Genomic DNA, 52733 nt, shown 5'->3' on the forward strand with positions numbered 1-52733 from the left:
GCGGTCGCGGCCGACGGACGCGACGCGGGTGGGTCCGGACCGTTTGGGCGGCCACGGCTGTCAGGCGGCGCCCCGGTCGACTCCCCCGTCGCGGAAGAAGAGCAGCTGCTCGACGAAGAGGTACAGCCGCTCGATCTCCGTGGCGAGACGCAGCTGGTCGTGCCAGCCCAGGCCCTGCGTCGTGAAGGGGGACAACAGGTGCGCCGCCCGCCGGATGCTGCCCTCGGACACCTCCGCCAGCGCGTCCAGCAGCAGGTCCGGGTGTCGGGTCAGCCCGGTGTCGTACAGGTCGCCGGCCGCGCCCCGGCCCCTCACCACATCCAGCACGAAGAGGATCGCCGGGTCGGTCTCGCCCCGCACGCGCCGGTTGACCTGGCCCACCACGCCCGGGTGTGCGGGCCGCCCCGGGCCGCCGACCGGGGACGCCGTCGCGTCGTCGTCCGTCCTGGCCTCCGGCCGTCCCACCCACGGTCGGTCGAGATTCGCCAGGGCGATGAGCAGCCGCTCGGCCGGTGCTCGCCGGGCGATCTTCGCCCAGGCATCGACGCGCTCATGCTGGATCCGGTATGGAAGCTCGACGTCGACCGGGTCGGCCGCGGCGGAGGCGGGAGGAACGACCGATCGGGACGCCGGCTCCACCTCGACGAGGTCCGGCTCCCGACTCTGTGCGGTCAGCTGGCCGAGAGCGTTCATCGCGGCGCGGCGGACCACCGCCACCCGTTCGACCGCGACCGCGGACCTCAGCGACTGACGATGGTCCGCGCGGATCCTCGTCAGTACGAAGCCGTACCGCCGGTAGGGATCACCGGAGTCGAGATCGTTCCACGCCGGCTGTTGCGCCAGCGCCCAGAAAGGTCGCAGCGGCGCCCGCCACAGCGCCGGTCCCCGGTGCCGGACCCGGTCCACCGCGATGCGGTCGAGTTCCGCCCTCGACGCCGGCTCACCGGCCCGCGCCGCCCTGGTCCGGCTGCCGTGGGCCAGCACGAGGAAGGCGAGGGCGAGGGCGAACATCGCCACCAGGTAGAGCAGGTTGGTCGGCAGGGTACCGCTGAGGGCCAACGCGACGATCGCCGCGCCCGTCGTGAGAAGCAGCGCCAGCGAACCGCCGAACCAGAGGCGTTGCCGGTACGTCAGGTAGACCTCGTGGATCTCCGCGAGCTCCTCCCGCTCCCGCCGGGCCCGGGCCGCCGCGATCTTCTCCACCAACCGCCGCCGCTCGTCCGGCCAGCGCAGGGCCAGCTCGTCGAAGCGCCGCTCGATCTGGGTGTCGACCTGTCGCCGGTTCACCCCGAGCAGGGCCCGCCGCAGCTCGCCGGCGTCACGGGACCGGTCCAGCCCCAGGTCGGCGAGCTCACCGTAGAGCCTCGGGAAGTCGACCTGCTCGTACCGCCCCGTGCCGTGCCGCTCGCCGCCCTCGATGAGGGCCGCCAGGGCCTCGGCGATGGATTCCCCGTCCCGGTAGACGAGCACCTCGTCGTAGACGTCGCGCAGAAGGTGCAGCACCTCGGTGCTGGCATAGCCGATCACGATCAGGACGTGCCTCGGCGGGATGCCGACCGGGGTGGCGGGACCCCCCGTACGCCCGGCCTCGCTGCGGGGCATGGTCAGCCGGACCGCGACGTCCTCCTCGGCGCGCTCGGTCTCGTCGGTGTAGAACATGGCCTCGCTCAGCCGGATCAACAGGCGGCCGTCGTGCGGGGTGTCCACGGCGTAGTGGAAGCCCAGCTCCGGCTCGCGGGTGATCGGCCCGAGCCGCCGCAGGACCCGGCGGATAGCCCGGTCCACGGCCTCCCGGTCGAGGACCGCGAGATCGTCCGGCACGTCGCTCTCGTCGATCTCCTTCACGTCCGTGTCGAGGCCGTCGAAGGACTGGAATCCCAGTTGCAGGAGGGCGCGCGGGTTGCCGCCGCTGTTGCGCAGGAGCTTGCGCATGGCGGCGTCCGTGAACGGCCAGGGGGCCCGGTAGCCCGGCGGCGCCTGCGTCCCGAACGACGCGACGACGTACCGGCCGATGAGGTCCTGCGCCTCGTCGGGCTGCAGCGTCGAGCAGACGATGTCGTTCGCGCCGAAGCGCTGTCGCAGGTCCTGCGGGAGCGCGTCCCAGGCGCGGTCGTTGCTGGCGACGACGAGCATGCCCTTGAGGTCGGGAACCGCCTCGACCAGGGAGTGCAGCAGCCCGGCACCCTCCGGAGCCACCCGCTCCTGCGCATCGAGGAGCAGCTTCTCGGCCTGGTCGAGAATGAGCACGAGCGGCCGGCCGGCGCGCTCGCAGACCAGCGTCAGCAGCTGGAGGCCGTACCGGCACTGGTCCGGCGTGTCGAGTTGCCGTGATATGCCGACGCGCCGCAGCTCGGGCTCGCTGACCTGACGGCCCAGCAGCCAGTCGTACGCGGACTCCTTGAGGACCGGATCGAGCAGATAGGTCAGCGCCCGCTGGAAGTTCTTCTCGTCGCGCACGGCGTCGCGCATCCGGTCCGCCTGCGCCTCCAACAGCAGGCCGCGCTCCAGCAGGTGGTCGTCGAACATCTGCAGCAGCGCGGCGGGATCGCGGCGGAGGTCGTCCTGGATGTCGGCGGTGGCGGGCGACGGATCGGCCACGGCCGACAGGGAACCAAGGAACCGCAGGACCAGCTCCGTGAACTCGGAGAGCGAGAGCTGCGCCGTCAGCCGGCGGTACGCCTGCACGAAATCCGGCCCGTCGAGCTTGACGTACAGCGGCAGCACCTGGGCGTTGCCGGAATGGGTGGCGACCTGACCGACGGCGGCCCGGATGGCGTGGGTCTTGCCGGCGCCGTGGGCACCGTAGACGTACGCCACCTGCCCGCTGGAGACGCCGCCCAGCTCGTGCGACCGGCGGAACCTGCTGACCAGCAGGCTCAGCCGACGGACCTGTTGCAGGGCCACCGTGGGCGTGGTGCCGGCCCACCTCTGGTACGACTCGGCGAAGGGTCCCTCCTCGATGGCGGTGGTGGCCTGCGCGGGGAAGGGGTTCAGCCGGGGCAGCTCAGCGGGCACGACGGAAGCCCCTCTCCGCATGGGTCGGGGCGCTCTCGGCCTGCCGCACCCTCTTCTCGATCCACTGTGCGGGGATGCGCAGCTCCCGCGCGGCCGGCCAGCAGTCGTCCCCCTCGTGCTCGTCCAGCCGGCACCGCAGCAACCAGCCGAGCCAGTGCAGCGCGCGCCCGACGGGGGGACGCCGCGCGCCGAAGGTGTCGCGGACGCCGCTCAGCTCGAAGGGACACTCCAGGTCGGGTGCCTCGTGCTGCCACCGGTTGCGGGCCAGCAGGTCGACGTCGTCGCCGCTGAGCAGTGGCACCTGCACCGGCAGGGCCCAGCGTCGCCAGCGGTCGCGCTCGTTCATCCGGTCCGGGTCGGCGGTGTCGGCCGTGCGGTAGTCGTCGCGGGTCACGATGACGAGGAGATCGACCCGCGCGAACACGACGGCCAACGTGTCGAGGAAGTCGTCGTTCTGCATGCCCTCGATCAGCAGGCCGAGCGCGCGGGGCGGCTTCATCCTCTTGCGCATGTAGTTCGTCAGGAACCCGGCCTGGGCCTGCAGGTCGAGGATCTCCGGCCGGGTCGGCCCGACTCCGTTGGGGACCACCTCGAGCAGCCGGTCCCGGTGCTCGCCCCAGCCTCCCAGCTCCATCAGCTCGTTCCGGATCGCCTTCAGCACCTCCTGCGCACGCCGGAGGCTGTCGTGGTCGATCTCCTCGTACACGACCAACCTGAAGTCGTCGCCCAGTTCGTGCAGCTCCCGGTACTGGTGCGCGATGAGCCGGGCCAGCGAGGTCCGACCGGTCGCCTCGCGGCCGGACAGCAGGAAGGCGGCGGCCCCACCCGCCGCCCTGGCCCGGACGAGCTGCTCCTCGATCTCGTCGAACGGCACCCCGGCGAAGTCGACCAGCAGGGCACGGTCCCGCTCCTGCCGTGGGTCGAGGTCACGGTGCCGGTACGGATCGCCCCGGGTCAGGCCGTACCGCTTGTAGTCCGCCCGGCCCCTGGCCTCCCGGGCCCGGGGGTCGACGCCGCCGCTCATGCCGCCCGCCCGCCGAACAGGGTGAGGTAGTCGTGGATCCGGTCCTGCTCCTCCTCGAACGTGGACCCGGCGAAAAGGTGCTCCAGCTCGGGCTGTCGCCGGTAGTGCGGTGCGACGGCACGGTACAGCAGCGTGCCCGAGTCGTCCCCGTACCGGCCGCGGAACCCGTCCTCGGTGAACTCCAGGCGGTCCCGGTAGAGGCACTCCAGGACCACGAGCACCCGGGGATCGGTCAGCACGGCGGAGAAGAGCCGGGGCACCTGCACCCGCAGTACGGCCAGCCGGACCACCAGGTCGCCGCGCAACTCGTCGAGGCCGGGAGTCCCCGCGACGATCGCGGTCGTGACGGTGAGGAAGTTCAGCACCCGCTTGATCTTGCGCGGGTTCGGCCTCAGCACCGCCTGCAACAGGTCGCCGTGCCGATCCAGCAGATCCGGATGGGCGTACGCCTCGATCAGGCGCCGGACGCTCCGGCCGTCCAGCGGCAGCAGGTACAACGGCAGTTGGATCATCTTCTCGAGGTACTCGTCCCCGATGTCCATCATGCCGTCCGGATCGAAGCCGAAGCCCTGGTACTTGATGGCCACGCCCCGGTCGACCAGCTCCTTCGAGATCGCCATCAGCACGAACACCCCGGGCACGTCGAGGAAGAGCTTGACCGACTCGAGCAGGTCCACGATCTGGTCGGGCTCGCAGCGGTCGATGTCGTCGATGAAGAAGACGACCTGGGCGCCCTGGCCCCGGATGCCGGCCACCTCGTCCCGGAGCAGGTTGCGCAGGTTGCGCAGTTCGCTCTCGACCTGGCTCCGCTGCGCCACGTACCGCTCCACGGCCTGGTCGTACTTGTCCATGGTGAGGAAGCCCGCGGTGAGGGTGGTCAGGAGCGCGTCCGCGGTGAGGGTGCCCACGACGCTGGCGATCCGGGTCACGGTGTGGGCGAAGCGCTTCTTCCGGTCCGTCAGCAGCGTCTCCTGGAACGCGTGCAACAGCGGCACGAGCATGCTCGGTTCGTTGCGGTGCACCCAGGGATTGAAGTGCACCCGGACGAAGGCGTCCGGGTGCTCGGCCCCCAACCGCTCGTCCACCATGGCGAGGACACTCGACTTCCCGCTGCCCCACTCGCCGAGCACGCCGATGGTGAAGGGGGTCGTGCTCGTGGGGCTGGTCAGCAACGACAGGATCGGGTCGACGTAACGGTCGAACCGCAGCTGGTCCTCGTCACGGCGGACGGGTGCGTCGGACAGGACGGCGAGGCCGGTCATCGCTATTCCGATCGTCGGGGGCGCGGTGGAGAAGGAGACACGCGCACGTGAACGGTGTACGTAGCGCGTCAGGACTGTCACCTTAAGACAGACCCGCACCGGGCCGGTTACCGCCGATCGGTCGGGGCGGCTGACCGAGTGTCGTACGCCGTCGGCGTTCGACCCGCCGGCCGCCGCCGAGCTCGTCCGTCCTCCGGTCCGCCAGCTCAGCCGACCGGTGGGGCCGTCCAGGAGTGCCGGATCAGCTCCCGCTCGGTGGCGGCGAGGTGGGCGGTCGCGGCGAGCCAGGCCCAGGCGTACCGGTCCGGGTCGGCATCGGCGAGCCGCCCGAACGCGTCCCGGCCGCGCCGGTCGGACTCGTCGGCGAGCGCGGCGCTCACCGCGGCGGCGGTGGTGAAGCCGGCGCGGAGCAGCGGACCCGCCGACCCGGCGCCCCCGCCGCGGGCCGCCTCGGCGACCGCGCGGCGACCGCCCGAGACCGCCAGCTCCACCAGTCGGCGGACCCGCCACAGCGGGGACTCCGCGACCGCCTCGGCGCCGGCGGCGAGGAGCGGTCCCGTCGTCGCGGCCGGATCGCGCGGCGGCAGGTGACCCCCCTGGATCTCGTCGTAGCCGAGGTCGGCCCTGCCCTGCCACTCCGCCGGCAGCCGGAGCGTCGTGGCCGCGCCGGGCACCGGGCCGACCGCGAGCGGACGCAGCGTGCTGGCCCGGTCCGGGTCCAGCCGGCCGAACACCCGGATCCGCAGGCCCGGCCGGGAGGCGAGCCGCCGCAGATTGGCCACGTGGGCCAGCACCGGATGGGAGTTCACCGGCGCCAGCCGGATCACCGGCCCGTCCGGCACGGGCCCCCGGTCCGGCCCGGCGTCGGTCGCGGGGAGCAGCTCACGGGCCAGCACCTGGTCCCCCGCGGCACCCACCACCACCAGGTCGCCACCGACCGGCGCGGTACCGGCCCGGAGCGGGTCCTCCGGGTCGTCGGCGGCGAGTTGGGCGGTCACCACCTCGGCGAGCGGTCGGGCGAACACCTCCGCCAGCGGTCCGTCGGACCAGCCGGCCCCGGCGAGCGGGGTGGCCCGGACCCCCTTGCCGGCGCCGAGCCGGCCGTCCGGGGAGACCGTGGTGCCGCTGATCCGCAGCCCGCCCCGGGCCAGCACCGCGTGGTTGACCGCGACCGTGCCCATCTCGGTGACCGCCCGCGCGCAGTCCCGCGCCCGGTCGGGGCCGCCCGGTTTCACGTCGGCGAAGGAGAGCCAGCGCCCGTCCGCGGCGACCAGGTGGGTGACCACCCCGGCGTACCCGGTCGCGCTGATCACCGGCTCCCGGCAGACGCCGTACACCTCAAGCGTGCCGTCCGGCCGGTAGTCGCGCCGCAGGGTACCGACCAGCGCCGGGTCGGGATCGCCGGAGGCCAGCCGGCCGGCCACGTACAGCAGCTCGTGCAGCACCTCGACCAGCTCGGCCAGCCGGTGGCCGGCCTGACGTTCCCGGTGCGCGCGCAGGCTGCGCACCGTGCGCAACGCGGCGCTCTCGGCCCGGGGCAGGCCGGCCAGTCGGGCGCCGTGGGCGGCGCGCAGCAGTTCGGCCTGGGGTACCGCGCCGGCGGCCGGCGCGCCGGCCGCGAGCACCGTGGCGGCCGCCCGCCACAGCGCGCCGGCGGCGGTCCGTTGCGCCTTCGTCGGTGCCGTGCCCGGGCCGCCACGACCGGCGGAGGCGGCGGCCGCGGGTCCGGTACGCCCCTTCCCGCCGGGCCGGCCGGCGGCGGTTCCGCCGCGCCGCGAGGTCGAGGCCGGGGCGGTGGTCGACGCCGGATCGGGGTGGCTGGCCGGGTCGGCGACCGGACAGGCGACCAGGACCGCGGTGCGGTGCAGGCAACGGGGCGCCAGCAGGCAGCTGCACCGCGCCTGCTCCGCGTCGGTGACCGCGCCGGTCGGTCCGGGCGTCAGGGTGACCTGGGCCTCCGGGTCGTAGTCGACGGACACGCCGTCGTCGCCCCGGCCGACCGGCATCCCGGCCAGCCGTGCCACGGCGGCGTCGAGCCGCCTGTGCAGCCGGGGCGGCAGGGCCGCCACCGCCGCGGCGGCGACCGTGGGCAGCACCGGCGGCAACCGGTCGGCGACGGGTGTGGGTACGGTCAACGTGATCCTCCGCGGATGCGGTCGCCCACCCAGCGGGCGAGTTCGAGCGGGCTGAGGGCGGCGACCGGCATCCCGGCCGCGACGATCTGCTCGGCGACCGGCACCGAGTAGCAGGGCACTCCCCTGTCGTTCAGCGCGGCGCAGCCGAGCAGGTGCACGCCGGCGCCGGCCAGCGCGCGGACCTCGCCGAGCAGCCCGGCCAGCGGGTAGCCCTCCTCGAAGTCGCTGACCACCGCGACGATGGTGCGACTCGGCACGGTCACCAGCGAGCGGGCGTGGGCCAGCCCGGCGGCGATGTGCGTACCGCCGCCGACGCGCACCTCCAGCAGCAGCGACAGCGGATCGTCGACCCGGTCGGTCAGGTCGACCACCTCGGTGGAGAAGGCGAGGAAGTGGGTGGCGAGGGTGGGCACCCCGGCCAGTACGGCGGCCGTCAGCGCCGACCACACCACCGACGCCTCCATCGAGCCGGAGACGTCGACCACCAGCACCAGCCGCCAGTCGGCCTCCTTGCGGGTGCGGGTGTGGAAGACCGGGCGTTGCGGCACCACCACCGTCCGGCCGTCGTCGAGCCGCCGGGTGTGCGCCAGGTTCGCCCGCAGCGTACGGGCGAGGTTGATCCGGCCGCCGGGACGGCGGGTCGGACGCGGGTTGCTCAGCCCCGTCAGCGCCGGACGCACCTGGGTGGCCAGCTGCCTGGTCAGCTCCTCGACCAGCCGCCGCACCAGTGGCCGCAGCTTGGCCAGCTGCCCCTCGGGCAGGCCGCCGGCCAGCGACAGCACCGAGGTCAGCAGCTCCACCGAGGGGCGCACCGCGGCCGGGTCGAGCTCGGTGAGCACGTCGGTACGGCCGCGTTCGGCGGCCCGGGCGATGACCTCCTCGCGTACGGCGGTGCCGAACAGCGCCTCGAGTTCGTCGGCCCACTCGCGCGCGACCGGGAAGGAGGCCTCCTGCCCACCGCCGGCCGCCTGGCCGAGGTCGGTGGCACCTTCGCCCTGGCCCGCCCCGTACAGCTCGTCGAGGGCGCGGGCGTAGCGGCGCGCGCCGGCCGGCAGGCGCTCGGGTTGGCGGCCGAGCAGCAGCCGCCACCGGTCGGCGGGAGTGAGCCGGGCAGCCGGCGTGTCCCGCCCGGGCGCGGCGCCGGCGGAGCCGGCCGGCACGGGCGCGGAACCGGCCGGCACGGGCGCGGAACCGGCCGGCACGGGCGCGGAACCGGCGGCGCCCGTCGGTGCGGCCGGGATCGGGATGTCGCGGGCGACCAGGGTGGCCCGGCCGGCCGCGTCGGCGGCGGCCCAGCGGGCGAGCAGCTCCGGCGGGGCGGAGAGGGTCAGGTCGAGCCGGTCGCCCAGCCGTTCGGTGACCGCGTGCAGCAGCCGGTCGCGGGCCGCCGGGGTGAGCACGTCGAACCCGCCGCGTAGCGCCGGCAACCGGTCCAGGAAGTCGGCGTCGGCGAGCCGGTCGATCCGCTCCAGCAGCGGGTCCAGCGCGGCCGGGGCGGACTGCAACAGCGGATGCGCCGCGGTGAGCACGCCGGCGAGCAGCCCGGACAGGTACCGCCGGGTGTCCGGGCCCGTCGCCGCGTCGATCCAGCCGGCCACCCGGGTGCCGAGGACGTCCACGCCCGTCAGGTCGAGCAGCACCCGCGCGGCCAGGGCGGCGCCCTGGATCAGCGGCGAACCCGTCCGGGCCAGGTGGCCGAGGGCCTCGTCCAGGCGCAGGCCGATCCGGTCCTCGCCGGCCCGGACCGCGAGGTCGACCAGCGCGGCGGCGTCGGCCGCGGCGTCGCTGCCGGCCAGGCCGGGCAGCCCGCGGACCGCCGCGTCCAGCAGCACGACGGCCAGCTCGGCCGCCCGGGCCCGGCCGTCGGCGGTGGTGCCGGGCAGGTGTTCGCGCCGCAGCGCCTCCAGCAGGTCCAGTGCGGCCAGCAGCTCGGGCAGCGTGCCGGTGCCCGGCAGCACCGCCGCGGCCAGCTCGAGCCGGTCGGCGACCAACTCGGGCAGGTCGCACCGGGCGGCGTCCTGGAGCCCGGTGAGCAGCTGCGCGGCGGTGGGGCCCCCGTCGGCGGCCTCGCGGCGGAAGCGCTCCCGCAGGGTGCCGGCCGCGGCCAGCGCCGCGGTCACCCCGCGTACGCCCACCAGGTCCAGCCGGGCCGCCACGGACGGCGTCCAGGCCAGTTGCCAGCGGGTGGTCAGGGCGGCGCCGTCGCCGGTGCCGGAGACCGCGATCGCCTCGCCGTAGCCGACGCCGCAGACCTGGAGGCGTTGCAGCAGGATCTCCCGCCGACCGTCCAGTTCGGTGCGCAGCGGGTCCAGCCGGACCTCGCGGGACTTCGGGCTGTCCGGGTCGGGCAGCCGCAGCGCGGCGAGTTCCGCCTCGACCGCCGGACCGAGCCCGGATCGCGGCGTGCCGGGGGCGACGCGGCCCCGCTCGGTGCCGACCAGCACGGTCTCCAGCGCCTTCGCGAGCACCCGGCCGCGGCCGAGCAGTTCGCCCTGGCCGAGCACCGTGGTCACCGCCTCCAGCACCTCGCCCCGCCCGGGGGCGGGAAGGTCCCGCAGCCGGGCCAGGTCGTCGGCCAGCCGTACCGTCTCGGCGGCCTCGCCGGTGCCGGCGGTGTGACCGGCCGCGCGGAGTTCCCGGCACAGGTCGGTGACCGCCCGGGCGGCGGCCGCCCGGATCCGCTCCGGGTCACCGGCGGCGGCGAGGACGGACTGCTGCCAGCGCGGGTCGCGGATCCCCGCCGGGTAGCCGGACCGGGAGTCGAGCAGGTCGAAGGCGTACGGCACCAGCGAGGTGACCGCCGTGCCGCCGCCGGCGGTGACGGCCGTACCCGGCGGGGTCGTCGCGGACCGGACCGGATCGGCCGGGGTGGTGCCGGGCCGGGCGGACGCGACGGCGACGCCGGCGCCCGGCGGGTCGGGGAGCAGGGCCGGAGCGTGGAAGGCGCCGACGACGGCGGCGACCCGCCGGCCGTCCGCGCCGGCCTCGGCCAGCACTCGGCGCATGTGCCGCTCGCGGGCCAGGTCCCGGGCCGGCACGCCGTCGCCGGCGGCGCTGTCGGTGCGCATCGCCCAGCCGACGCCGAGGGCGGCCCGGCGGACCGCCTCCGGCGGGCAGCCCGGGGCGCGCACCTCGACCACCCGGTCCCACAGGTCGTCGCCGTCCCGGCCGGTGCCGCTGGCGCTGAGCGCGGCCGCGTAGCCGGACCGGCGCGGGCCGGGCAGCGCCTTACCGGCGTCGGGGGCGGGATCGTCACCGGTGGTCGACGCCGCCTCGGCCGGCGTACCGGGGTCGGCGGCCTGCTCGGCGGTCCAGCCGGGGTCGGTCAGCGGCAGGTCGCAGCAGACCACCTCGACGCCGCGCTGTCGGGCCCAGCGGATCGCGGCGAGCTCCGGGGAGAAGTCGGCGAACGGGTAGAAGCCCATCGGCCCGTCCGCGCCGTGGCCGCCGACCAGGGCCAGCGGGGCCCGGGCGGCCGGGTCGGAGAGGTACGGCAGCCAACGCTGGAAGTCGCCCGGCAGCTCGACGCAGACCACCTCGGCCGCGGCGGCGTCCAGCAGCGCCGGGACCGCCGCCGCCAGGGCCGGGCTGTGGTGCCGCACTCCGATCAGGTACGGCCGGACCGAGCCGGCGAGCGCGTCGAGCACGGCGCGCGGGTCGGCCGTCGTCGGGTCGACGGTCGACCCGCCGGCGACCAGCCCGGCGGTACCGGTCGGGTCGTTGGCGAGACTCGTCACCGCAGGCTCTCCCGCAGGTCCCAGAGCCGGCGCCACATCGCCGAGCCGTCCTCGGCGCGGCGGCGGACCGGGCCGTCCCAGTAGCCGAGCAGCCGGGCGTGGTCGTTCTGGTCGTCCTTGCGGACCACGCCGAGCAGGTGCCCGGGGACCAGGTCGAGCGTGTCCCCGCCGGGCAGGTACGCGGCGGCCAGGGCGAGCGACACCGTCACCTGCACCGCCTCGGCGGTGGACATGACCGTTCCGGGCCGCTCCACGTCCCAGCCCTCGCCCGAACGGCCGGAACGCAGATCGCGGAACACCGTGACCAGGGCGTCCAGCACCGCGTCGTCCACCGCGTACGCGGCGCCGGCGCGCTGGACGGCGGCGGTCGCCTGCCTGCGGATCAGGTCGGTCTCGGTGTCCGCGTCCGAGATCGGGTGGATGGTCTCGAAGTTGAACCGGCGCTTGAGGGCCGAGGACATCTCCGACACGCCCCGGTCCCGCAGGTTGGCCGTGGCGATCACGGTGAAGCCGGGCGCCGCGCGGATCAGGCCGTCCTCGGTGCCGCTCAGCTCCGGCACGTTCATCCGCCGGTCGGAGAGGATGGAGACCAGCGCGTCCTGCACCTCGGGCAGGCAGCGGGTGACCTCCTCGATGCGGGCCACCCGACCGGTACGCATCGCGGTCAGCACCGGCGAGTCGACCAGCGCCTGCGGCGTCGGGCCCTGGGCGAGCAGCAGGGCGTAGTTCCAGCCGTACCGGAAGGCGTCCTCGGTGGTGCCGGCGGTGCCCTGCACGGTCAGCGCGCTGGTGCCGCAGACCGCGGCGGCCAGCAGCTCGGAGAGCATCGACTTGGCGGTGCCGGGCTCGCCGACCAGCAGCAGGCCCCGCTCGCCGGCGAGGGTGACCACGCACCGCTCGACCAGGCTCCGCTCACCGACGAACTTCGGCGGGATGGTCATGGCCGCCGGCAGCTCGGTGCCGGCCGGGCCCGTACGCCGCTCGGCGGGCAGCCGCAACGCCTCGCCCTCGCTGCCCTGGATGAAGGTGACCACGGCGCGCGGGGTCAGCGCCCAGCCCGGCGGCCGGGCCCCGCCGTCGTACGCGGCCAGGAAGGCCAGCTCGTCGGCGTACCGCTGTTCGGCGGAGAGAACCTGGGCGGCGTTCTCCGGCGCCGCGGCAGGGCGGACGTGTTCCGTCACGGTCACTGATCTTCCTCGATCTCTCGGGTTCGGATGGGGTGTTCGGCACGGGGGTCGGCGGCGTCGTCGCGGACACCGCCCTTCGCCGTCAGCGGTGGCCGCCGCGGCCGGGCAGGTCGTCGAGCCGGGGCCCGTCGCCGTCGCGGAGGCGCTGCCAGGCCCGCCGGTAGAGGTCGGCGACCGGTTCCAGGGGCACGGTCACGCCGAGCCCGGCCGTACCGTCGGGCGCGAGGTCGAACAGGACGCTCTTCCAACCCTCGATCGGCGCCGCCGCACCGCCGCGCTCGAGCCACCGGCCGGGCAGGAACAGCGACCGGCCGGCCCGGGACCGGCTGGCCCCGACGACCAGGGCGGTGCCGGCGAGTTCGGCGCGGGCCGCCTTCAGCCGGGCCGGCTTCCAGCCGGTCCACCTCGCCGTGTTGCGGTCGGTCGGGTCCGGCATCGCCAGCAGCATCAGGTACACCGCCGCCGCGTCGGCACCCAGGCCGTGTCCCCCGGCCACCTCGGCGACCAGGTCGGGCACCGAGCGGGTCGGATCCTGCGGCCACCAGGTGCCGTCCGTCGCCCGCGCGCCGTCGCCCGGCTCCCCCGGATCGTCGAGCAGCGCCGCGAACCCTGGGTCGCGGACCAGGCGCAGCGCCACCTCCGTGGCGTACGGCCTGGCCGCGTCCCCCCGCAGCGCCGGCAGGTAAGCATCGGTGCCGTCGGCGTCGAGCAGGTCCGGCCGCAGCGCGGGCGAGGGTTGGCCGTCGTGGGTGGCCAGCACGATGGCGCCGTACCGTTCCCAGCCGGGTCCGGTCTCCGACGGGCTGCCCGCCACCTGCCGGAACGCGGGCAGCGAGACGTACTGTTCGAGGTCGAGCAGCAGGCCGGGGTTGGTCAGTCGGTCCCGGATCGCGGCCAGCGCGGCCGGCAGCGCGGCCCGGCACGGGTCGCCGGCCGGCGTGTGGTGGGCGACCCAGGCCGCGAGGGCGACCGCGGAACGCAGCACCTGAGCGGTGAAGCCCACCGCCCGGCCGTCGACCTGCCGCGCCCGGTCGCCCTTGATCTCGAAGGCCAGGTCGGTGCGCAGCTCGACCGAGCCGGCCGGGTCGAGCAGTGCCGGCAACGCCTTCGCGGGTGCCCAGCCGGTACGGACCGCACGGGTGGCCTCGGCGAGCAGCTGCTCGGGCACCACCACCCGGCGTCCCAGGGCGGCGTTCCAGACCGCCGCGGCGGCGGCCACGTCCGGGCCGTCGGTCCAGAGTCGGGCCGGGTCGTCCGGCAACAACGCCGAGACCACCGCCCGTTGCACCGCTGGCCTGGCCTCGCGCAGCACCCCGAAGGCCAGCTTGACCTCGCCGACCTGTCTGATTCCCAGCGCCTTGCGCAGCTCGACCGGCACGGTGTGCGCGGAGTCGGCGTACGGGAGGCCGGCCAGCAGCAGCTTCGCGGCGGTGGGGGTGACGCCGGTCAGCTCGGCGAACCGCTCGGCCGCCTCCGGCCGCCAGGGCAGCGGCCCGCGCGCGGTCCACTCGGCGAGGAAGCCCGCCAGCCAGCCGGCGGGCCGGTCGTCGCCGACCGGCGCCGAGGAGTGCACCGTGTACGGCTCGGGCACGGCGAACACGCCGGCCGGGTCGTGGTGCAGCGCGTCGAGGAAGTAGCCGGTGGCCGTGCCGCTGTAGCCGAGCACGGCGACGAACGCCCCGTCCGGCGCCGGCAGGATGCCGGGCCGGGGGTACCGGCGCGTGCCGTCGGGGTTCTTCAGGTCGTCGTCCAGCAGGTGCAGCCGGCACCGGCGCCAGCGCGTCGCGTCGGCGGCCGTGCCCAGGTCGAGCCGGTCCAGCTCCGCGAGCAGCGCGCGCAGCGTCTCCCGGTGTTCGGTAGGGGTGACCCCCGCGACGGCCCGGTAGGCGACGGCCGCGACGCCGCCGAGCAGCGACCACCAGTCCAGGGCGGCCGGCAGCGACGGCCCGTCCAGGTGCAGCCGTACGGCGGGTCCGATCCCGCCGGCGGCGGAGCGCCGGGCGGCGAACGCCTGGAACTGGCTGAAGACGTGGGTCGAGTCGCCCGCCCCGTGGGCCGAGCCGCGCAGTCCGTCCAACGCCAGGTTGAGCTGCCTGTCGGTGGGCCCGGCCACGGTCGCCGGCGCCACCGCCTCGGGGGCCGACAGCGACTCGGTGAGCCGCGCGGTCACCGCGTCCAGGTCGGTGCGCACCCGGGCGGCCAGCCGCAGCACCCCGGCCACCCCGGCCAGCACCGCGTCGTGGCTGATCGCCGGCATCGTCGAGCGGACCAGCTCGACCAGCGGGTCCGTACCGCCCTCGGCGGGGGCCGGTCCGGAGCCGGCGGTGCCCGCCGGTGGGCCGACCGTGGACGCCGGCACCGCCGCCGGGAGGCCGGTGACGGCCTGCGTGGCCGCCGTCAGCCGGGATCCGGTCGCCGCCTGGGCCGCGGCCCGCGCGGCCGCCTCGGCGAGGGTGGCGCGGCGTTCGTCGAGGGCGACTTCGAACAGCGCGGCGGCGGTCTCCCGCTCCGTCCGGCGCAGGGCGGTGGATCCGGCCGGGTCCCGGGGCAGCATGTTGCCGATGAACCACTGTGCCGGCGGCGGGACCGCGTCGGGGTTGTAGTCGCGGCTGGACGCGGCCGACACGACCCCGTCCGGGTCCACCAGGACGAAGCCCCTGAGCACGGCTCGCGGCCGGTCGTCGCCGGGCAGCACCAGCGCCGCGACCGGCTCCTGTCCCGCGGCCACCGTGACGGTACGGCCGGCCAGGTCCTCGCCGCGTACCGTGCCGTCCGGCAGCGTGACGACCCGCCAGCCGAGCAGACCGTCCACCGGGACGGCGGCCGGGGTGGCCCGCTCGGAGAGGGCCGGCCGCAGCCAGCTGGCCGACTCGTGGAGGCGGCTGCCGTGCCCGGGAAGATCGGCCAGGAAGCGGGGCAGGCCGCGCCGGCCGCGGGTGTCGGCGGTTGGGTCGTACTCGTGCCAGCCGTGGCCGTCGCCCTCCTCGCCCTGCCGGTAGACCCAGTGGGAGGTGCCGTCGGTGATGACCGGCAGCTCGGCCGGGACGACGGTGTCGCCGGCGTGCAGCACGCCGCCGCCGGTGGTCCGTCCGCCGCCCGGCAGCGGCAGGGTGAGCCCCTTCCCGCGTGGCTTGCTGCCGTGGTGCTCGCCCTGGATGGGCTGCGGTTCCCCGGGCGACGAGTGCCAGTAGCCGCGCAGGTCGTAGTCGAGCGCCTTGGAGCGCCAGTAGACCAGCAGCTGGCCGTCGACGTAGTGGTAGCCGGGCTGGCCCCACATGTCGCCGGCCGGGATGCGCAGGTCGTGGCGGAGCACGATGCCCTCGGCGCCGAGCACGCGCACCGTGGTCGCTCCGCCCAGGATCACGTACGGCCAGGCCTCCTGCCAGGTCACCTCGACCCGCCGGTCGCCGCCGGTCACCTCCTGCCAGGCCGCCTCCCAGGCCGGCCAGCCCAACTCGTCGATCAGCCCGCCGCGCAGGCTGCGGGCGACGCGCTCGACCACGTCGACGTCGAGGGCCCGGCCGAGTCCCACGCCCGGACCGGGGCCGTCGGGTCCGTCGAGGTCGTCGGCCACCAGGCGCAGCGCCTCGACCGGGAGCCTGCCCAGCCAGTCCACCGACGCCGGCAGGTACGGCAGCCCGGCGGCGAGCCGGTCGCGGACCAGGGCCCGCAGCCAGTCGGTCAGCAACGGCCGGACGCCCGGCGTCCCGACCAGCCGGCGCAGGGCCTGTGGCTGGCCGCCGAGCTGGTCGAGGCCCCGACGCAGGGCGTCGGTGAAGCGGCCGTCGCCGGCCAGGGCGAGCAGATCCCGCTCTCCCTCGACCCTGACCCAGCTCCCCAGGTCCAGTACGGCGCGCTCCTTCGGCGCGGCCACCGGGACGTCCAGGGCGAGCAGCAGGTCGAGCAGGTCCAGGTCGCCGTCGGCGGCGAGGGTCTCGCCGCTGCCGGCCAGTTCCGCGCGCAGCCGACCGGCCATCCGCTCGACGAGCGGGTACAGCTGCGGCAGCCGACGGCGGTGGCCGCCGGAGTCGGCCCGCTCCACGAATCGGCGCAGCCAGCCGGCGGAGCCGTCGCGGGGGCGGGCCGGGTCCGGCGCGTCCGGGTCGTACAGTCCGCCGAGCGCACCGGTCTCGGTCAGCAGGGCCAGCCAGGCGCCCAGGTCGCCATCGTCGGCCGGCAGGAGGTCGAGCAGACTGCCGCGGATCGCCGGGTCCCGGCCCGCGAGCGCCGTCACCGCCGGCAGGTGCGCCCTCCACCAGCCGACCGGCGCCTCGGCGGCCACCGGCAGCCGGAGCAGCTCGCTCAGGTAGGCCGCCTCGCGCTCGGCGACGGCGGCGGAGCCGGCCCCGCCGGCGGCCTTGGTGGCGGTGCGGACCAGCCGGTTCACCGCGGTGGCCGACTGCGTGGACGGCACCACGCCCGCCGCCGCGGCCCGCAGCGCCAGCCGGCAGAACCGGTCCAGCGCCTCGTCGGCCGGCAACTGGGCGGCCAGCTCCTTCGCGTAGCCCGCCAGCGCGGTCGCGGAGACCACCTTGACCGACGCGAACTCCAGGTAGACCTCGTCCAACCGGTCCAGGTCGACCGGCAGGCCGTGCTGCGCCTCCGCCTTGCGCGCCTTGTTGAACAACTGCGTCGCGTAGGTGTCCTGCCCGGCGGCCAGGAACACCCGCGCCGCCTGCTCGAAGAACGTCGGCAGGAAGTGCGGCAGCGTACGGGCGAACCGGTCGGCGACGCCCAGGTGCCCGTCCAGGGCGGCCTTCGGCCGCGACCGCACCTGCTTGGCCAGCTTCTGCAGCTCCGGTACCACCGCCAGCGCGTGCCGGCCGTGCGCCGGGTGGTGCACCAGCACCCACTCCGGGAAGGCCAACGGGCGGCGCGGGCCCAGCCCGACGACGGCCGGCTCGGCGCCCGGTGTCAGGCCGAGGAACCCGACTGCGATGTCCTCACCCTCGCCCAGGGCGGCGTCGACCAGGCGGACCACCACCCGGTCGTCGAGGGCCGGATGCCGGTACGTGCGGGCGGTGAGGGGCACCGCCCGGCCCTCTGCCCCGACGGTGTCGGGCGGCAGCACCGCGCCCGCGGCCAGCAGGCTCTCGGCCGAGTCCTCGGCCGACGTGGTCGTCATCCCGGTCACGCCCGCTTCCCCGTTCCGGTCATGGCGCCCGAGAGCGCCGTCGCCATCCGCATTCCTTCCGACCAGGCCACCGGCCCGACCTCGGCCAACCGCAGCGTCGGTCCGTCCACCACCGACCAGGAGAGGGTGCCCAGGGTGGCCTCGGAGTCCCAGTAGTCCTCGTCGAACCAGAGGGTGGCCTCGACGGCGCGACCGGCCTCCCAGACCCGGCACCTCACCTGGGAGCCGGAGGCCCGGAATCCCAGCGTGGCGGCCCGGGCGGCCAGCCGGTTGGGCACCGCGGTGCCCCGGAAGTCGGCCAGCACGGTGTCGTGCTCCCGCAGCGTCGCGGGCTTGCCCCAGGTGCCCCGGTGCAGCTGCTCGACCCGCTGGGTGACGTCCAGCTCGTCGGCGAACTCCCGCAGATCGGCCAGGTCGGGCAGGCGCACCGGGTGGGGCAGCGTGGCGCTGGCCGGCGAGAGCCGGACGGTGTCCCCGTCGAGGTTGACCACGCGCAGGTCACCGGTGTCGGTGACGTCGCGCAGGAAGCCCGGCGCGGCCGGGTCGTCCCCGAGCACCACGAGGTCGCGCAGCGCGTCCTGCCACGTCGGATCCGGCCAGACCCGGGCCAGCAGCCCGGTCGGCACCGGCAGCGAGGAGACCACCCACGCGTCCACCCGGGCCAGGCACTGCGCGGCGTGCCGATCCAGCCACTGGGCGAGCTGGCGCAGCCGCTCCACCTCGGGGTCGTCGCGCAGCGCCTTCGGCAGGGTCTTCAGGGGCCGGCCGGTGGCGCGCGGGCCGGCGGAGCGAGCCGCCACCTTGCCGTCCACAAGGGAGATCTCGTACGAGTCCCCCACTGTCAGCCAGCCCATCAGGAACACCCTCCGCAACGGCAATCAGCCAGATTTCGTCATGAATCGACCGCGGTTCATGACGCAGGGCACGCTAACAGTAGTGACCGACACGGCATCGACCCGTCGACGGGGGCGGCGGGCGGGAGGCGGCCGGGCGGGCGGGGCGAAACCCGCCGGAGCCGCAGGTCGCGGCGATTCGGGCGCACCGCGGATCCCTCCGCCGGCCCGATGAGACGCACAACTATGACCGGCGTCACACAGGATCGCGACTGCCCGGCGGGGGACAGTTCCAGGCCGGCCGGCCCTGCGCCCGACCGGCCCAGCAGCGTAAGGGCGGGCCCGGCGGCAACCCCGTGGCGCGGGTGCGGGGCCCGGCCGACAGGCCGGGCCCCGCACCCGCGCGCAGGCTGGGTCAGCTGTAGAGCACGCTGTACGCCAGGCCACCCAGGGCGATCGCCAGGGTCAGCGTGGCGCCGAAGGCCGCCCCTCCCGCTGCGACCGAGGCGGCGGGGTGCGAGCCGCGGAGGTGGGCCAGCAGGGCGGCGCCAGCCGCGGCGATGAGTGCGAAGATCACGGCGAGGGCCAGGGCAACGAGGAAGAGGAAGGCGCGGGTGGACATACGACGCTCCTGATCGGACCGCGATGCGGCCGGTTGGCAACGGGATGCGCCCCATTGGTGGGAGCGCCCAGGAACGCCAGCCAGCTACTGTTCGCGTTGGCGCAGTTCACGGCGTGTGCCGGTGCGGTCCGGTGCGGATCCGGTCCGGGGTGGGAAGGATGGCGGGATGACGGGCGGAGACGGCGAGCACCCACGGCGACGTTTCAGGAACCGGCTCGACGAGCTGTTCGACGTCGCGGAACTGACCAACGACCGGGTCGCCAAGCTCGCCGGCCAACTGTTCCAGAACCGGCGGATTCAGGGGGTGACCGTAGAGGATTACCAGGGCTCCTCCCCGGCCAATACGAGACGCCTCAGCGAGTGGCGTCACCCGAGCGAACCCGCCGTACCCCAGCGGTGGGTGCAACTTGCGGCCGTGCTCACCGTGCTCATCGAGAAGGCCCGCCCGCGAGCGCCGCAGCGGGTCGATCTGTACGACAGGGCCGCCTGGCGGCGACTCTACGAGGAGGCCCTGAAGAGCCCTCGACCGGCGAAGACCACGGATCCTGTAGCGCCGCGGGCGGCTGGCATCGGGCTCGACCAAGCCGTCCCGCACGACAACGACGCGTCGGACGGTGACGACAGGCCCCGCCGGCCGTATTCCGTCATCGGGCCGACCGGCGGGAAGCCGGACTGGCGGACCCTGCTGGACGGAAGTGCGCTGCCGGCCGCCTTCGGCTTGGCCGGCACCCTGGAGCGTACGGTCGTCGTCGACGACGTCCCCTACGACGCGGCTGGGATGCTCGCCTGGCTGGCGGGCCATCCCGGCAGGACCGTCTTCCTCGGCGGAAACCGCGGCGACGGCAAGACGTCCTACCTCAACATGCTCGCCGCCCGCTCCGTCGGCTCGCACCACTTCGTCCGGTGGACGCAGAATGCCCCGTTCAGCATGCGGACGGCCGAGAATCTGGCGGCGGAATTCCACCGCGCGAACCTCACCGAGCGGCCCACCGTTGTCATCGTCTACCCGATCGACGCGTCCGGTAGCTCGGCCGACCTGGGCCAACTCGGCGACGAGCTGGCCGCCGGCGTCGGTGGGGACGACCGGCGCACCGTGGTCGTCATCGAGGGTGACGACGGCGCACGCGAACGGCTGCCGTTCTATACCGCGCACCCGGCGACACTCCTGCCCCCGGGGCCCGAATCCGTCCAGCCCTGGGTGTCCCTGCTTGGTCGTGCCCATGACGAGCTGCGCCGCGAGGGAGAGGAGGAACGGCAGATCGCCGCGCGCTACCCCAATCTCGTCCATTTCCTCGGCTCGAACGCGGAGCAGCAGGCGGAGATTCTCGCCGACACGCAGTCACCGATGATCGTACGGCTGCTGCGCGCGGTCTACGGCGCCGACATGTGGGGAAAGTTGTACGACGAGCTGAGAAGGTTGCAGCCACCCTCGCCCGACGCGATGTGCTACCTGGGGATCTGCCTTGCGTCGGTGGCGAACCGCGGAGTCCCTACCGCGATTGTCGAGGAGTTGCAGCCACGCGCGGAATGGCAGCTGCGGTCGCTGCGTGATCCGTGGGTCCTCGATGAGGAGGACGAGCATGTCGCCCGGCACCGGGTGATCGCTCAGGTGGTTCTCGAGAAGGCCGCCAGGAGCAGCAACGGCCGACTGATCCGTCAGTGCCTGTCCGACTACGCCGCACATTTTCGTACCCCGAGATACGGCGCACTGGTGCGCCAGATCGTCATGGCCGTGGCTCACCTGCCGCCGGTGGGCTCCGAGAAGGAGACAGAGGGTCTGCGTAGGGCGGTGTTCTCCGGCGCACGTGGCGGCCTACAGGCGATCGACGACGTCGCCGGTGCCATCAAGGCCGAATGCGGTCGGGACTACCGCGCCCTCGCCGCGTGGATGGAGATCGTACGTCTGCTCGTCCCGCGACAGTCACGGGACCGCTCCCACCTGTGGCTGGTCGAACTGCACGAAACGCTGCTGGACGCCGTGGACGACACCGACAACCCTCCGGAGCCCGACCGGCTCATCTACTACCACTGGAAGATCGGGCGGCTACGGGCCTGGCTGCTCAACGAGGACGATTACGATTTCCTGGACGACGCGGTGCGACAGATCGCACCCTTCATCGGCGCGCCGTGGTGCCGGGCGGACTTCTACACGGATCTCTTCCGATGGTGTTTCCAGGCGCTTTCCCATCGCCGGAGCGAGACTCTGACCGGCCGCGACGCGATCGACGTCCGATTTCTGTACGCCACCCTCTTCACCGCCTACGAACGACTGCGTAGCTGCACGACCGACGACCGCCTCAGCGACATCCGACGCGACTTCAACACGATGATGCTGCGGTACGTGCACTGGCAGTTGCCCGATGACGCGGCCGACCTCATCGACGAGGCCTGGAAGACCTCGGTCATGCTCGGTCGCCCGGATCCGCAGCTGGGAACGATCCTCGCCGAGATGCTTCTGGAAGGTCGGGCCACACCGCCGCCCGGCGAGGACGCCGTGACGAGCGCCTGCCGCACACTCGCAGCGGTCCTCGACGCGGCCACAGATCACGGGGAAGCTCTTTTCCTGCTCGCACTGGCACATGTCAGACACGGCGTCGAGGTGGACTCCCTTCCCGGCCGGATCGCTGGCGCGGGCCGGACGGAAGACTCGGAGCTGAACCCCGCGTTCCTCGCGCACGCCGCCGCCCTGATCGAATCCGACGCCGCCCGCCGCAAGGCACTTCTTCTCGACGCCAGCAGGGAGTACGCGGGCTACATCGAAGCCCTCGGCTCGGGCAGCTACGCGGCGGACCGCCTGGGGTTCGCGTACGGCCTGGCGGTCACGGATCTCGCCAGATTCGACGGGCCAGACGTCGAGCAGGCGCGCCGGCGGCATCGCCGGCTCACGGGCTGACCACCCGGGTCCGCCCACCCGCACGGTGGGTGTGGCAGGCCCTGTCGCCGATGGGTGCGACGCTCCGGGCAGGAGAAAGGTCGGCCAGGGATCCGCGGCCCTGACCGGCAGTATCGCCGAGCTGCCCGCCCCACGGCGCCACTTGGCGGTCGACGACGAACGGTGCCGGCCCGTCCCCTGATCGCTGCGGTCATGCCGACCGCAGTGCCGTGCCGCCCGGTGCCAGCCCCTACGGGCCGCTCGGCGCGGCCGACACCAACGGCATCCAACTGCCCGCCGGCTTCACCAGCCGGGTGATCGTCCGCTCGCGACATACGGTGCCCGGGACGTCGTACACCTGGCACGACGCGCCCGACGGCGGCGCGTGCTTCGTCGCCGGCAGTGTCGCCTCGGCGTACCGCATCCTGTCGAACACCAACGTCAACTGCGCGGGTGACGCGACCCCTCGGGCACCCTGACCGAGCCCTCTGCCGCCGCCTTACGCTATGGCGGTGCGGAGGTTGGCGCTGTTCGATCTCGACAACACCCTCGTCCAGCGCGATCAGGCATTCGCCGCCTGGGCGCAGGAGTTCGCCGCGGCACATGACCTCGACACCGGGTGGGCAACCTGGCTGATCGCCGCCGACGCGCGCCACGACGGCCGGATGCACACGTTCTTCGGCCTGGTTCGCGACAGGTTCGCCCTGACCGCTCCCGCTGACGAGCTGTGGCGACAGTACCGACACCGCATGCCACAGTTGGTCTCGTGCTCCGCCGAGGACCTCGCGGGGCTGGCCAGGCTGCGCCGCCGGAACTGGAAGATCGGGATCGTCACCAACGGCATGACCGACGACCAGCTCGGGAAGATCCGCAACACCGGCCTGGACCGGCACGTCGACGCCTGGTGCATCTCCCACGACGTCGGCATCCGCAAGCCCGATCCACTGATCTTCCAGCTCGCGGCCCACCGCTGCGGCGTCACCGGCGGCGGCGGTTGGATGGTCGGCGACAGCCTCACCCTGGACATCGCAGGTGGTGTCCGTGCCGGCCTACGGACGATCTGGATCCGCGACCCCCGTCCCGTCCGCCAGCACGCCACGAACGAACCGGAACTCCTTTCGCGGCTCGCACCCGATGCCACCGTCACGTCGGTCGCCGAGGCTGTCGACGTGCTGATCGCGGCCGAGTGACCGACGACCGGCCAGGCCCGGTGCGGTGCCCCGCCGCGCGCACCGCCGCCGGCCTGGAGGGCTGGGCCTCCGCGGGTATCCGACGAATCCGGTTGGCGACAGCCAAGCCTCTTCATTCGCGACCACGACCCTGACACTCTGCTTCCGACAGGTAACCCACCGGATCGGGCAGGTCGAGAGCGATGGCGAAGCGTTGGTTGATCACAGGGTGCTCCAGCGGGCTCGGTCGGGCTCTCGCGGCCCGGCTCGCCGCCGAGGGGGAGCAGGTGCTGGCGACGGCCCGACGACCGGAGACGCTCGACGGGCTGGTGGCCGACCACCCGGGCAACGTGGTGGCCGCCGCCCTGGACGTCCGGGACCCGGCGCAGTGCGCGGAGGCGGTGGAGCGGGCGGTGGACGCCTTCGGCGGTGTCGACGTTCTGGTCAACAATGCCGCCTACGGCCAGTTCGGCACCTTCGAGGAGGTCTCCGACGCGGAACTCGCCGCACAGTTCGACACCAACGTGTTCGGGCCGTGGCGACTCACCCGCGCCGTGCTGCCGGTGTGGCGGGCACAGCGCCGTGGGCACGCGGTCTTCGTCAGCTCGGTCGCCGGCACGGTGCCGTTCCCCGGACTGGCGGCCTACACCGCGAGCAAGTTCGCGGTGGAGGGAGCGGCGGAGTCGCTGGCCGCCGAGGCCGGACACCTCGGGGTGCGGGTCACCATTCTGCAGCCGGGCGGCTTCGCCACCGGTTACGGCGCCAACCTGGTCATGCCTGAGCATCGGATCCCGGACTACACGCCGGTCAGCGACGGCCTGCTCGGCGCGCTGCGCACCATGAACACCAAGATCGAGGTGAACTCCCCCGAACTCTTCGCGGACGTGGTCTGGCGGCTCAGCCAGCTGGAGTCGCCGCCGCTGCGGCTGCCGGTGGGACCGGACTCGGAGGCGTTCCTGGAGGCCGCCTACGACGCCCGGCGCAGCGAGTACGACCAGGTCGTCAAGGCGGGTCAGCACACCGTGGCGTGACCCCCGCCGGAGCGCCGCACCCCGTCGCGGCCCTCCAGGGCCGGCCCGGCAGCCACCGCAGCGCCTCCACGCCGGCCATGGCGTCGACCACCGCCGCCAGGACCGCCGGCGAAATGACTCGAATCAATGCGACATGCGGCGGGGAGCGAACTGCGGGTCGTTGAGCCGACGCTGCCCGGCCGGAAGATCACCGGTCGGGCAGCATTCCGGGCTCTGTTCAGTTGCCGGTGCGAAGGTCCTTCAGCCCCTTGAGCATCTCGGCGAGGTCGGTGGTCTCCGCAGGAGACGGCGTCTCGATGTGCACGGGCTTTCCGTAGTCCGTGTAGTCGATCGTCATGTCACCCATCTTGCCCATGTCCATGCCCGCCCGGCGCGGCCGGTACTGCTCGTCGACCCAGAGGTCGAGCTTGAGCTCCTTGACGCCCTGCTTGGCGTACTGCTGCTCGACGGCCGAGCGCAGCTTGGCATCGAGCTGCCCCAGGTAGGTGGCCACAGGAGCAGTGACGGTGTAATGGACCGTGCGCGCCCCGTTGACCGTCTCCTCGCCGACGACCGTGACGCCCTCGGTGGCGAGCAGCGTCTTGACCTGCTTGGTGGGGTCGACGTCCTCCAGCTGCTTGGTGAAGTTCATCCCCATCTGCTCGCCGGCCCCGGTCAGGTCCAGTTTCATCCAGGACTTCCCGCCGCTGCTGGCACGGTCCGCTGCCGGGATCTGCACGTAGGCCACGGCGCCGATCATCCGGACGGTGGTCGGGGTGCCGTCCACACCCGCCGTCGTCATCTCGACCTTGACCGGGTCACCCAGATCCACCACGCCCTGCACCGAGACCTTCTCGCCGCCCGTCGTGCCCTGCAGCGTCACGGTCACCGAGTCGCTCTTGTCGGTGGCTTCGACCGTCTTCTGCAACGAACCCCTGAGATCACTGGCCAGCAGTTCCAGCACCGTGGGCTGCTCCGGCGCGTCCAGGCCGGACTTCGCACCGCAGGCGGTCAGCGCGACTGCCGTGAGCGCGGAGACCGCGATAACAGTGGTCCTCTTCCAAATTGACACGTGACAGCTTCTCTCCCCGTAGGACTCTGGGGTGCGCCCCAGATAGAACGACGACACGCTATCCCAGGCGGTCAACCCGCAAGGTGCCTCCCCGCCGGAGAGTTGTCGGCTCGAGCGACGGGAATGTCAGCGGTGGGGTCTACGGTTGGCCGGGTTCGACGCCCGAAACAGAAGTCGAGAGGCCATTCCTGTTCGACGACGTCGTTAATGAATGCCACTGCCCTCAGCTGCGGTCATGCCGATCGCAGTGCCGTGCCGTGCAGCATGCCGATGACGGCGTCCGCCGCGGCGCGCAGGTCGTAGGAGCGGTCGGTGAGGGACTCCGCGACCACCGCGTCGATCGCGCCGCCGATCATGATCGCCGTGGTGCGTGAGTCGAGTTTCGCCCGGTACGCCCCGGCCGTCTTGGCGGCCTCGACCAGGTCCGCCAGGGCGCGCCACCGCTCCGGCGAGCCGGGCCTGTCGGCGATGCCGGTGTCGTGGTCGTCGTCGAGCGCCTCGACGATGACCCGCACGTGGTCGGGGTGGGCCGCCATGTACCCGATCAGCCCGCGCACATAGGCGTCCACCTGCCCCGCCGGCGTCTCCGCCTGCGCGATCAGCGCCCCGACGTGCTCGGCCAGGCGGGCGATGACGGTGTCGTAGGCGGCGCGGATCACCGCCCGCTTGCTGGCGAAGTGGTAGATGACCGCCGCCTTGGTGATGCCGGCCGACTCGGCGATGCGTTGCAGCGAGCAGCCCGCGTACCCGTGCGCGGCGATCAGCTGGATGGTCACCCTGATCAGTTGGGCGCGGCGGGCCTGCTCGGTGAAGGTGGGCGGCCGCGCGGCGGCCGGGCGGCCGGCGGTCACGGCGCCGTCGCCAGGAAAGCCGCCACGTCCGCGGCGATCCGCTCGGGCTGCTCGCCGTTGACGGCGTGGGTGGCGCCCTCGTAGAAGCGTACGGTGGCCCGGGTGAGCGTCGCCTCGGCCGTACGCCGGGCCTGCCGGGCGTCGTGCATGACCGACGCCTCGGCGAGGATCACCAGCACCGGCCGGTCGAGGCCGCGCAGCTGCTCGTCGGTGAACCGGGTGGGGGCGGGCAGGTCGAGCGAGTAGTGCCGCATGCCCGACTCGATCATCTGGGCGACCGGGTCGTCCTCGACCGGCGCGCCACCGGCCGTCCAGCTGTTGAAGCTGTCGCGCCACGACTCCGGCGTCCACCGCACCGACGCGGGGATCGATCGCACGATCGTCTCGAGCGGCAGATCGGCGAACGTCACCGCCGGATCGATGAGCACCACACCGGCGATCTTCTCAGGCTGGCGGATCACCACGTTCGCCGCGGTCCAGCCACCGATCGAGTGTCCGACGAGGTGCACCCGCGGCTCCGGCAGCTGCCGCAGCACCTGGTGGAACCACTCCGCCTGATCCGCGTGGTCCTCGATCGGGCGGGCCTGCACGCTCATGCCCGGCTCGCCGAGCAGGTCCATCGTGTACACCGTACGCAGCCGCAGCATTTCGTCGAGGTTGTCGGCCCACAGCGGCGAGGCCGAGGCCCGACCCGGAACGAGTACGAGCGGGGCCTGCCCGGGGTTGGCGCCGTCGAACCGGTAGAGCCGCACCACGCCGTACGTGGTGCGCAGGTCCAGGATGGCCGAGGGCGGCGGCAGCTCGGCCAGCGCCCGGTCGTACGCGGCGGCGAACCTGTCCCGGCCCTCGGCCGAGGTGAAGTACCCGACGGGAGTGGTGTCACGCAGCGCCAGCCAGCCGACGAGGACCAGCACCAGGGCGAGGGCGAGGACTCGCAGCCAGCCGCGGGGGTGGCGCCACCACCGGAGTCGCCGCGGGCCGGCGGAGGACCGGCCGAGGTCGTCCGGCCGCACCGACGCCTCGGTGCCGGCACTGCCGGTCTCGGTCATCGTGCTGCTCCTTCCGAGCAGGCGCGTCGGACGATCGACGAGGGCGACGATCCACTTACCGCTCGGTGTGAACACTAACCGCATGGTTAGCGGATGTCGAGCCGAGTCGATACCGGCGCGCAGCCGCCCGCTGTCACGCGTGATGGCGGCGGCGGACAGGGCACCGGCGAGCACCCCACGGCAGCCTCGTGGACCGCCCCGCGGCCCTCCTCCTGCGCCAGGCTCTGCGTGCTGGCGTCCTCCGGGGCGCGGTCAGAGCGTGGCGAGGATGAAGGAGAGCACGAAGCCGGCGGTGGTGCTCAGCGCGACCAGCGGGCCGCCCTTCTCGTACGCCTCGGGCATCAGGGTGTCCGCCAGCGACGCCAGCACCGCGCCCGCGGCGAACGCCAGCGGCAGGGAGATGGTCTCCGGCGCGGCGCTCGACAGCGGCCCGGCGCCCACGACCACCGCCAGGACGAGAATCGCGGCGCAGCCGCCCCACGTGCCCAACACGAACCGCCGCGACCGACCCTGCGCGCGCATCGACGCGCTGCCCACCAGCGCCTCCGGAAAGTTCGACACGAAGATCGCCGCCAGCAGGGCCAGCCCACCCGTACCCTCGCCGAGGGAGACACCGAGCGCGACGTTCTCCGGTACGCCGTCGAGGGTGACCGCCGCCAGCAGCGCCAGCCCCGCCGCCCCGGTGGTGGAGGCGGTCGACGCGGCCCGGTCCCCGGCGGCGGCGTCCGGGTCGAGCTTCTCACTGCCGTGGGACTCCCCCCGGTCGCCCCTCGCCACCCGGTCCAACCCGGCGCTGAGCACCGTGAAGACGGTCGCGCCCACCACCAGACCCAGCGCCGCACGCCACATGCCGCCCTGTTCGTAGGCATCCTCGAACAGCTCGAAGGCCAGCGCGGTGATCAACGCGCCGGAGGCGAACGCGAGCAGCACCGCCAGCCACCTCTTGGGCAGCCGCAACCGCACACCGGCGATGGCGCCGAACACCAGGGCGCTGGAGGCCACCAACCCGAACATGAACGCTCGCATGCCACGGACCTACCCAACCGGCCGTCGACCTCAACCAGCTCAGCGACATTGGTCGATCTGCCGGGCGGCCAGCGTACGACCGACCCGGCCGACACCGGAACCAGGCCGAAGCTCCACCCGCTCGTCGGGAAAGACTTGCTCCGCGTTCACCTTCGTCGATGCGCTCGGGCGGTAGTTTCATCGGCACGAACCGTTGCGATTTCGGAGGTTTCGATGGATCGTCGTACCGTCCTGCGCGCCACCGTCCTCGGCGGTGCCGCCGCCTTCTCCGGCAGCCTCTGGGCCGGCGCCGCCCTGGCCGCCCCCGCTCAGCCCGGCGCCAGCCCGTACGGGCCGCTCGGCGCGGCCGACGCCAACGGCATCCAACTGCCCGCCGGCTTCACCAGCCGGGTGATCGCCCGCTCGCGACAGAGGGTGCCCGGGACGTCGTACACCTGGCACGACGCGCCCGACGGCGGCGCGTGCTTCGTCGCCGGCACCGGATGGATCTACGTCTCGAACTCGGAGATCCTGGCCACCGGTGGGGCGTCCGCGGTGCGCTTCAACGCCGACGGCAGTGTCGCCTCGGCGTACCGCATCCTGTCGAACACCAACGTCAACTGCGCGGGTGGCGCGACCCCGTGGGGGACCTGGCTCTCCGCCGAGGAGGTCAGCCGGGGATACGTCTACGAGACGTACCCGCAGGGCGGGCGGGCCGGGGTGCAACGGGCCGCGATGGGCCGGTTCAAGCACGAGGCCGCCGCCTGCGACCCGGCCCGCCGGGTCATCTACCTCACCGAGGACGAGAGCACCGGCTGCTTCTACCGGTTCCGGCCGACCGTCTGGGGCGACCTCTCCGCCGGCACCCTGGAGGTGCTGGTCGCCGGCACGGCCACCAGCGGACCGGTGAGCTGGGCGCGGGTGCCAGACCCGGACGGCTCCCCCACGCTGACCCGCGACCAGGTCTCCGGGGCGAAGAGGTTCAACGGCGGCGAGGGCTGCTGGTACGCCGACGGCACCTGCTGGTTCACCACCAAGGGCGACAACCGGGTCTGGGCCTACGACGCGGTCAACCAGCGCATCGACCTGGCGTACGACGACTCCCTGGTCAGCGGGACGGCGCCGCTGACCGGCGTGGACAACATCACCGGTACCCGCTCGGGCGACCTCTACGTCGCCGAGGACGGCGGCAACATGGAGATCAACGTGATCACGCCGGCGGGAGTGGTGGCCCCGTTCCTGCGGATCACGGGTCAGTCCTCGTCGGAGATCTGCGGGCCGGCGTTCTCGCCCGACGGCAGCCGGTTCTACTTCTCGTCGCAGCGCGGCACGTCCGGCTCCTCCTCCGGGGGGATCACCTACGAGGTGCGCGGCCCGTTCCGCGCCTGACTCACCGGCGTCTGGTCCGGCTCCCGGTGGGACGGCACCGCGAGTCGATCCACTCGGGACGCCCGGCGCCCCGACCAGGTCTCCCACCGGGCGGCGTCATCACCACGGCCCGCCACCGACCCCACCGTCACCGCGGGCCCACCGTTCGTCACCATGTTGGCCAACGTCCCGCGCCCCGCTGCGGGACCGCCGGGTACGACGGCAGGGACGGAACCACCACCTGCGGGGTTGGTGGCGCCGGGTATGTTCCGTCCCTGCCGGGGACGCTCGCACGCGCCCTCTTCCTTGGCGGCGAGCGGCGGTGCGGCGTTACCCCGAACGGCGCACCGGCGACACGAGGGGCGGCGCCCGCGTCCGGAAGACGTCGGTGCCGGAGGCGGCCGGGAATCTGTTCGCCGCCCGACCCACGGTGCTGACCTGCGGTTTGTCAGATTCGAGCAGTGGATTTGCCCGCCTGGGAGTGGTACGACTTGGTGCATCGACCCGACCAGTGGCGGTATGTCAACGGCGACGCGTCGAGGCCGAGGCAGCGAGTTCCACGATCATGGTTCGATGACGCCCGCCGATCACAGCCGAGGACCGAGGTCCGCCCGGCGCCGCGGTGGTCAGTAGGAGGTATACCTTCATGCGGCCCAAGCGCACCGCGTCCCCTCATCGGCCCTTTCAGCCGGCCGCCACGGGGGTCGCACCGGTGTGCGGGGTCGTCGCCGGGGCGGCGCGTACGGCGAGACCGTCGTGACGAGCCCGGAGAACGCCGAGAACACGGCGGCCTACAACCGAGGGCTCGGCGCGGGACGGATCGAGCAGCGCTTGCAGGGCCACGACGAGCAGCTGCGGCAGATCTACGGCTCGATCGACTCGATGACCGTGGCCCTGCGGGCTCTCGCTGAGGAACTCCGCGCGCACGTCACGCTGGCCAGCGCCAACGAGACCTCGGATCACCGGGACGTGACCGAGAAGGAGAGGATCGCCGAGGTCCGGGCGGAGGAGGCCGCCAACGTGGAGGTGCAGAAGACGGTCCGTTGGACGGCGTGGCAGCGCGCGTTCGCCGTCATCGGCGCGATCGTCCTGGTGGTGAACTTCGGCCTGGGGTTGTACCTGACCTTCGGCCGCTGACCGCCCGGCTGCGGGGGGCCCACGCCGTCCCGACGCGGATCGAACCGGGTCACGGGAGATCCCTGGGGTCTGTCTGCTAGTTGCGGACCCATGCCGGCACCGCGGCCAGGACCACGGCGGAGCGGTAGACGATCGCGAGCTTGTCGAACCGGGCGGCCAGGCCCCGCCACTGCTTGAGCAGGGCGAAGGAACGCGCGACGACGTTGCGGCTCTTGTAGACCTCGCCGTCGAAGCTCGGGGCGCGCCCGCCCTGGTGGCCCCGGCGGCGTCGCCCAGCCGGACATGACGAGGCACCGAGGGCAGGCGGATGCTGCTCGCCCCAGCGGTCGGCCCGGGGCAGGACACATCAGTCGATGCTCTTGACCACCCGGGCGGGCACGCCCGCGACCAGCGTGCGTGCGGGCACGTCACGGGTGACGACCGCGCCGGCGGCCACGACCGCGCTCGCGCCGATGGTGACGCCCTGGGTGACCACGGCGGCCGCACCGATCCAGACGTCGTCCTCGATCACGATCGGGGCGCTCATGACGTACTCGTAGCGCTCAGCCAGCGGCAGCGGGTGTCCGCCGGTGATGAGGCTGACCCGCGGGGCGATCATGACGTTGTCGCCGATGGTGATGCCGCCGTTGTCCATGAAGGTGCAGCCCTGGTTGACGAAGACGTTCTTCCCGAACTTCGTGCCCAGACCGTACTCAGTGAAGAACGGCGGGTAGATCGTCACCGACTCCGGCAACGGACCGCCGAAGACGACTGAGAGTAGTTCCGCGCGGGCCTCGGTGTCGCTGAACGGCAGGACGTTCAACCGGGAGGTCACGTCAGTCACCTGCGCGATCCGCTCCGCATAGCGCGCGAACTCGGGCGTGCGGACGTACATGACCTGCTCTGTGCGGATAGACATGCCCCTGATCCCAGCAGCACGACAGGGTCCCGATCAAACAACCCGACACACCCCGGACACAACTACTGGTTGTGCCCATAGGGTCATCGTGTGGACATCGAAGCGGTACGGACCTTCGCGGCCGTCGCCGAGGCTGGGCAGTTCCAGGCCGCGGCCGACGAGCTCGGCATCAGCCAGCAGGCAGTCTCCAAGCGGATCGTGGGCCTGGAGAGAAACCTCGGGGTCTCGCTCCTGGTGCGCACCACCCGCGGATCGCGGTTGAGCCTGGACGGGCAGGTCTTCCTCCCGCACGCCAAGAAGGTCCTGGCGGCACTCGATCAGGCAGAGCAGGCCGTGCGCCCCGGCAGCCGGCCCCTGCGCGTGGACGTCCTCAACCGACGCATCGCCCCGGCCCAGGCTGTCTACCGCTTCTACCGCTCGCGCCCCGACACGGCCCTGGACGCGGTCACCCTCGGCGAGGAGAACGCCGCTCAGGCGGCCCGGGCCGTGCTCGAAGGAAACCTCGACGCCTCCTTCCGGGCCCTGCCGGCGGACCGGGTCCCTGCGGGAATCAGAGCCGAACGGCTCCTGGACGTTCCTCTGCAGCTCCTGGTCGGCCCCGCCCACCCCTTGGCGGCAAAGGACCAGGTCCGGCCCGCCGACCTCGTCGGTCACCGCATCTGGATCCCTGGTGTCAGGCCGGGCACGGAGTGGGAGCGGTTCTACCGGTCGCTCTCGCAGGACTTCGGGCTGAGCATCGACGCGCTCGGCCCTCACTTCGGCGACGAAGCCCTGATGGACGCACTGGCCGGGTCGGCCTCTCTGGCGACCCTGGTCGGCACCGACGACCGGTACCTGTGGCCCGACAGCTACGGCCTGCGGCGCATCCCGCTGCGCGAGCCGACACCGCTCTACCCGCACGTGCTGCTCGCGCGAGCCGAGCACCGGAATCCCGTGCTGACCGACCTGCGTGACTACCTGCGAGCCTCGCAACCGCAGGTCGACGACGAGGTGTGGGTCCCCGAATGGGTGACCTCCTGATCGACCGCTTGATCAAGCAGACACGCCCTAGTCGTCCCGCCGCTAAAGGAGGACTGGTTCGATCTCGACAAGCGTGCCGAGCAACCGGGTCGCGCCGTCGCGGACGTGACCGTCCGGGCTCCGGGTCAACGCCGCGCACTCCCGCACGGCGGCGTCGCGCTCGCTGCCGAACACCATGAACACGTCGAGCACCGCGGTGTGAATCCAGTCGGCGTGGTTGGGGTCGGCCGCGGCGAGCGCCGAGGCGACCACCGCCAGCCCGGCCGTGTCCTGACGTCGGAGCAGAGCCTCGGCCGTCACCCGCGTGACGAAGGTGTCCCCGGCGTCGAGCACGAGATCCCTGAGCGTCCTGCGGGCGTCGGGCACCTCCACGAAACTCGCCAGAGCACGGCCCGCGTCAGCCCGGTCATTGAAGTCGGGACTTCCCGCGAGCTCGACCAGTGCGGTCACCACAGCGCGTCTCGCCTCGTCGCTCACGGCGCTGCCCGCCGGGGCCGCACGACGTCGCCTCCCGGCAGGATCTCGTCGCCGCGACCGCGTCGGTCACCAGACGTGCCCCGGAGGGGAACCACGTACTGGATGAAGCCGCGGTTCTCCGCGACCTGGTCGTAGAGCCGCCGGGCCGTGTGGTTGTCCTCCCTCGTGTGCCAGTACAGCCGGTCACAGCCCCGCTCGTCCGCCCACGCCACGACGGCCCCGATCAGGGCGCGGGCGACACCCCTGCCGCGCGCCGCGGGGGCCGTGAACAGGTCCTGCAACAGGCAGACATCGGGCGACGTCGTGCTGGCGTGGACCAGGAAGTGGGCGATGCCGACCAGCCGACCGTCCCACCGCGCCCCCAGCGCACGCATCGTCTCCGCGCGCTGGAACTCCCGCCAGGCCCGTTCGTAGCGGTCCGCGGGCCAGGTACGGCCGTAGAAGGCGTTGTAACCGCTGAACAACTCCTCCCAGTCGGCTCGGTCGGCTGGCTGGAGCGTGGTGACGCTGACCATCGGTTCCATCCTCGTCCCCGGGAGTCCACTGCGACCAGTTCCGTCGGAACCGTACAACGTCGGGTGGGCACGACCCACGTTCCGTGCTCGCCGCCACCTCGCCACCACCGCCGTCAGAGGCGGAGAGCGGCTCCGGACCCGACCACCGTCGTGGCCGCGATGGCGACGCCGGCCTCGCCGATCGTGCTGCCCTCCTCGCCGGCGACCGGCACGACGGTGCTCACCGGCGGCCGCGGGCCGGCCCCGGTCCGGTCGGCCCGGCGGTGATCCTTTCCGTCCGTGGCTGGCGTACTCCGCACGCGGGGGCGCCGGGTCGGCTCCCCACCCCGCTGCGCCTGGTCCCCGGTACGCCGGCCCCGCTCGGCACCACCCTGACGACCGCACCGGAGCCGCCACGGCGGACCTCGGGTGGCGGCCTTGCCGACCTGGCCCCGCAGACCCTGTCGATTCCTGCGAACGGATGGGCGGCGGTACGTAAGACTGGGACCAGTGCGGTTCGCTGAAGCGACCTCTGCGGCAGGGCGCCGAGACTCCCTACGTCTGCCCGCTGACGGCTGACAGCAGAGCCACCGCGTGAGTTCGGGAGTGGCTAGGATGAGCGATACGAATCTTGGCGCACGCAGTGACCGGGGAAGCGAGTACGCGGACCTGTCCCGCCTGGTCCGGGCCGCCGGCCTGCTCGACCGACGCCCCGGGCGTTACGCGGTGCGCGGGGCACTGCTGCTCGCGGGCCTCGCCGCGGTCGGCACGGTGTTCGTCCGTCTCGGGCCGTCATGGTGGCAGATGGCGACCGCCGTCGCCGCCGCGGTGCTCCTCGCGCAGCTGGCGTTCCTCGGTCACGACGCCGGACATCGGCAGATCTTCCGCTCCCGCCGGCCGAACGACGTGGTCGGTGTGCTGTGCGGCAACCTGCTGACCGGGATCAGTTACGGCTGGTGGGTCGACAAGCACAACCGTCACCACGCTCATCCGAACACCGAGGGCCACGACCCGGATGTCGTGGTGCCACCCCTGTCCTTCACCCCGGGCCAAGCCGCGGCGCACCGAGGCCCCCGGGCGCTGTTCGTCCGGCACCAAGCGGCGCTGTTCTTTCCCCTGCTGCTGTTGGAGGGCCTGCATCTGCACCTCAACAGCGTCCGGGCGCTGGTCGGTCGCGGCAGAGTCAGGCACCGGCCCGTCGAGATCGCTCTGCTCGCCCTGCACCTCGCCGGCTACCTCACCGTCGTGTTCCTGGTCCTGAGCATTCCGCAGGCGATCGTCTTCATCCTGATCAACCAGGGCCTGTTCGGCCTCTACCTCGGCAGCTCGTTCGCGCCCAACCACAAGGGGATGCCGAGCCTGACCGCGGCCGACAACCTCGACTACCTGCGCCGACAGGTCCTCACCTCCCGCAACGTCCGCGGCGGTCAGTGCCTCGACGTCGTACTGGGTGGGCTGAACTACCAGATCGAACACCACCTCTTCCCCAGCATGCCTCGGCCGAACCTACGGCTCGCCCAGCCGCTGGTCCGCGACTTCTGCGCCGAACACGGCGTCTCCTACCACGAGACCACCCTGCTTGAGTCCTGGGCGCAGGGGCTGGCACACCTACGGGCGGTCAGTTCGATCCGGTCAGGCGGCGGCCGAGACTGACCTGAACCACCAGGCACGGCCACGAGGGGTACGAGGCCGCGACCAGGTTCCGCCCCACCGCGGCCGCGACGGTCGGCGGGGCGGGTCAGGCCCGAGGGGTCGGCGATGTGAGCGACCCGGTGGCGGCGGAGCCGTCGGACTTCGGCTTCTCCGCATCCTCGGCGGACAGGGCGGCGTGCGCCGTGGTGAGATCCGCGCCGGTGGCCGTCTCGGCGTAGTTGATGATCAGGGTGAGGGCGCCTGCCCGATCGATCGAGGTGCCCGTGACGATGTGGTACCCGTAGGCGTCCTCGAGGGCGACGAGGTTGCAGGCCACCCGCCGGATGGGCCCCCGGACGGTGAACACGCCGCGAGCGGCACCGTCGTTGAGGATGTGTTCGTAGAGGTCGACCTGCTGGTCGAAGAGGGTCCGCCTCAGGTGCGCGTCGCCCGCGCGCAGTCGGGCTTGCGGGGAGAACTCGTACAGGAGGCAGCAGAGGCCGTCGTCATGGTCGGTGGGGAGACCGGACTCGATCATCGCCAGCAGCCGGGCGACCGGTTCGCGCAGTTCGTTGCTGGCCTGCTGCCGGCGTTGGTGGAAGCGCTCGATCGCGTGTTCGTACACGTCCTGGAAGAGGTCGCGGACGTCACGCCAGTAGTAGGTCACGGTGCCGGGCGACGTGTTCGCGGCGTCGGCGATGTCGCGGACCCGGACGTTGGCGAGGCCGCGGTGCTTGATGGCCCGCTGGGCGGCGGCCATGAGGTGGGCGCGTTGGGCATCCTGTCGTCGTGGCCTGGCCATACGTCGTCTCCTATGGTGGCGCCTGTGCCCGCGGGGCGGGCGGTACAGGCGGTCGTGACTCGTCCACTCCGCCGACAGTGTGCGGGGCCAGGGACGAACGGCGCCGGTCGCCTTCCGGCCCCGGCGCCGAGCAGGCCAGGCGCGGGCGACGTCAGTAGCCGTTGGGGGTGAGCACGTCGACGAAGAGCGGATCCGGTTCGGTGCCGCCGAGGGTGACGCTGTCGTTCCTGACGTAGCCGTAGTAGGCGTTGGCGTCGATCACCCGGTTGTTGCCGATGTAGACGCCGGTGTGGTCGAGGTCGCCGCCGTAGCGGATGCCGTCGTGGGGGTCGGTGTCCCAGAAGACGAGGTCACCGGGGCGCGGCGTGCTTACTCGGCGGCCCTGGTTGATCTGGCCCTGCAGCCAGTAGTTCAACTGCAGGCCGCGGCCGGTCGCGGCCTTGGTGCCGTCCCAGATCGCGTGCCGGTTGAGGCACTCGCAGTCGACCGCCTGAACACCGCAGGTCCAGCCGTAGGCCAGCCGGTACGGCGTCCCCAGGTAGGCCTTGGCCGCGTCCACGACCGCCGCCCGCACGCCGGACGCCCCGTGCGCCGGCGTGGTGGTCAACCCCAGGCCGAGCACCGTGACCACCGTGGCCGCCATGGCCCCCACTTGCCTCTTCATCGCAGACCTTCCTTCGCTCGTACCGCCGCGGACGTCATTCGTCGTACGGAACAGCAAAGAACATCGATCGATACAAGTCAAGGCCCGGACCTGGTCGCGGCGACCTCCGCCCCACGTCGCCACGGCCCGCCTGGGCCCGCAGGGCGGCGGCCGGGCGGGCGGGCGGGACGCGAGTCGCGCAGCGCGGCAGCCGGCGTCGTCCGTCGCCGCGAGTCCGCACCGGTCGCCGGTACCGGCGTCCCGCTTCGCGCCGGACGCCGGTACCGATCGGGTCAGGCCCGGCCGAGGTGGCGGGCCAGGAACGTGTCGTCCACCCCGACCCACCGGGCGCCGCGGTGGTCGCCCGCGTTCGCGTGCAACGTCTTCTCCGCGGAGGCGAACGCGTCGAACAACGCGAGCCCGGACGAACGCTCGACGTGCTGGTCGTCCCACGGCAGCAGGAACTGGACCGGCACGGTGATCTGCCGCGCGGCCGTGAGCACCGGCTCGTCCACGAAGAACCCGCCGCCGAAGATCGCGGCGGCGATGCGGGGCTCGGCCGCGGCCAGCCGTACCCCGATCGCGGTGCCCATCGAAATGCCCCCGCCGTAGCCGACCGGCGCGTCCGGGCCGATCCGCGGCAACGCCTGTAGGGCGTCCAGGGTCATCTGCCATTCCCGCACGGCCCGTTCGGCGAGCGAGGCCGTGAGGCGGACACTGGCCGCCGCGAACCGCGGGGTGTCGCCCGCCGTCACGGCCTGCCGGATCTCCGTACGGGCCTGCTCGTCCTCGGTCGTACGCGGGCGGTCGCCGTGTCCCGGCGCGTCGATCGCGACGACATTGAACCCCCAGGTGGCCGCTGCGTGCAGGGCGCGGGCCCGGAGCCCCGGCGCCTTCTTGTGCATGCCGCCGTTGTGTCCCAGGAGCACGACCGGGGCATGGTCGGCGCCGGACACGGGTGCCCAGAGCACACCCGGGACATCGTCCACGAGGAAGTCGCGTTCGACGACACCGCCGGCCGAGGTCTCGTTGATGAAACGTACAGAATGCATTGTCTGGTGCCTTTCGGAAGCGCCATCCTGACTGGCGCTCCCGGCGACGACTACGTCGGTCGCCCGTCCGTGACGGGGAGGGAGCACCACGTGCGAACTGCGTCCACGGGTCTCACCTCCCTCGGCCGGGTCACGGATCGGGGGCACGCTATCAACCCTGCCGCACTGCCAGCCAGTCGATTACCCGTCGGGAGGGCCGGGCGGGCGGGCGGGCGGGAAAGCCTTCCACGTCACCGGGGATCGCGCGGCTCTCCGGCGTCGATCGACCGGGATGCCAGCCGTGCCGCCGCCCCCGGCGCGGCGAGCACGGCGGCGGCGACCGCCAGGACCGTCACGTCGTTCTCCCGGTGGGCGACCGGAGGTCAGCCCTGGTCGTCCGGCACGTCGATGTCGGCCCATCCCGACGGTTCGATGCCGAGGCAGCGCAGGTAGTCGAGCAGGGAGGCCACCATGTCGGTGGAGTCCCGGTCGAGCAGCCACTGCACCTGCAGCCCGTCGGCGAGCGCGATCAGCTGCTGGGCGCAGACGTCGGGGTCGCGGCCGGTGGTGGGCGGATCGGCGGTGGCGAACGCGTGGGCGAATCCGCGGGCCAGCGACGCGCGCAGCGTCGCGTACCGGTTGCGGAAGTAGTCGTGGGCCGGGTGGCGGCTGTCCGTGGCCTCGGCGGAGAGCTTGACGAACAGCGGCGCGATGTCGGGCCGGCGCTGGTTGCGTGCGATGTCGCGGATCACCCACCGGATGATGACCTCGTCGATCGACTTCGGCCCGCCCTCGGCGGTGGCGGCGTCGGCGACGAAGTGTCGTATCGCGTCGACCTCGGCCCGGTCGCGTTCGATCATCATGGTCAGCAGCAGGTCGTCCTTGCCCGCGAAGTAGTGCAGAAGGCCGGCGTGGGTGATGCCGGCGCGGGCGGCCACCTCGCGCAGGGAAACCCCGGCGTAGCCGTACTCGGCGAAGATCTCCAGCGCGGTCCGCAGGATCCGCTGGCGGGTGCGCTCGCCCTTGGTCGGCCGTGCGGCGCCGGACGTCGGGTCGTGGGCCGGCGCCCGCTTCGAGGTCTGCGTCACGTGTGCTCCTTGGTCATGACGGGTGCCGGGCCGGCGTGGGTGGCGCCTCACGCGACCGCGCGCCTCCGAGAAGATTCTACCATTTGGTAGAATCTTCTCGGAGGTGGGACCAACTTGCTGAGCGACTGTCTCGTCGGGCATGCCGACATCGAGATCGGACGCCATGGCGGCATCGTCCCGCTGCGGCTGCCCGCGTGGGCCGACCGGCAGCACGATCGCGCCGACCTGCGCTGGGCGGCGCGCAACCCGGCAGGTGTGCGGCTCCGCATGCGCACCGCCGCCCGCACGGTCACCATCACCTCGCACGCGACGGTGGTCGACGACGGCAGGGCGGCGGTGCCGCGGCTGGTCGTGTTCGACGGCGGGCCCGGCAGCGTGCACGACATCCCGCGGCCGTCCGCGTTGCGGATTGGGCCGGACGACGCCGGTGGCGTGCGGGTCGTCGGCATCGACCCCGGCGATCCGTACCACCTGACGATCGACCGCGACGGCACGGAAGGCCTGCTCGAGGTGCTGCTGCCGCACAACTGCCAGATCGAGCTGCTGGGCCTGGCGGCCGACGGTCCGGTGGTCCCGGCCGGCCCGGAGCGCGGACCGGTGTGGGTGCACTACGGCAGCTCGATCAGCCACGGCAACGACGCCGAGCAGCCGCACCAGCCATGGCCGGTGCAGGTGGCCCGCCGCCACGGCTGGGACCTGCGCAACCTGTCCTTCTCCGGCAACGCGACCCTCGACCCCTTCGCGGGCAGGGTCGCCGGCACGATGCCCGCCGACCTGGTCACGGCGAAGGTGGGCATCAACGTCGTCAACGCCGACTGCATGCGGGCGCCGATGTTCCGCACCGCCCTGCACGGCTTCGTCGACAGCGTCCGCGAACGCCTGCCACGGACGCCGATCGTGCTCTTCTCGGCCGTCAGCTGCCCGATGCACGAGGACACGCCCGGTCCGGTGCGCTACACCGGCGGCCGGTTCGTGCCGGCGCGCCGCGACGTGGAGGGCGAGCGGGACGCGCTGACCCTGTCGGTGTCGCGGCGCATCGTCGAGGATGTAGTCCGGGCCCGGCAGAGCGCCGACCCGCACCTCTTCCACGTCGACGGGCGGGCGCTGCTCGGACCCGACGACACCGGGACGCTCTTCGACGGGCTGCACCCGGACCAGAGCGGCACGGATCTGATCGCGGCACGGTTCGTCGACGCCCTGCCGCCCGGGGTCCGCGCCGCCGTTCAGCCGAACACCTCCGCGGACCGGTAGTAGCCGCCCAGACCGAGCCGCTGCCAGACCGGCGCGTGCGCGGCTATCCGGGCGGCGGCGGCGGGCCACGGGGACCGCCGCGTCGACCACATCATCTCCGCGAGCAGCGGGAGCCGGGGCAGCAGCAGGGCGGCCAGGTCGTCGGCGTCGCCGGTCGTCTCGGTCCAGAGCACCGCCTCGGCGCCGGCGACGCGGGCCGTGCCGTCCGCCGCCTCCGCGATGTCGTGGAGCTGCCAGGAGTACAGATGGCTGGTACGCGCGACCGGGTACCCCGCGTGCCCGAGCCGTTCCATCGACGCGGTCTGTGCGGGGTCGGTCGACGGCTCGCCGTAGCGGCGGTCCAGATAGAACGGAAAGCTCGGCGACAGCAGCACGTGCGCCCCGTCCGCCACCGCTCGGGGCAGGTCCTGCGGGGCACTGCGGAACGTCTCCAGCAGCGTGTCGCGCAGGAACGCGTACTGCGCAGGCAGGCGGCGGTCCAGCTCCTCGGCCCTGGGCGCGTCCTGCGGGGAGATCCACAGTTGCAGGACGTCCTCCGGGCCGAAGACCCGTCCCCGCGACGCCTCCTGCCAGGCGACCGGCCGCTTGCCCCGCGCGCGCACCCAGCCGTGCGCCGCCTGGACGAACCGCGCGTACTCGTCGGCGTCCATCCCGAACGCCTCGTCGCCGCCGATGTGCACGTACGGGCTGGGCGACAGGCCGCAGAGCAGGTCTACCGCCTCCTGGGCGAAGGCCGTCGCCGCCGGGACGTCCGGGCGCAGGTGGGCCATGCCCGGGTGCGGTGGCGGCTTGTCGCCGCCGAGTTCGGGGTAGGCCGTCACCGCCGCCAAAATGTGGCCGGGCATGTCGATTTCGGGCAGGACCGTCACGTGCCGCGCGGCGGCGTACCGGGCGAGTTCAACGAGCTGGGCGGCGTCGTAGCAGGCCTGCGGGTCGGGGGTGAGCCGCGGCCGGCCCGGCATCCGCAGGCGCCAGGCCACGGCGTCGGTCAGGTGCAGGTGCAGCACGTTCAGCCGGTAGTACGCCATGAGGTCGACCATGGTCCGCAGCTCGTCGAGGGGGCAGAAGCGCCGGGCCACGTCGAGGCTCAGTCCGCGCCAGCGCAGCATCCCGGGCGGCTCCTCGGCCTCGAACAGCGGCAGCTCGGCGGTGTCGCCGGTCGGGTCGGCGACCACCTGGACGACGGCCGTCAGGGCGTGGAAGGCGCCGCGGCTGCCCGCTGCGCACACCCGCAGCCGCCGGTCGACGACGGTGATCGAGAAGCCGTCGGGCGGGGCGTCGTCCGCGCCGCCCGGATCAAGCCCCCGTACCGGATCGCCGTCGACGCCACCGCGCCACCGCGGTCGGATGTCGACCACGACGTCGGCCGCTGCCGGCTCCGCCACGGCGACGGCGAGCCCGCGGCAGCGGTCGGCCAGGGCGGTGACCGCGCCGACCAGCTCCGCCGGTCCGGCCACCCGCAGGGTCCTCTCCCGCAGCGTCCTCCTGGCACCGGTGTCGGAAAGCGCCCACGGACGGGGTACGAGTGTCAGCTCGGTCGGATGCCGGCCGGTCATCGGGCGCGCTCCCCCGCGAACTCGCGTTCGTAGGCCGCGCGCCGTCGGCGTTGGGCCACCGGGTCCGCCACCGGCGCGGAGAGCAGCAGTCGCCGGGTGTACGGGTGGACCGGCGCGCCGGTAACCCGCGCCGCCGGTCCACTCTCGACGATCCGGCCGCGTTCGATCACCGAGACGACGTCGCTGACATGCCGCACGACCGCCAGGTCGTGCGAGATGAACAGGTACGCCACCCCGGTGTCGCGCTGGATCTGGGCCAGCAGGTCCAGCACCATCCGCTGGGTTGTCAGGTCCAGCGCCGACACCGGCTCGTCGCAGACGATCAGCCGCGGCTCGATCGCCAGCGCCCGGGCTATCGCGATCCGTTGGCGTTGCCCGCCGGAGAACTCGCGCGGCAACCGGCGCGACGCGTCGCCTGGCAGGCCGACCTGGTCGAGCAGCCCTGTCACGCGTGCGCGGGCCTGGCGCGCGGACATGCCCTGGCCGTACAGCGGCTCGGCGAGTGTGTCGCCGACGGGCCGCGACGGGTTCAGCGACGTGTACGGGTCCTGGAACACCACCTGGATGTCCCGGCTGAGTCTGCGGCGGGCGCCGCCGGTCAGGGCGTGGATCGGTGTGCCGTCGAAGGCGATGACGCCTGCGGCGACCGGCGCCAGGCCGAGGATGGCCCGTCCGATGGTGGTCTTGCCCGATCCGGACTCCCCCACCAGCCCGTGGGTCTGCCCCGGACCGACCTCCAGGTCGACCCCGTGGAGGATCTCGACCGGTCGGGCGCGCCATCCGGGGCCCGGATAGGCGACGCGGACGCCTGCCAGCCGCAGCAGCGGCGTGGGCACGGCCTGGGTCATGGCTGCTCCGTTCCCGACGCCGCCGCGTCGTCGGTCTGTTCCGTCAGCGGCAGGTCGAGGACGGCGTCGACCAGGCCGCGGGTGTAGTCGTGTCGGGGATGGACCAGCACGTCGGCGACCGGCCCGCGTTCGACGACGCGTCCCTGCCGCATCACCAGCACCGAGTCGCACAGGTCCGCCACCACGCCGAGGTTGTGCGTCACCAGCAGCACCCCCATCCCCCGCTGACGTTGCAGCCGGCGCAGCAGGGCGAGGATCTCCGCCTGCACGGTCACGTCCAGTGCCGTGGTCGGCTCGTCGGCGATGAGCAGCCGCGGGTCGCACGAGATCGCGGCGGCGATGAGCACGCGCTGGGCCATGCCGCCGGAGATCTGGTGCGGATAGCGGCGCATCACCCGCTCCGGGTCGCGGATGTCGACCTCGCGCAGCAGCTCGACGGCGCGGCGCCGGGCCGCCGCGGCCGACGCCCCGGTCATCGCCCGGATCGGTTCGGCCAGCTGGTGGCCGATGGTGAAGGACGGGTCCAGGTTGCTCATCGGCTCCTGCGGCACATAGGCCACGACCGTCGAGCGCAGTGACCGCCAGCGCCGCTGGGACAGGCCGATGATCTCCTGCCCCTCGATGGTGACGCTGCCGCGGCCGATCCGCCCGCCGTCGGGCAGGATGCCCAGGATCGCGAAGGCGGTCTGGGTCTTGCCGGAGCCGGACTCGCCGACCAGGCCGACGATCTGGCCGGCGGCCACGTCGAGGGACACGTCGCGGACGACTTCACGCTCGCCGTCGTACCCCGGGTAGGAGACGCTCAGCGACCGCACCGACAGCAGCGCGGCCCGGTCCGGCGCCTCGGCCTGCCGGCCGGCCGGGGCGGGTGGGGCGGGTGGGGCCGGTGGTGCGGCGCGGCGGACGCGCCGCGGCCGCGCGTCGGCGCGGTCCTCGAGCGCATCGCGCAGCGCGACCGCGAGCAGCACCAGGGCCGCACTGGTCAGTCCGACCGCCAGGCCGGGCCACAGCATCAACCGCGGTGCCCGCTGCACGAACTGGAAGCCCTCGTTCAGCATGGCGCCCCAGGTGGGCAGCTCGCCGCTGGATCCGACGCCGATGAACTCGAGGCCGGCCTGCAGGCCGAGGGCCACCCCGGCCACGAGCGCCACCTGGATGATGATCGGGGCGCGGACCATGATGAGCACGTGCCGGCTGACGATGCGCCACCAGGGCAGTCCGGACACGCGGGCGGCGTCGACGTAGAGCTCGTTCCGTACGGTCAGGACGATGCCGCGCACCAGTCGGAAGAAGCTCGGTGCGGCCAGGACGCCGAGGATGACCATCAGCACCCAGACCGTCGGTCCGAGCACGGCCCGGGAGGCGAGCAGGACGATCATCGCGGGCAGCGCCATCAGCAGGTTGACCAGCCAGTTGGCGATGGCGTCGAACCGTTTGCCGAAGTAGCCGGCGAGCAGGCCGGTGGGGATGCCCAGCACGACGGCGACGGCGAGGGCGAGTGCGGCACCGCCGAGGGTGTTGCGGGCGCCGTAGAGCAGCCGGCTGAGGATGTCGCGGCCGGCGGAGTCGAAGCCGAGCGGGTGCCCGGCGCGGGGTGGGCCGAAGGCGTCGCGCAGGTGGGCGGTCGCGGGCAGCTGATCGGTCAGCAGCGGGGCGGCCAGCGCCGCGGCGACGACGGCGAGCAGGACCAGCGTCGACAGCACGCCCAGGGGGTTGCGCAGCAGTCGCCGCGCCGCCGTGCTCCGGCCGGGCCGGTCGACGGTGGGCGCCGGGATCTGGTCGGCGCTCATGTCTGCCTCGATTTCGGGTTGAGCAGCCCGATCGCCACGTCGACGAGCAGGTTGATCGTGACGACGCCGACGACGGTCACGGTCAGCAGGCCCATGATCACGGGGATGTCGCCGCGGGTGGTGTAGGCGACCGCCATGCTGCCCAGCCCCGGCAGGCCGAAGATCTGCTCGACGAGCACGGCGCCGCCGAGCAGGCCGACGAACTGCATGCCCAGCACGGTCAGCGCCGGCGCGGAGGCGTTGCGCAGCACGTGCTTGAACAGGACGGTGCGGGCGGGCAGGCCGCGGCTGCGCAGCGTCCGGATGTAGTCCTGGCTCAACACGTCGATGACGGCCGAGCGCACCTGCTGGCTGGCGCCGGCGATCGCGCCGATCGACAGGGCGACGACGGGCAGGGTGACGGTCGACAGCCAGCCTGCCGGGGACTGGCTGAGGGGGATGTAGCCGATGGCCGGGAACCAGCCGAGCCGCACCGCGAAGACCAGCACGATGACGAGCGTGATCAGGAAACCGGGCAGGGCGTAGCCGAGCACGCCGAGGATCTGCACGGCCCGGTCGACGGCGCCGCGGCGTACGCCGGACCAGACACCCAGGCCGAACGAGGCCAGGGCCGTCACGGTGGTGACGCCGATCATGAGGCTGAGCGTGATCGGGAGCCGGGCGGCGATGGCGGCCGTGACGTCCTCGCTGGTGAACCAGGAGGCGCCGAAGTCGGCGCGCAGGGCGTGGCTCAGCCAGTCGGCGTACTGCGTCAGCACGGGACGGTCCAGGCCGAGCGCGGCGTTCTTGGCCGCGACGAGGTCGGCCGGCGCCTCGGGCCCGAGCAGGGTGCGGCCGACGTCGTTCTCCGGCAGGGACAGCAGCACAAAGGTGATGAAGGAGATCACGACGATGAGCGCCAGGCCGGCGGCGGTCCGGCGGAGCAGGAATCCGAACAAGCCGGATCACTCCCTTTCAGGCTGGGGCCGCCCGGCGTTCCGGGCGCCGGGCGGCCCTGCGGACGTCAGGCGGCCGGACGGTAGTTGTAGAGGGAGGGGACGGCGAGGCCGGCCTGCGGCACGGCGGTCAACGACGGGACGGTGACGTGCATGTACTGCATCCGGTACAGCGGCACGAACCATGCCTGCTCGACGATGTGGCGGTTGAGCTGCTGGGCGTGCCGCGCCGCCTGCTCCGGGCTGCCAGCTCGGATCTTGGCCGTGAGGTCCTGGATCGTGGCGTCGGTGTCACCGAAGGGGTTGGCGACCGTCTTGGGCAGCAGCGAGCCGCTGATGGTGGCCCAGTCGAGGCTGGGCTGACCGCCGTTCATCACCACCCCGGGGTACTTGAACTGCCGGAACGTGGAGGTGAGGAAGGTCGACCGGTCGAGGTCGTCCCATTTGAGGCGGATGCCGACCGCGCCGAGGTCGGTTCTGAGGGCCTCGGCTAGGGAGTCCGGGACCAGCGCGGCCAGGCGGGGCAGGGTCAGGTCGAATCCGGCGGCGTAGCCGGCCTCGGCGAGCAGCGCCTTGGCCCTGGCCGGGTCGTGGCGGTAGAAGGAGTCGAGCTCCTTGACGTGGCCGGGAGCCTGTACGCCCCAGATCTGGCTGGTGGCGGTGCCGCGACCCTGCTGGATCTGCCGCACGAGGATGTCACGGTCGATCGCGTAGTTGATCGCCTGTCGGACTCTCGGGTCGCCCAGCGCGGCGATCCTGGCGCCCTTGCGGTCGAAGATGTTGAACAGCTTGAGGTCGATCTCCTGCGACGTGGTCCTCAGGTTCGTTCCGGCGGTGGCGGCCGTCTGCTGGTCGACCGACTGCAGGACGGCGGCGTCGATCTGGCCGGTCCTGAGCCCGTTGACGATGGCGTTCTCGTTGTCGAAGACGCGGATGACGACCTTCTCGAACGCCGCGGCGGTGCCCCAGTAGTTCGCGGCCCGGGTGTAGGTCCAGATCGAGCCCACGGTGGTGGCCCGCTGGTCCAGCTCGTACGGGCCGGTGCCGTCGGGGACGGAGGCGAACGGCTTGTCCCGGTCGAACCTCGCCGGGTTGGCGACGAGTCCGTAGGCGTCGGACAGGCTGTTGAGCAGGGCCGGGTCGGGGCCGGAGAGGCGGATGACGACGGTCCTGTCGTCGGTCGCCTCGACGGACGCGGTCGTCGCGGCCTGGCCGACCTCGGCGCCGCCGCCGGCGCGGAAGCGGTCGAGGTTGGCCTTGACGGCCGAGGCGTCCAGGGCGGTCCCGTCGTCGAACTTCACGCCTTCGCGCAGGGTGAGCGTCAGCGCGGTCTGGGCGGCGTCGTAGGTCCAGGACTGGGCCAGCATCGGGGTGAGGCTGCCGTCCGGCTCGCGCTTGATCAGCGTGTCGTAGACGGCCTGGAAGTAGGGGATGCTGCCGCCGCCCGCGTCGATCGGATCCATGCTGCGGGCGGCGGTCATGGTGCCGATGGTCAGTGCGGTCTTGGCGGCGCCGGTGGTCGGAGCGCCGGCAGAGCAGGCGGCGGTGGCGACGAGCACGCCGAGGGCGAGCGCGCACGTGGCGATTCTCGATGTCGGTCTCATGGGGGGAACACCTCGTCGTGGTGGTGTGGTCGCGCTGTGGACGAGCGCGCCACGAGCATAGCCACAGAATCTACCAGATGGTAGATTCTGCTTCTGTTCGAGGAATGGCCAGCTCAGAGAGGGTGCGGCAATGACAACCAGCGACTCGGGTCCCCCAGCGGCGCCCCTGGACGACACCTTCCCGGCCGGCCCGGACCTCGCCGCGGCGGCCGCGCTGACCTCCGGCAGCGACACGTGGCACACCACCGGCGACGGCGGGGCCCTGCCCGCTCTGACCCTGGCGGACGGGCCACACGGCCTGCGGCGCCAGAGCGCCGGCGGCGACGCCCTCGGCATCGGCGACAGCGTCGCGGCCACCTGCTTCCCGCCCGCCGTCGGGCTGGCCTGCACCTGGAACCCCGACCTCGTCCGCGACGTCGGCGAAGCCCTCGGCCGCCAGGCCCGGGCGCTGGGCGTCGACGTCCTGCTCGGCCCCGGCATGAACATCAAGCGGTCCCCGCTGGGCGGACGCAACTTCGAGTACTTCTCCGAAGACCCGCACCTCACCGGCACCCTGGCCGCCGCCTTCGTCGACGGCGTCCAGTCCACCGGAGTCGGCGCCTGCGTCAAGCACTTCGCCGTCAACAACCAGGAGACCGACCGCATGCGCGTCAGCGCGCTCGTCGACGACCAGGCGCTGCGCGAGGTCTACCTCGCCGGTTTCGAACACGTCGTACGCGCCGCCCGGCCATGGGCGGCGATGAGCGCGTACAACGCCGTCAACGGCGTGCCGGCCAGCGAAAACCGGTGGCTGCTCACCGACGTCCTGCGCGACGAATGGGGCTTCGACGGCGTGGTCGTGTCCGACTGGGGCGCGGTACGGGACCGCGTCGCCGCCGTCCGCGCCGGTTGCGATGTCGAGATGCCCCCCACCGGGACCGACCACCTGGTCCTCGACGCGGCCCGCTCCGGCGACCTCGACCCCGACGCCCTGCACGCCGTGGGCGAGCGCCTGCGGCTGCTGGCCCGTCGCGTCCGGGCCGACGGCTACGACCGGCGGCCCGCCCACGCCCCCGACCGGCTTCCGGCCGACCTCTCCGCGCAGGGCGCCGACCTGGCCCGTCGTGCCGCACGGGAGGCGGCCGTCCTGCTCAAGAACGACGGCGACCTGCTGCCCCTCGACCCCGCCACAGCCCGGATCGCCGTCATCGGCGAACTCGCCCGCACCCCCCGGTACCAGGGCGGCGGCTCGTCACGCGTGGTCCCCACCGAGGTCTCCACCCCGCTTGACGCGCTCACCGGCCGGCTCGGCCCGGCGGTACGCTATGCCCCTGGCTACACCCTCGACGGCGTCGCCGACGAGGCGCTGGCCGCCGCGGCCGTCGACGCCGCCCGCGACGCCGACGTGACCCTGCTCTTCCTCGGCCTGCCGCCCGAGGCCGAGTCCGAGGGCTTCGACCGCGCCACCATCGCCCTGCCCGCCGGCCAGCTCCAGCTGCTGCGGGACACGACCGCCGCCACCCCCCACACCGTCGTCGTGCTGTCTCACGGCGGCGTCGTCAGCGTCGCCGACTGGCGCGACCCGGTCCCGGCGATCCTCGACGCGTCGCTGCTCGGCCAGGCCTGCGGCGAAGCCCTGGCCGACCTCCTGCTCGGCGACGCCGCCCCGTCGGGCCGGCTCGCCGAAACCATCCCACTGCGGCTCGAGGACCACCCCAGTCACCTGACCTTCCCCGGCCGCGACGGCCAGGCGCTCTACGGCGAGAGCCGCTACGTCGGCTACCGACACTTCGACACCCTGCGGCTGCCGGTCGCCTACCCCTTCGGTCACGGGCTGACCTACACCACCTTCGACTACCGCGACCTGAGCGTCGCCGAACACGGCCCGCACCAGTGGCAGGTCTCGTTCACCCTCGCCAACACCGGCTCCCGCGCGGGCTCCGAGGTCGCGCAGCTGTACGTCGGCCTGGACGAACCGACGCCGACCCGTCCCCGCAACGTCCTGCGCGCCTACGCCAAGGCCGAACTCGCCGCGGGCGAGACCCGCCGCATCACCTTCACCGTCACCGCACGCGACCTCGCCGTCTGGGACACCCGCCACCGGCGGTGGTCCGTCGAGCCCGGCGCCCACACACTGCGGGTCGGCGCGTCCGTCGCAGACATCCGACTGGTCGGGTCCATCACCACCGACGGCGACCGGTACCTGCCGCCACTGACCGCCACGTCGACCGTCGGCGAGTGGCGGGCCCACCCCGTCGGCGGGCCGCTGCTCGGCGGGCTGATCGCCGGCGCCCGCGCCGGGCGCGCCGCCCAGCTCGCCCCCGAGCTGCTGCGCATGGTCGACGCCACCCCGCTGATCGTGCTACGCACCTACGACCTGGGCCTCACCGACCAGGTCATCGACCAGCTGGTCGCCACGGCCGCCCAGCAGCGCGCGGACCTCGTCCGCACCGGCCCCTACCGCGACCGATGACCGACACGCGCACCCCCGTCCCGAGGAACCCCGTGCCCGCACACGCCGCGCCACCGCCCCCGCCCGCCGCCGTCACGGCCGGTGTCCCGACGCCGACGTCGTTCCTGTGGGGCGCGGCAACCTCCGCCCACCAGACCGAGGGCAACAACGTCGGCAGCGACCTGTGGGCCCTGGAGGTCCGGCCCGACTCGCCGCTCTCCGAACCCAGCGGCGACGCCTGTGACAGCTACCACCGCTGGCCCGAGGACCTGGACATCGTCCGGGACCTGGGGCTCAACGCCTACCGGTTCGGCATCGAGTGGGCGCGCATCGAGCCCGCACCCGGTCGCGTCTCACAGGCCGCGCTCGGCCACTACCGCCGCGTCATCGACGGCTGCCTGGAGCGCGGCATCACCCCCGTGGTCACCCTCCACCACTTCACCAGCCCCGCCTGGTTCCGGGCCAGCGGCGGCTGGACCGCGCCCGGCGGCGTCGAGGCGTTCGCCCGCTACGTGCGCGCCGTACGCCCGATCCTCGACGGTGTCACCTGGGCCTGCACCATCAACGAGCCGAACATGCTCGCCATGGTCGCCGCCCGCGTCGGCGGCGCCGATCCCGATCTCGTCGCCGGCGCCCTGCCGCCGCCCGACCAGTCCCTCGCCGAAGCGCTCATCCGCGCCCACCACGCCGCCTGCGGGGAACTGGCCGACGTCGGCGGCCTGCGCACCGGCTGGACCGTGGCCAACCAGACATTCCAGGCGCTGCCCGGCGCCGAGGAGGCGACCCGCGAGTGGGCATGGTCGCGCGAGGACCAGTTCCTCGACGCCGCCCGCCACGACGACTTCATCGGCGTGCAGGCGTACACCCGCGTCGTGATCGGCCCCGACGGTCCGGTCGCTCCCGACCCGACCACCCGGCGCACCCAGACCGGATGGGAGTTCTACCCCGAGGCCCTGGAGGCCGCGGTGCGCCACACCGCCGCCCGTATCCCGACCCCCATTCTCGTCACCGAGAACGGCATCGCCACCGACAACGACGACGAACGCCGCGAATACCTGCACCACGCCCTGGCCGGGCTGGGCCGGGCTCTCGCCGACGGCGTCGACGTCCGCGGCTACCTGCACTGGTCCCTGCTGGACAACTACGAATGGGGCAGCTGGCATGCCACCTTCGGCCTCACCGCCGTCGACCGCCGCACCTTCCGGCGCGTCGTCAAGCCCAGTGCCCACTGGTACGGGCGCCTGGCCCGGGCCCGTCGGCTGCCCGGCGCCTGAGACGGACGGACGCCGATGGCTCTGATCACCTGTTCCTTCCACTCCGAGGTGCTGCGGACCAGCACCGCGATGACCGTCGCGTTGCCGCACCCGCACCCGCCGGCGGCCCACGACACGAAGCCGCCGCCGGTGCTCTACCTCCTGCACGGGCTCGGCGACGACGAGACCAGCTGGACCCGGAACAGCTCGATCGAGCGCCACGCCGCGGAGGCCGGCATCGCCGTCGTCATGCCGCGCGCCTGCCGCAGCTTCTACACGGACGAGCACCACGGCAGCCGCTACTGGACCTTCCTCACCGCGGAGCTGCCCGAGCTCGTGGCACGACTCTTCCGGCTCTCCGGACGCCGGCAGGACACCTACGTCGCCGGACTGTCGATGGGCGGCTACGGCGCGATGCGGTGGGCCCTGCACCACCCGGAGCGCTTCGCCGCCGCGGCCAGCCTCTCCGGAGTCCTCGACGTGGCCCATCCCACCGCCCGACAACTGCTCGACCAGGCGGTCCCCCACGCATTCGGCCCGAACGAACTCGCCGGCACCGACCACGACCTGCTGGCCCGGCTCAGCACCCGCCGCCCCGGCGAGGAGCTACGGCTCTACATCGGCTGCGGGACCGAGGACTTCACCTACCCGTCCAACCGAAGGTTCGCCGACCGGGCGCGCGCGGCAGGATGGCAGGTGACCGAGGCGTTCGCGCCGGGCAACCATCAGTGGGGCTACTGGGACACCGCCATCAGGGACGTGCTCGGCTGGCTGCGCGGTCCCGCCGCCGGCAGCCGAGCGGCCTGACGGTCGGAGCCGCGGCGGCCCGAGGATCGTCCTGGCCGCGGCGGTGGCGACCGGTCACCCGCCCTGCCGCGGCCGGTCCGGCGCCTTCGAGGAGGTCTCCGAGGCGGGGCCGCCGCGCGGTGCGACGTCACGGTGTTGCGATGGTGAACCGGCGCACCGTCACCGCGCCGCCCAGCGCCTGGGTGGCGTGGTTGAAGATGCCGAACCGGTAGCCCATGAAGAACTGCCAGGCGTTGTTGAGGGTCAGGGCGTTGCCCAGCGGGGTGAAGGTCACCCCGTCGGTGCTGTACGAGAACCGCGCCTGGCGACCCGAGCCGGGGCGGATGTCGGCGTTGGCCCGCAGCCAGATCCGCCCGCCGGACACCGGGGCGCTGGCGATCTCGGTTCCGGTGCTGGTGGTGTTCCAGTTGTCGGTGCCCATGGTCAGGCCGTTGGTCATGACCACCCGCGTGGCCCCGTTGTCCCGTCTGATGCCGATCCACGCCGAGGTGTCGCGCAACATCGCCAGTCCGGCCCGGTCGCCGTCGCGCATCGTGGAGTAGTCCAGTTCGATGGTGCCCGTCGAGGTCGGGCCCTGGATCCGGTGGGTCACCGTGTTGCGCGCCCGGTAGAGGTCGTTGGTCACCGACGCGGTCTGCAGGCGCAGCCCGTTGTCCACCGACCACCGACTGTCGTCCGGGTTGTGGTTCCACTCGTACTGCGGGCCGAGAGTGGTGCCGGCGAAGGTGTCGGTGCCGGTGAGCGGCCTGACCGGACGCAGCGGCAGCGGGTGGGGGTAGTTGACGCCCCAGTTCCCGTTGACCGTCTGCACCTGGGGCCAGCCGTCGCTGGTCCAGGTGATGGGGGCCAGCGTCGGCATCCGGCCACCGGGGTACGCGTCGGTGAACGCCATGTAGTACCAGGCGCCGGTCTGGGTCTGCACCAGCCCGCCCTGGTGGGGCACCCCGCCGCCGGGGATCGGGCCCGGCATGTTGAGCAGCACCTGCCGCTGCTCGTACGGGCCGAACGGGCCGTTGGTGGACTTGAGCACGTACTGGCCGTTGGCCGGGCGGGTCAGCCAGATGTAGTAGGCGCCGTTGCGCTTGTAGAAGCGCGCTCCCTCCAGGGTGCCGATGTTCGACGGCGTCTGGTACACCTGCTGGGCCCGTACCTGGGTCCGCCCGTCGGCGGAGAGCTGCGCCACGCTGATCGTGCCGTTGCCGTACGCGACGTACATGGTGTCGTCGTCGTCGATCAGTATCCCGGCGTCGTAGTAGCAGTTGGGGATGGTGGCGTGCCGGCTCCAGGCGCCGTCGACGGCGGAGGCGGTGTAGACGTGCGTCTGGGCGAAGTCGACGCAGCCGGCCCAGTAGAAGGTCCGGTTGCTCGGCCGGTGGTTCAGCGTGGACGCCCAGATCCCGTCCACGTATCCGTGGCTGCCGTTGGCCATGTCGTACTTGGAACCGAAGTCCAGGCGGGGCACCGAGTGGCCGGCGAACTCCCAGTTCACCAGGTCCCACGAGCGCAGCACCGGCGCTCCGGGCGAATAGTGCATGGTGGAGGCGGACATGTAGTAGACGTCGCCGACGCGGATGATGTCGACGTCGGCGAAGTCCTGCCAGACGACCGGGTTGGCGAAGGTCCCACCGGGGTTGCCCCCGCCGTCGACGCGGGCGAGTTGCCATTGCTGGTTGGCGCCGTTCCAGTCGTCG

At 73.2% G+C, this 52733-nt stretch carries 37 protein-coding genes and 1 pseudogene; 12 read left to right on the forward strand and 26 right to left on the reverse strand.

From position 1 onward, the window contains the following. Positions 1-60 precede the first annotated feature (60 nt). From V6V16_RS10245 to V6V16_RS10285, 9 genes are all read right to left on the reverse strand, one after another. Complete coding sequence (locus V6V16_RS10245) at positions 61-3015, reverse strand: hypothetical protein (RefSeq protein ID WP_334561647.1); 2955 nt, start codon at positions 3013-3015, stop codon at positions 61-63. Further along, positions 3005-4039 carry a hypothetical protein gene (locus tag V6V16_RS10250; protein ID WP_334561648.1) on the reverse strand — a complete coding sequence of 345 codons (1035 nt, stop codon included), beginning with the start codon at positions 4037-4039 and terminating at the stop codon, positions 3005-3007. The genes V6V16_RS10245 and V6V16_RS10250 overlap by 11 nt, the downstream gene beginning before the upstream one ends. Then, positions 4036-5301 (reverse strand): KAP family P-loop NTPase fold protein, encoded by a 1266-nt coding sequence (locus V6V16_RS10255; protein WP_334561649.1) that lies wholly within the window; start codon positions 5299-5301, stop codon positions 4036-4038. Before V6V16_RS10255 ends, V6V16_RS10250 begins: the two co-directional genes overlap by 4 nt. A 206-nt stretch (positions 5302-5507) precedes the next feature. After that, entirely contained in the window at positions 5508-7436 is a 1929-nt protein-coding gene (locus V6V16_RS10260) for a hypothetical protein (RefSeq protein ID WP_334561650.1), read from the reverse strand. Next, a complete protein-coding gene (locus V6V16_RS10265; protein WP_334561651.1) occupies positions 7433-11173 on the reverse strand; it encodes a DUF5682 family protein in 3741 nt (1246 codons plus the stop codon). Before V6V16_RS10265 ends, V6V16_RS10260 begins: the two co-directional genes overlap by 4 nt. After that, positions 11170-12360 carry an ATP-binding protein gene (locus V6V16_RS10270; RefSeq protein ID WP_334561652.1) on the reverse strand — a complete coding sequence of 397 codons (1191 nt, stop codon included), beginning with the start codon at positions 12358-12360 and terminating at the stop codon, positions 11170-11172. Before V6V16_RS10270 ends, V6V16_RS10265 begins: the two co-directional genes overlap by 4 nt. Positions 12361-12442: 82 nt before the next feature. Then, entirely contained in the window at positions 12443-17494 is a 5052-nt protein-coding gene (locus V6V16_RS10275; RefSeq protein ID WP_334561653.1) for a hypothetical protein, read from the reverse strand. Beyond that, positions 17491-18348, reverse strand: a complete 858-nt coding sequence (locus V6V16_RS10280; protein ID WP_334561654.1) for a DUF4132 domain-containing protein — start codon at positions 18346-18348, stop codon at positions 17491-17493. Before V6V16_RS10280 ends, V6V16_RS10275 begins: the two co-directional genes overlap by 4 nt. 394 nt (positions 18349-18742) lie before the next feature. Beyond that, positions 18743-18949, reverse strand: a complete 207-nt coding sequence (locus tag V6V16_RS10285; protein ID WP_334561655.1) for a hypothetical protein — start codon at positions 18947-18949, stop codon at positions 18743-18745. Positions 18950-19115: 166 nt separating this feature from the next. Between V6V16_RS10285 and V6V16_RS10290 the strand changes: the two genes are divergently transcribed. The 4 genes and pseudogenes from V6V16_RS10290 to V6V16_RS10305 all read left to right on the forward strand — a co-directional run bounded on the left by V6V16_RS10290 (position 19116) and on the right by V6V16_RS10305 (position 24021). Beyond that, a complete protein-coding gene (locus V6V16_RS10290) occupies positions 19116-21842 on the forward strand; it encodes a hypothetical protein (protein WP_334561656.1) in 2727 nt (908 codons plus the stop codon). Positions 21843-22057: 215 nt separating this feature from the next. Beyond that, a pseudogene (locus tag V6V16_RS10295) lies at positions 22058-22288 on the forward strand (translocation protein TolB); the annotation flags it as partial. Between the two features lie 45 nt (positions 22289-22333). Further along, entirely contained in the window at positions 22334-23011 is a 678-nt protein-coding gene (locus tag V6V16_RS10300; protein ID WP_334561657.1) for an HAD family hydrolase, read from the forward strand. A gap of 182 nt (positions 23012-23193) precedes the next feature. Continuing rightward, positions 23194-24021, forward strand: a complete 828-nt coding sequence (locus tag V6V16_RS10305; protein ID WP_334561658.1) for an SDR family oxidoreductase — start codon at positions 23194-23196, stop codon at positions 24019-24021. A 217-nt stretch (positions 24022-24238) separates the two neighbouring features. On the opposite strand, the gene V6V16_RS10310 is transcribed toward V6V16_RS10305, so the two are convergent. The 4 genes from V6V16_RS10310 to V6V16_RS10325 all read right to left on the reverse strand — a co-directional run bounded on the left by V6V16_RS10310 (position 24239) and on the right by V6V16_RS10325 (position 27998). Beyond that, the gene (locus V6V16_RS10310; RefSeq protein ID WP_334561659.1) at positions 24239-25072 is read right to left on the reverse strand and encodes a hypothetical protein; all 834 of its coding nucleotides are present in this window, start codon (positions 25070-25072) and stop codon (positions 24239-24241) included. A 233-nt stretch (positions 25073-25305) separates the two neighbouring features. Then, a complete protein-coding gene (locus V6V16_RS10315; RefSeq protein ID WP_334561660.1) occupies positions 25306-25923 on the reverse strand; it encodes a TetR/AcrR family transcriptional regulator in 618 nt (205 codons plus the stop codon). Next, on the reverse strand, positions 25920-26972 hold the full coding sequence (locus tag V6V16_RS10320) for an alpha/beta fold hydrolase (RefSeq protein ID WP_334561661.1): 1053 nt from the start codon (positions 26970-26972) through the stop codon (positions 25920-25922). The genes V6V16_RS10315 and V6V16_RS10320 overlap by 4 nt, the downstream gene beginning before the upstream one ends. Before the next feature lie 252 nt (positions 26973-27224). After that, a complete protein-coding gene (locus V6V16_RS10325; protein WP_334561662.1) occupies positions 27225-27998 on the reverse strand; it encodes a ZIP family metal transporter in 774 nt (257 codons plus the stop codon). A 213-nt stretch (positions 27999-28211) separates the two neighbouring features. On the opposite strand from V6V16_RS10325, the gene V6V16_RS10330 reads away from it, so the two are divergent. Both V6V16_RS10330 and V6V16_RS10335 read left to right on the forward strand, forming a co-directional pair. After that, positions 28212-29366 (forward strand): alkaline phosphatase PhoX, encoded by a 1155-nt coding sequence (locus V6V16_RS10330; RefSeq protein ID WP_334561663.1) that lies wholly within the window; start codon positions 28212-28214, stop codon positions 29364-29366. Positions 29367-30101: 735 nt separating this feature from the next. Then, entirely contained in the window at positions 30102-30482 is a 381-nt protein-coding gene (locus tag V6V16_RS10335; protein ID WP_334561664.1) for a hypothetical protein, read from the forward strand. Positions 30483-30828: 346 nt separating this feature from the next. On the opposite strand, the gene V6V16_RS10340 is transcribed toward V6V16_RS10335, so the two are convergent. Then, positions 30829-31380, reverse strand: a complete 552-nt coding sequence (locus V6V16_RS10340; protein WP_334561665.1) for a DapH/DapD/GlmU-related protein — start codon at positions 31378-31380, stop codon at positions 30829-30831. A gap of 90 nt (positions 31381-31470) precedes the next feature. Between V6V16_RS10340 and V6V16_RS10345 the strand changes: the two genes are divergently transcribed. Next, on the forward strand, positions 31471-32400 hold the full coding sequence (locus V6V16_RS10345; protein WP_334561666.1) for a LysR family transcriptional regulator: 930 nt from the start codon (positions 31471-31473) through the stop codon (positions 32398-32400). Between the two features lie 42 nt (positions 32401-32442). Here the strand turns inward: V6V16_RS10345 and V6V16_RS10350 are convergent, their stop codons facing one another. Next, entirely contained in the window at positions 32443-32850 is a 408-nt protein-coding gene (locus V6V16_RS10350) for a hypothetical protein (protein WP_334561667.1), read from the reverse strand. 23 nt (positions 32851-32873) lie between these two features. Continuing rightward, on the reverse strand, positions 32874-33392 hold the full coding sequence (locus V6V16_RS10355) for a GNAT family N-acetyltransferase (protein ID WP_334561668.1): 519 nt from the start codon (positions 33390-33392) through the stop codon (positions 32874-32876). Between the two features lie 594 nt (positions 33393-33986). Between V6V16_RS10355 and V6V16_RS10360 the strand changes: the two genes are divergently transcribed. After that, complete coding sequence (locus V6V16_RS10360; protein ID WP_334561669.1) at positions 33987-35024, forward strand: fatty acid desaturase family protein; 1038 nt, start codon at positions 33987-33989, stop codon at positions 35022-35024. A gap of 85 nt (positions 35025-35109) precedes the next feature. On the opposite strand, the gene V6V16_RS10365 is transcribed toward V6V16_RS10360, so the two are convergent. From V6V16_RS10365 to V6V16_RS10380, 4 genes are all read right to left on the reverse strand, one after another. Next, entirely contained in the window at positions 35110-35805 is a 696-nt protein-coding gene (locus V6V16_RS10365; protein ID WP_334561670.1) for a TetR/AcrR family transcriptional regulator, read from the reverse strand. A gap of 151 nt (positions 35806-35956) precedes the next feature. Continuing rightward, positions 35957-36469, reverse strand: coding sequence for a C40 family peptidase (locus V6V16_RS10370; protein ID WP_334561671.1), 513 nt, complete (start codon positions 36467-36469; stop codon positions 35957-35959). A gap of 272 nt (positions 36470-36741) precedes the next feature. Further along, positions 36742-37500: an alpha/beta hydrolase gene (locus V6V16_RS10375; protein WP_334561672.1), complete on the reverse strand. Its 759-nt coding sequence runs from the start codon at positions 37498-37500 to the stop codon at positions 36742-36744. 362 nt (positions 37501-37862) lie between these two features. Beyond that, on the reverse strand, positions 37863-38567 hold the full coding sequence (locus V6V16_RS10380) for a TetR/AcrR family transcriptional regulator (protein ID WP_334561673.1): 705 nt from the start codon (positions 38565-38567) through the stop codon (positions 37863-37865). A gap of 114 nt (positions 38568-38681) precedes the next feature. Between V6V16_RS10380 and V6V16_RS10385 the strand changes: the two genes are divergently transcribed. Beyond that, positions 38682-39818, forward strand: coding sequence for a GDSL-type esterase/lipase family protein (locus V6V16_RS10385; protein ID WP_334561675.1), 1137 nt, complete (start codon positions 38682-38684; stop codon positions 39816-39818). Here V6V16_RS10385 and V6V16_RS10390 read toward each other — a convergent pair. The 5 genes from V6V16_RS10390 to V6V16_RS10410 all read right to left on the reverse strand — a co-directional run bounded on the left by V6V16_RS10390 (position 39791) and on the right by V6V16_RS10410 (position 46551). Next, on the reverse strand, positions 39791-41374 hold the full coding sequence (locus V6V16_RS10390) for a family 20 glycosylhydrolase (RefSeq protein ID WP_334561676.1): 1584 nt from the start codon (positions 41372-41374) through the stop codon (positions 39791-39793). The genes V6V16_RS10385 and V6V16_RS10390 overlap by 28 nt on opposite strands. Continuing rightward, the gene (locus V6V16_RS10395; RefSeq protein WP_334561678.1) at positions 41371-42222 is read right to left on the reverse strand and encodes an ABC transporter ATP-binding protein; all 852 of its coding nucleotides are present in this window, start codon (positions 42220-42222) and stop codon (positions 41371-41373) included. Before V6V16_RS10395 ends, V6V16_RS10390 begins: the two co-directional genes overlap by 4 nt. Further along, entirely contained in the window at positions 42219-44012 is a 1794-nt protein-coding gene (locus V6V16_RS10400; RefSeq protein ID WP_334561679.1) for a dipeptide/oligopeptide/nickel ABC transporter permease/ATP-binding protein, read from the reverse strand. The genes V6V16_RS10395 and V6V16_RS10400 overlap by 4 nt, the downstream gene beginning before the upstream one ends. After that, positions 44009-44950: an ABC transporter permease gene (locus V6V16_RS10405; RefSeq protein WP_334561680.1), complete on the reverse strand. Its 942-nt coding sequence runs from the start codon at positions 44948-44950 to the stop codon at positions 44009-44011. The genes V6V16_RS10400 and V6V16_RS10405 overlap by 4 nt, the downstream gene beginning before the upstream one ends. Positions 44951-45015: 65 nt before the next feature. Next, the gene (locus V6V16_RS10410; RefSeq protein ID WP_334561681.1) at positions 45016-46551 is read right to left on the reverse strand and encodes an ABC transporter substrate-binding protein; all 1536 of its coding nucleotides are present in this window, start codon (positions 46549-46551) and stop codon (positions 45016-45018) included. A gap of 130 nt (positions 46552-46681) precedes the next feature. Here V6V16_RS10410 and V6V16_RS10415 point away from each other — a divergent pair, with 130 nt between their 5' ends. From V6V16_RS10415 to V6V16_RS10425, 3 genes are read left to right on the forward strand one after another with little or no spacing between them, the layout of a single operon-like run. Further along, positions 46682-49003 carry a beta-glucosidase gene (locus V6V16_RS10415; RefSeq protein ID WP_334561682.1) on the forward strand — a complete coding sequence of 774 codons (2322 nt, stop codon included), beginning with the start codon at positions 46682-46684 and terminating at the stop codon, positions 49001-49003. A 32-nt stretch (positions 49004-49035) separates the two neighbouring features. Next, positions 49036-50256: a glycoside hydrolase family 1 protein gene (locus tag V6V16_RS10420; RefSeq protein WP_334561683.1), complete on the forward strand. Its 1221-nt coding sequence runs from the start codon at positions 49036-49038 to the stop codon at positions 50254-50256. A 15-nt stretch (positions 50257-50271) separates the two neighbouring features. After that, positions 50272-51042, forward strand: a complete 771-nt coding sequence (locus tag V6V16_RS10425; RefSeq protein WP_334561684.1) for an alpha/beta hydrolase — start codon at positions 50272-50274, stop codon at positions 51040-51042. Positions 51043-51169: 127 nt separating this feature from the next. On the opposite strand, the gene V6V16_RS10430 is transcribed toward V6V16_RS10425, so the two are convergent. Further along, a partial coding sequence (locus tag V6V16_RS10430; protein WP_334561686.1) for a glycoside hydrolase family 43 protein occupies positions 51170-52733 on the reverse strand: 1564 nt, incomplete at its 5' end.

The sequence above is a fragment of the Micromonospora sp. CPCC 205561 genome (assembly GCF_036906775.1).
GTDB lineage: Bacteria > Actinomycetota > Actinomycetes > Mycobacteriales > Micromonosporaceae > Micromonospora.

Bases quoted from the DNA above. Each gene is read 5' to 3' on its own strand.
- V6V16_RS10355 (WP_334561668.1), bottom strand. From the start codon at position 33,392: ATGGTCAGCGTCACCACGCTCCAGCCAGCCGACCGAGCCGACTGGGAG.
- V6V16_RS10305 (WP_334561658.1), top strand. From the start codon at position 23,194: ATGGCGAAGCGTTGGTTGATCACAGGGTGCTCCAGCGGGCTCGGTCGG.
- V6V16_RS10425 (WP_334561684.1), top strand. From the start codon at position 50,272: ATGGCTCTGATCACCTGTTCCTTCCACTCCGAGGTGCTGCGGACCAGC.
- V6V16_RS10340 (WP_334561665.1), bottom strand. From the start codon at position 31,380: ATGTCTATCCGCACAGAGCAGGTCATGTACGTCCGCACGCCCGAGTTC.
- V6V16_RS10410 (WP_334561681.1), bottom strand. From the start codon at position 46,551: ATGAGACCGACATCGAGAATCGCCACGTGCGCGCTCGCCCTCGGCGTG.
- V6V16_RS10280 (WP_334561654.1), bottom strand. From the start codon at position 18,348: ATGGGCTGGCTGACAGTGGGGGACTCGTACGAGATCTCCCTTGTGGAC.
- V6V16_RS10370 (WP_334561671.1), bottom strand. From the start codon at position 36,469: ATGAAGAGGCAAGTGGGGGCCATGGCGGCCACGGTGGTCACGGTGCTC.
- V6V16_RS10390 (WP_334561676.1), bottom strand. From the start codon at position 41,374: ATGACCGGCCGGCATCCGACCGAGCTGACACTCGTACCCCGTCCGTGG.
- V6V16_RS10365 (WP_334561670.1), bottom strand. From the start codon at position 35,805: ATGGCCAGGCCACGACGACAGGATGCCCAACGCGCCCACCTCATGGCC.
- V6V16_RS10285 (WP_334561655.1), bottom strand. From the start codon at position 18,949: ATGTCCACCCGCGCCTTCCTCTTCCTCGTTGCCCTGGCCCTCGCCGTG.
- V6V16_RS10400 (WP_334561679.1), bottom strand. From the start codon at position 44,012: ATGAGCGCCGACCAGATCCCGGCGCCCACCGTCGACCGGCCCGGCCGG.
- V6V16_RS10375 (WP_334561672.1), bottom strand. From the start codon at position 37,500: ATGCATTCTGTACGTTTCATCAACGAGACCTCGGCCGGCGGTGTCGTC.
- V6V16_RS10330 (WP_334561663.1), top strand. From the start codon at position 28,212: ATGGATCGTCGTACCGTCCTGCGCGCCACCGTCCTCGGCGGTGCCGCC.
- V6V16_RS10255 (WP_334561649.1), bottom strand. From the start codon at position 5,301: ATGACCGGCCTCGCCGTCCTGTCCGACGCACCCGTCCGCCGTGACGAG.
- V6V16_RS10360 (WP_334561669.1), top strand. From the start codon at position 33,987: ATGAGCGATACGAATCTTGGCGCACGCAGTGACCGGGGAAGCGAGTAC.
- V6V16_RS10250 (WP_334561648.1), bottom strand. From the start codon at position 4,039: ATGAGCGGCGGCGTCGACCCCCGGGCCCGGGAGGCCAGGGGCCGGGCG.
- V6V16_RS10415 (WP_334561682.1), top strand. From the start codon at position 46,682: ATGACAACCAGCGACTCGGGTCCCCCAGCGGCGCCCCTGGACGACACC.
- V6V16_RS10395 (WP_334561678.1), bottom strand. From the start codon at position 42,222: ATGACCCAGGCCGTGCCCACGCCGCTGCTGCGGCTGGCAGGCGTCCGC.
- V6V16_RS10320 (WP_334561661.1), bottom strand. From the start codon at position 26,972: ATGACCGAGACCGGCAGTGCCGGCACCGAGGCGTCGGTGCGGCCGGAC.
- V6V16_RS10290 (WP_334561656.1), top strand. From the start codon at position 19,116: ATGACGGGCGGAGACGGCGAGCACCCACGGCGACGTTTCAGGAACCGG.
- V6V16_RS10325 (WP_334561662.1), bottom strand. From the start codon at position 27,998: ATGCGAGCGTTCATGTTCGGGTTGGTGGCCTCCAGCGCCCTGGTGTTC.